The sequence below is a fragment of the Halomonas sp. JS92-SW72 genome (genome assembly GCF_003547075.1).
In the GTDB taxonomy this organism is placed as follows: domain Bacteria; phylum Pseudomonadota; class Gammaproteobacteria; order Pseudomonadales; family Halomonadaceae; genus Halomonas; species Halomonas alkalicola.
In genome coordinates this window covers 3369401-3422361 of record NZ_CP032147.1, presented here as the reverse complement: position 1 = coordinate 3422361, position 52961 = coordinate 3369401, and the positions used below count along the sequence as shown (strand labels likewise).

The 52961-nt window shown below is 69.6% G+C and carries 59 protein-coding genes and 1 tRNA gene (1 of these 60 cut by a window edge); 39 read left to right on the top strand and 21 right to left on the bottom strand.

Going from position 1 to position 52961, the window contains the following annotated elements; translation table 11 throughout:
• Nucleotides 1–49 precede the first annotated feature (49 nt).
• Complete coding sequence (locus D1793_RS16120; RefSeq protein ID WP_119023047.1) at nucleotides 50–1234, bottom strand: PatB family C-S lyase; 1185 nt, start codon at nucleotides 1232–1234, stop codon at nucleotides 50–52.
• 58 nt (nucleotides 1235–1292) lie between these two features.
• On the opposite strand from D1793_RS16120, the gene D1793_RS16115 reads away from it, so the two are divergent.
• From D1793_RS16115 to D1793_RS16085, 8 genes are all read left to right on the top strand, one after another.
• A complete protein-coding gene (locus D1793_RS16115; RefSeq protein WP_119023728.1) occupies nucleotides 1293–1727 on the top strand; it encodes a hypothetical protein in 435 nt (144 codons plus the stop codon).
• A 35-nt stretch (nucleotides 1728–1762) separates the two neighbouring features.
• Entirely contained in the window at nucleotides 1763–2575 is an 813-nt protein-coding gene (locus D1793_RS16110; RefSeq protein WP_119023046.1) for a hypothetical protein, read from the top strand.
• A gap of 72 nt (nucleotides 2576–2647) precedes the next feature.
• Nucleotides 2648–3055, top strand: coding sequence for a thioesterase family protein (locus D1793_RS16105; protein WP_119023045.1), 408 nt, complete (start codon nucleotides 2648–2650; stop codon nucleotides 3053–3055).
• On the top strand, nucleotides 3052–3522 hold the full coding sequence (gene ybaK / locus D1793_RS16100; RefSeq protein WP_110070115.1) for a Cys-tRNA(Pro) deacylase: 471 nt from the start codon (nucleotides 3052–3054) through the stop codon (nucleotides 3520–3522). Before D1793_RS16105 ends, ybaK begins: the two co-directional genes overlap by 4 nt.
• A gap of 81 nt (nucleotides 3523–3603) precedes the next feature.
• The gene (locus D1793_RS16095; protein ID WP_119023727.1) at nucleotides 3604–3930 is read left to right on the top strand and encodes a hypothetical protein; all 327 of its coding nucleotides are present in this window, start codon (nucleotides 3604–3606) and stop codon (nucleotides 3928–3930) included.
• Nucleotides 3902–4447, top strand: a complete 546-nt coding sequence (locus D1793_RS16090; RefSeq protein ID WP_119023044.1) for a DUF501 domain-containing protein — start codon at nucleotides 3902–3904, stop codon at nucleotides 4445–4447. Before D1793_RS16095 ends, D1793_RS16090 begins: the two co-directional genes overlap by 29 nt.
• Before the next feature lie 41 nt (nucleotides 4448–4488).
• Nucleotides 4489–4611: a hypothetical protein gene (locus D1793_RS20055; RefSeq protein WP_258306282.1), complete on the top strand. Its 123-nt coding sequence runs from the start codon at nucleotides 4489–4491 to the stop codon at nucleotides 4609–4611.
• 172 nt (nucleotides 4612–4783) lie between these two features.
• Complete coding sequence (locus tag D1793_RS16085; protein ID WP_119023043.1) at nucleotides 4784–5338, top strand: TIGR00730 family Rossman fold protein; 555 nt, start codon at nucleotides 4784–4786, stop codon at nucleotides 5336–5338.
• A 17-nt stretch (nucleotides 5339–5355) separates the two neighbouring features.
• Here D1793_RS16085 and D1793_RS16080 read toward each other — a convergent pair whose 3' ends face one another.
• Complete coding sequence (locus tag D1793_RS16080) at nucleotides 5356–5856, bottom strand: hypothetical protein (protein WP_119023042.1); 501 nt, start codon at nucleotides 5854–5856, stop codon at nucleotides 5356–5358.
• 76 nt (nucleotides 5857–5932) lie between these two features.
• Complete coding sequence (locus D1793_RS16075) at nucleotides 5933–6448, bottom strand: tetratricopeptide repeat protein (protein ID WP_119023041.1); 516 nt, start codon at nucleotides 6446–6448, stop codon at nucleotides 5933–5935.
• Nucleotides 6449–6704: 256 nt separating this feature from the next.
• On the opposite strand from D1793_RS16075, the gene D1793_RS16070 reads away from it, so the two are divergent.
• Nucleotides 6705–7736 (top strand): NADP(H)-dependent aldo-keto reductase, encoded by a 1032-nt coding sequence (locus D1793_RS16070; RefSeq protein WP_119023040.1) that lies wholly within the window; start codon nucleotides 6705–6707, stop codon nucleotides 7734–7736.
• A 106-nt stretch (nucleotides 7737–7842) separates the two neighbouring features.
• Nucleotides 7843–8622: a peroxide stress protein YaaA gene (gene yaaA / locus D1793_RS16065; protein ID WP_119023039.1), complete on the top strand. Its 780-nt coding sequence runs from the start codon at nucleotides 7843–7845 to the stop codon at nucleotides 8620–8622.
• Between the two features lie 33 nt (nucleotides 8623–8655).
• Here yaaA and D1793_RS16060 read toward each other — a convergent pair whose 3' ends face one another.
• Nucleotides 8656–9231, bottom strand: coding sequence for an isochorismatase family protein (locus D1793_RS16060; RefSeq protein WP_119023038.1), 576 nt, complete (start codon nucleotides 9229–9231; stop codon nucleotides 8656–8658).
• Between the two features lie 116 nt (nucleotides 9232–9347).
• Between D1793_RS16060 and D1793_RS16055 the strand changes: the two genes are divergently transcribed.
• The gene (locus D1793_RS16055; RefSeq protein WP_119023037.1) at nucleotides 9348–10181 is read left to right on the top strand and encodes a Tim44-like domain-containing protein; all 834 of its coding nucleotides are present in this window, start codon (nucleotides 9348–9350) and stop codon (nucleotides 10179–10181) included.
• Between the two features lie 90 nt (nucleotides 10182–10271).
• On the opposite strand, the gene D1793_RS16050 is transcribed toward D1793_RS16055, so the two are convergent.
• Complete coding sequence (locus D1793_RS16050; protein ID WP_119023036.1) at nucleotides 10272–10466, bottom strand: hypothetical protein; 195 nt, start codon at nucleotides 10464–10466, stop codon at nucleotides 10272–10274.
• 389 nt (nucleotides 10467–10855) lie between these two features.
• On the opposite strand from D1793_RS16050, the gene D1793_RS16045 reads away from it, so the two are divergent.
• The 3 genes from D1793_RS16045 to D1793_RS16035 all read left to right on the top strand — a co-directional run bounded on the left by D1793_RS16045 (nucleotide 10856) and on the right by D1793_RS16035 (nucleotide 13561).
• Nucleotides 10856–12745, top strand: a complete 1890-nt coding sequence (locus D1793_RS16045; RefSeq protein ID WP_119023035.1) for a beta-ketoacyl synthase — start codon at nucleotides 10856–10858, stop codon at nucleotides 12743–12745.
• Nucleotides 12742–13221, top strand: coding sequence for a pantetheine-phosphate adenylyltransferase (coaD, locus tag D1793_RS16040; protein WP_119023034.1), 480 nt, complete (start codon nucleotides 12742–12744; stop codon nucleotides 13219–13221). Before D1793_RS16045 ends, coaD begins: the two co-directional genes overlap by 4 nt.
• Before the next feature lie 91 nt (nucleotides 13222–13312).
• On the top strand, nucleotides 13313–13561 hold the full coding sequence (locus tag D1793_RS16035) for a YfhL family 4Fe-4S dicluster ferredoxin (RefSeq protein WP_110070127.1): 249 nt from the start codon (nucleotides 13313–13315) through the stop codon (nucleotides 13559–13561).
• 94 nt (nucleotides 13562–13655) lie between these two features.
• Here D1793_RS16035 and D1793_RS16030 read toward each other — a convergent pair whose 3' ends face one another.
• Nucleotides 13656–13970 carry a hypothetical protein gene (locus D1793_RS16030; protein WP_110070128.1) on the bottom strand — a complete coding sequence of 105 codons (315 nt, stop codon included), beginning with the start codon at nucleotides 13968–13970 and terminating at the stop codon, nucleotides 13656–13658.
• Between the two features lie 214 nt (nucleotides 13971–14184).
• Between D1793_RS16030 and D1793_RS19515 the strand changes: the two genes are divergently transcribed.
• From D1793_RS19515 to D1793_RS16005, 5 genes are all read left to right on the top strand, one after another.
• Complete coding sequence (locus tag D1793_RS19515) at nucleotides 14185–14784, top strand: outer membrane beta-barrel protein (protein WP_162899994.1); 600 nt, start codon at nucleotides 14185–14187, stop codon at nucleotides 14782–14784.
• 102 nt (nucleotides 14785–14886) lie between these two features.
• Nucleotides 14887–16242: an MATE family efflux transporter gene (locus tag D1793_RS16020; RefSeq protein WP_119023032.1), complete on the top strand. Its 1356-nt coding sequence runs from the start codon at nucleotides 14887–14889 to the stop codon at nucleotides 16240–16242.
• A gap of 131 nt (nucleotides 16243–16373) precedes the next feature.
• Nucleotides 16374–17684: a short-chain fatty acid transporter gene (locus tag D1793_RS16015; protein ID WP_119023031.1), complete on the top strand. Its 1311-nt coding sequence runs from the start codon at nucleotides 16374–16376 to the stop codon at nucleotides 17682–17684.
• A gap of 58 nt (nucleotides 17685–17742) precedes the next feature.
• Nucleotides 17743–18156 carry a DUF1622 domain-containing protein gene (locus D1793_RS16010; protein ID WP_162899993.1) on the top strand — a complete coding sequence of 138 codons (414 nt, stop codon included), beginning with the start codon at nucleotides 17743–17745 and terminating at the stop codon, nucleotides 18154–18156.
• Nucleotide 18157: 1 nt separating this feature from the next.
• Nucleotides 18158–18667, top strand: a complete 510-nt coding sequence (locus D1793_RS16005; RefSeq protein WP_119023030.1) for an acyl-CoA thioesterase — start codon at nucleotides 18158–18160, stop codon at nucleotides 18665–18667.
• Here the strand turns inward: D1793_RS16005 and D1793_RS16000 are convergent.
• From D1793_RS16000 to D1793_RS15990, 3 genes are all read right to left on the bottom strand, one after another.
• Complete coding sequence (locus tag D1793_RS16000) at nucleotides 18664–18984, bottom strand: I78 family peptidase inhibitor (protein WP_240407696.1); 321 nt, start codon at nucleotides 18982–18984, stop codon at nucleotides 18664–18666. The two genes, D1793_RS16005 and D1793_RS16000, sit on opposite strands and share 4 nt — an antisense overlap.
• Nucleotides 18985–19053: 69 nt before the next feature.
• Nucleotides 19054–19185 (bottom strand): entericidin A/B family lipoprotein, encoded by a 132-nt coding sequence (locus tag D1793_RS15995; RefSeq protein WP_119023029.1) that lies wholly within the window; start codon nucleotides 19183–19185, stop codon nucleotides 19054–19056.
• 72 nt (nucleotides 19186–19257) lie between these two features.
• Nucleotides 19258–20004 (bottom strand): sulfite exporter TauE/SafE family protein, encoded by a 747-nt coding sequence (locus tag D1793_RS15990; RefSeq protein WP_119023028.1) that lies wholly within the window; start codon nucleotides 20002–20004, stop codon nucleotides 19258–19260.
• A gap of 120 nt (nucleotides 20005–20124) precedes the next feature.
• Here D1793_RS15990 and D1793_RS15985 point away from each other — a divergent pair, with 120 nt between their 5' ends.
• A complete protein-coding gene (locus tag D1793_RS15985; protein WP_119023027.1) occupies nucleotides 20125–20547 on the top strand; it encodes an HIT family protein in 423 nt (140 codons plus the stop codon).
• Here D1793_RS15985 and D1793_RS15980 read toward each other — a convergent pair.
• Genes D1793_RS15980 through D1793_RS15965 form a run of 4 tightly spaced genes read right to left on the bottom strand, consistent with a single transcriptional unit; the run spans nucleotide 20544 to nucleotide 23251 of the window.
• Nucleotides 20544–21617, bottom strand: coding sequence for a nickel/cobalt transporter (locus tag D1793_RS15980; RefSeq protein WP_119023026.1), 1074 nt, complete (start codon nucleotides 21615–21617; stop codon nucleotides 20544–20546). The two genes, D1793_RS15985 and D1793_RS15980, sit on opposite strands and share 4 nt — an antisense overlap.
• Entirely contained in the window at nucleotides 21608–22276 is a 669-nt protein-coding gene (locus tag D1793_RS15975; RefSeq protein ID WP_119023025.1) for a DUF1007 family protein, read from the bottom strand. The genes D1793_RS15980 and D1793_RS15975 overlap by 10 nt, the downstream gene beginning before the upstream one ends.
• A 55-nt stretch (nucleotides 22277–22331) precedes the next feature.
• A complete protein-coding gene (locus D1793_RS15970) occupies nucleotides 22332–22691 on the bottom strand; it encodes a hypothetical protein (RefSeq protein ID WP_119023024.1) in 360 nt (119 codons plus the stop codon).
• Nucleotides 22688–23251 (bottom strand): hypothetical protein, encoded by a 564-nt coding sequence (locus D1793_RS15965; protein WP_162899992.1) that lies wholly within the window; start codon nucleotides 23249–23251, stop codon nucleotides 22688–22690. Before D1793_RS15965 ends, D1793_RS15970 begins: the two co-directional genes overlap by 4 nt.
• A 125-nt stretch (nucleotides 23252–23376) precedes the next feature.
• On the opposite strand from D1793_RS15965, the gene D1793_RS15960 reads away from it, so the two are divergent.
• From D1793_RS15960 to D1793_RS15950, 3 genes are all read left to right on the top strand, one after another.
• The gene (locus D1793_RS15960; RefSeq protein WP_119023022.1) at nucleotides 23377–24513 is read left to right on the top strand and encodes a glycerate kinase; all 1137 of its coding nucleotides are present in this window, start codon (nucleotides 23377–23379) and stop codon (nucleotides 24511–24513) included.
• Between the two features lie 135 nt (nucleotides 24514–24648).
• On the top strand, nucleotides 24649–25122 hold the full coding sequence (locus D1793_RS15955; RefSeq protein WP_119023021.1) for a Dps family protein: 474 nt from the start codon (nucleotides 24649–24651) through the stop codon (nucleotides 25120–25122).
• Between the two features lie 199 nt (nucleotides 25123–25321).
• On the top strand, nucleotides 25322–25681 hold the full coding sequence (locus D1793_RS15950) for a hypothetical protein (RefSeq protein WP_162899991.1): 360 nt from the start codon (nucleotides 25322–25324) through the stop codon (nucleotides 25679–25681).
• On the opposite strand, the gene D1793_RS15945 is transcribed toward D1793_RS15950, so the two are convergent.
• Both D1793_RS15945 and D1793_RS15940 read right to left on the bottom strand, forming a co-directional pair.
• On the bottom strand, nucleotides 25675–27144 hold the full coding sequence (locus D1793_RS15945; protein ID WP_119023019.1) for an aminoacyl-histidine dipeptidase: 1470 nt from the start codon (nucleotides 27142–27144) through the stop codon (nucleotides 25675–25677). The two genes, D1793_RS15950 and D1793_RS15945, sit on opposite strands and share 7 nt — an antisense overlap.
• A 35-nt stretch (nucleotides 27145–27179) precedes the next feature.
• A complete protein-coding gene (locus tag D1793_RS15940) occupies nucleotides 27180–29411 on the bottom strand; it encodes a GNAT family N-acetyltransferase (protein WP_119023018.1) in 2232 nt (743 codons plus the stop codon).
• A 475-nt stretch (nucleotides 29412–29886) separates the two neighbouring features.
• Between D1793_RS15940 and D1793_RS15935 the strand changes: the two genes are divergently transcribed.
• The 9 genes from D1793_RS15935 to D1793_RS15895 all read left to right on the top strand — a co-directional run bounded on the left by D1793_RS15935 (nucleotide 29887) and on the right by D1793_RS15895 (nucleotide 37554).
• Nucleotides 29887–30087 (top strand): aromatic-ring-hydroxylating dioxygenase subunit beta, encoded by a 201-nt coding sequence (locus tag D1793_RS15935; RefSeq protein WP_240407695.1) that lies wholly within the window; start codon nucleotides 29887–29889, stop codon nucleotides 30085–30087.
• 120 nt (nucleotides 30088–30207) lie between these two features.
• Nucleotides 30208–31383, top strand: coding sequence for an ABC transporter substrate-binding protein (locus tag D1793_RS15930; protein WP_119023017.1), 1176 nt, complete (start codon nucleotides 30208–30210; stop codon nucleotides 31381–31383).
• 67 nt (nucleotides 31384–31450) lie between these two features.
• Nucleotides 31451–32311, top strand: coding sequence for a branched-chain amino acid ABC transporter permease (locus D1793_RS15925; RefSeq protein WP_119023016.1), 861 nt, complete (start codon nucleotides 31451–31453; stop codon nucleotides 32309–32311).
• A gap of 12 nt (nucleotides 32312–32323) precedes the next feature.
• Nucleotides 32324–33403 (top strand): branched-chain amino acid ABC transporter permease, encoded by a 1080-nt coding sequence (locus D1793_RS15920; RefSeq protein WP_119023015.1) that lies wholly within the window; start codon nucleotides 32324–32326, stop codon nucleotides 33401–33403.
• A 3-nt stretch (nucleotides 33404–33406) separates the two neighbouring features.
• Nucleotides 33407–34186 carry an ABC transporter ATP-binding protein gene (locus D1793_RS15915; RefSeq protein ID WP_119023014.1) on the top strand — a complete coding sequence of 260 codons (780 nt, stop codon included), beginning with the start codon at nucleotides 33407–33409 and terminating at the stop codon, nucleotides 34184–34186.
• Nucleotides 34183–34914 carry an ABC transporter ATP-binding protein gene (locus D1793_RS15910; protein ID WP_119023013.1) on the top strand — a complete coding sequence of 244 codons (732 nt, stop codon included), beginning with the start codon at nucleotides 34183–34185 and terminating at the stop codon, nucleotides 34912–34914. The genes D1793_RS15915 and D1793_RS15910 overlap by 4 nt, the downstream gene beginning before the upstream one ends.
• An 84-nt stretch (nucleotides 34915–34998) precedes the next feature.
• Nucleotides 34999–36210: a benzoate/H(+) symporter BenE family transporter gene (locus tag D1793_RS15905; protein ID WP_119023012.1), complete on the top strand. Its 1212-nt coding sequence runs from the start codon at nucleotides 34999–35001 to the stop codon at nucleotides 36208–36210.
• A 70-nt stretch (nucleotides 36211–36280) separates the two neighbouring features.
• Nucleotides 36281–37102, top strand: a complete 822-nt coding sequence (locus D1793_RS15900) for a universal stress protein (RefSeq protein ID WP_162899989.1) — start codon at nucleotides 36281–36283, stop codon at nucleotides 37100–37102.
• A gap of 71 nt (nucleotides 37103–37173) precedes the next feature.
• Nucleotides 37174–37554: a hypothetical protein gene (locus tag D1793_RS15895; RefSeq protein ID WP_119023010.1), complete on the top strand. Its 381-nt coding sequence runs from the start codon at nucleotides 37174–37176 to the stop codon at nucleotides 37552–37554.
• A gap of 337 nt (nucleotides 37555–37891) precedes the next feature.
• Here D1793_RS15895 and D1793_RS15890 read toward each other — a convergent pair.
• A tRNA-Met gene (locus D1793_RS15890) sits at nucleotides 37892–37968 on the bottom strand.
• 188 nt (nucleotides 37969–38156) lie between these two features.
• Between D1793_RS15890 and phbB the strand changes: the two genes are divergently transcribed.
• Nucleotides 38157–38903: an acetoacetyl-CoA reductase gene (gene phbB / locus D1793_RS15885; RefSeq protein WP_119023009.1), complete on the top strand. Its 747-nt coding sequence runs from the start codon at nucleotides 38157–38159 to the stop codon at nucleotides 38901–38903.
• Nucleotides 38904–39016: 113 nt separating this feature from the next.
• Here the strand turns inward: phbB and D1793_RS15880 are convergent, their stop codons facing one another.
• On the bottom strand, nucleotides 39017–41803 hold the full coding sequence (locus D1793_RS15880; RefSeq protein WP_119023008.1) for a DUF349 domain-containing protein: 2787 nt from the start codon (nucleotides 41801–41803) through the stop codon (nucleotides 39017–39019).
• Between the two features lie 262 nt (nucleotides 41804–42065).
• On the opposite strand from D1793_RS15880, the gene minC reads away from it, so the two are divergent.
• The 4 genes from minC to sbcB all read left to right on the top strand — a co-directional run bounded on the left by minC (nucleotide 42066) and on the right by sbcB (nucleotide 45516).
• Nucleotides 42066–42815: a septum site-determining protein MinC gene (gene minC, locus D1793_RS15875; protein ID WP_119023007.1), complete on the top strand. Its 750-nt coding sequence runs from the start codon at nucleotides 42066–42068 to the stop codon at nucleotides 42813–42815.
• Nucleotides 42816–42875: 60 nt separating this feature from the next.
• Complete coding sequence (gene minD / locus D1793_RS15870) at nucleotides 42876–43694, top strand: septum site-determining protein MinD (protein ID WP_110069971.1); 819 nt, start codon at nucleotides 42876–42878, stop codon at nucleotides 43692–43694.
• Complete coding sequence (gene minE / locus D1793_RS15865; protein WP_119023006.1) at nucleotides 43691–43951, top strand: cell division topological specificity factor MinE; 261 nt, start codon at nucleotides 43691–43693, stop codon at nucleotides 43949–43951. The genes minD and minE overlap by 4 nt, the downstream gene beginning before the upstream one ends.
• Before the next feature lie 77 nt (nucleotides 43952–44028).
• Nucleotides 44029–45516 carry an exodeoxyribonuclease I gene (gene sbcB / locus D1793_RS15860; RefSeq protein ID WP_119023005.1) on the top strand — a complete coding sequence of 496 codons (1488 nt, stop codon included), beginning with the start codon at nucleotides 44029–44031 and terminating at the stop codon, nucleotides 45514–45516.
• Between the two features lie 113 nt (nucleotides 45517–45629).
• On the opposite strand, the gene D1793_RS15855 is transcribed toward sbcB, so the two are convergent.
• Nucleotides 45630–48464 (bottom strand): insulinase family protein, encoded by a 2835-nt coding sequence (locus tag D1793_RS15855; RefSeq protein WP_240407694.1) that lies wholly within the window; start codon nucleotides 48462–48464, stop codon nucleotides 45630–45632.
• A gap of 61 nt (nucleotides 48465–48525) precedes the next feature.
• On the bottom strand, nucleotides 48526–49200 hold the full coding sequence (locus D1793_RS15850; RefSeq protein ID WP_119023004.1) for an SOS response-associated peptidase: 675 nt from the start codon (nucleotides 49198–49200) through the stop codon (nucleotides 48526–48528).
• A 222-nt stretch (nucleotides 49201–49422) separates the two neighbouring features.
• Between D1793_RS15850 and D1793_RS15845 the strand changes: the two genes are divergently transcribed.
• Both D1793_RS15845 and D1793_RS15840 read left to right on the top strand, forming a co-directional pair.
• The gene (locus D1793_RS15845; protein ID WP_119023003.1) at nucleotides 49423–50040 is read left to right on the top strand and encodes a TetR-like C-terminal domain-containing protein; all 618 of its coding nucleotides are present in this window, start codon (nucleotides 49423–49425) and stop codon (nucleotides 50038–50040) included.
• Nucleotides 50041–50042: 2 nt separating this feature from the next.
• Entirely contained in the window at nucleotides 50043–50768 is a 726-nt protein-coding gene (locus D1793_RS15840) for a 1-acyl-sn-glycerol-3-phosphate acyltransferase (protein WP_119023002.1), read from the top strand.
• A 71-nt stretch (nucleotides 50769–50839) separates the two neighbouring features.
• Here D1793_RS15840 and D1793_RS15835 read toward each other — a convergent pair whose 3' ends face one another.
• Together D1793_RS15835 and ccsA are read right to left on the bottom strand one after the other, a co-directional pair.
• Nucleotides 50840–52111 carry an HlyC/CorC family transporter gene (locus D1793_RS15835; RefSeq protein ID WP_119023001.1) on the bottom strand — a complete coding sequence of 424 codons (1272 nt, stop codon included), beginning with the start codon at nucleotides 52109–52111 and terminating at the stop codon, nucleotides 50840–50842.
• Nucleotides 52112–52188: 77 nt separating this feature from the next.
• A protein-coding gene (gene ccsA / locus D1793_RS15830; RefSeq protein WP_119023000.1) for a cytochrome c biogenesis protein CcsA crosses the window boundary here: on the bottom strand, nucleotides 52189–52961 show its 3' portion. Its footprint extends 28 nt past the window's final position; 773 of the gene's 801 nt are visible here — the last part of the coding sequence; the start codon falls outside the window, past its right edge; the stop codon is at nucleotides 52189–52191.

Here is a 52961-nt window from a genome sequence, read left to right as displayed (position 1 = left end):
GCAGGCGCCCCAGCAAGACGCCCCGGGCAAGCGCCCGGGGCGTTCACGTTCAGCCCGCCAGCACGCCATCCAGGCGCGCCAGCGCCGCCTCCAACTGGGTCGCCGTGGTGCCGAAGTTGAGCCGGGCGAACCCCGGCGCGCCGAAGTCGGCGCCGTCCGAGAGCGCCACCCCGGCACGCTGCAGCAGCGCCTGCTGGGGCGAGTCGCTGCCGGCCAGTGCCGGCGCCTGGCGCAGGTCGAGCCAGGCCAGGTAGGTGGACTCGGGCGCGCTCATCGTGACCCCCGGCCAGCGGGCCACCCGCTCGACGAGCGCCTGCCGATGGCCGCGCAGCACCTCGAGCAGCGCCTGGCGCCAGGGCTCGCCCTGGCCGTAGGCGGCCTCGGCGGCCAGCAGTCCCAGCACGTTGCCGTCCGGCGTCAGCCCCCTGGCCACGGCGGCAAAGCGACGGCGCAGGGCAGCATCGGGGATCACCGCGCAGGCGGTGGTCAGCCCCGCCAGGTTGAAGGTCTTGGAGGGCGCCCAAAGCGTTAAGGTGCGAGCGGCCAGCTCGGGGAAGGCCGCGGCCAGCGGCACGTGCCGGGCGCCCTCGTCCAGCAGCAGGTCGCAGTGCAGCTCGTCGGAGACCACGCAGAGGTCGTGGCGCACCACCAGCTCGGCCAGGCCGGCGAGCTCGTCACGGCGCCAGACTCGTCCGGTGGGGTTGTGGGGGTGGCACCAGAGCAGCAGCCGGGTGCGCGGGGTGATCGCCGCCTCCAGCGCCGCGAGATCGAGCCGCCAGGGCGCGCCGGGGGCTGCGGGCTCGGCCATCGCCGCCTGCTGGGGCGTACGGCCGGTGCGTTCGGCCACTCGCAGGAAGGGCGGGTAGATGGGCGTCACGGTCAGCACCCCGTCGCCCGGCTCGGTCAGCGCCAGGCTGGCCAGGTGAAGCGCCGGCACCACCCCGGGCAGCCACAGCTGCCAGTCGGGCTCGATGGACCAGCCATAGTGGCACTCGCTCCAGGCGCAGAGGGTCTCGCGCAGGGAGCCCGGCACCAGGCCATAGCCGAACACGCCGTGGTCGACCCGGGCGCGCAGCGCCGCGAGCACCGCCGGGGGCGAGACGAAGTCCATATCGGCGACCCACAGCGGCAGCACCTCGTCGTCGTAACGGTGCCACTTCTGGGACGGCCAGTCGGACGGGCGCTCGCCTGACGGGTGCCGCCGCTCCACCGGCGTGGCAAAATCGAAGTCCATGTCTCACTCCTTAACTTCAGGGCCCTGCAATGACCAGGACGATGCCATGACCAGCACGATGCCCCAGGACGGCTTCTATGCCAAGGTACGCCGCGGCCTGCCTGCACTGATCGACCAGTGGCGCACCCTGGGCCAGGGCGACGCCGACCGCCTGGCGCTGATCCTCGCCGAGACCGCACGGGTCGCCAGACTGGGCCAGCCAGAAGCCACGCCGGATGGGGCCACCCTGGTGGCCTGGACCGCGCCGGAGGCGGGTGACGAGATCCCGCTGTGGGCGGCGCGCACCGCCGCCTTCCTGCTGATGCAGATGCCCGCCCGGCCGCTGCCCGGGAACGACGACGAGGCCTGCGCCTGGGCCTACTGCTGGCTGCGCAACCGCGACTTCGCCGACCACGAGAGCGCCGAGGCCGCCCTGCCGGCCCACCTGCGCGGGCCGCTGGCCGCGCCCCTCAAGGCTGCCTGGCTGGACCGCCAGGGCCTGCGGCTCATCTAGCCGACCAGGCCCCTTCATAACGACAAGGAAACCCCATGGACGTCCCCTTGAGCTGGCAGCTTGCCAAGCTTCTGGTCTCGATCGGCATGGTGCTGGGCCTCGGCGCCATCGCCGTGCGCGTCAGCCCCCGGGTCGCCGGCCTGCTGGCCGGCTACCCCCTGGGCACCGCCATCGCCCTGTTCTTCATCGGCCTGGAGCTCTCCACGGGCTTCGCCGCCGAGAGCGCGGTGCATACCCTGGCCGGCTTCACCGCCACCCTGGCACTCGGCGGCGGCTACCTGCTGGCCGGCCGCCGCCCGGGCCTGCCCGGCGTGCTGACCGGCACCGCGGCGGGCCTGGCCGCCTTCCTGGCGGTGAGCCTGCTGCTCACCCGGGTGGAGTTCGATCGCCTCACCGGCACCCTCACCACCCTGGCGGCCATCGCGCTGTTCACCTGGCTCTACCGGCGGGTGCCCGACAGTCCCGCGCGCCCCGGCGGACGCTTCTCCTGGGCGGCGCTGGGCGTGCGCGCCCTGCTCGCCGCCGCCATCATCTTCGTGATCACCGGCCTCGCCCACGTCCTGCCGGCGGCCTGGGCAGGCGTCATGGCGGCCTTTCCGGTCACCATGTTCCCCTTCCTGGTGATCCTGCACCTGACCCACGGCCCCGGCCCGGTGGCCACGGTGATCAAGCACTACCCGGCGGGGCTCGGTTCGCTGCTCAGCTACACCCTCTGCGTCTCCCTGGCCTACCCGGTGCTGGGACTTGGCCTGGGCACCCTCGCCGGCTTCGCCGTGGCCACCCTCTGGCTGCTGGGCTGGACCCGGCTGCAGGCGTGGCAACTGGGCAGGCGCACCGCCCGGGCTTGACCGAGCGCTTGCTTGGGGCAAAGCTGTCCTGCCCGGATCACAGCAATCGAAACGACAACAAGGAGCGCCGCCATGTTCACCCGCACCGTCGAGCCCGCCTTCTACGACACCGATGCCCTGGGCCATATCAACAACACCCGGCTGCCGGCCTGGTTCGAGCTGGCCCGCAACGACCTCTTCCGCCTCTTCACTCCGGACCTCGACCCGCGCCAGTGGCGCCTGATCATGGCCCGCATGGAGGTGGAGTACCTCGCCGAGCTCCAGTACGGCAGCGAGATCGAGATCCGCACCTACGTCTCGCGGCTCGGCAACAGCTCCTTCACGGTGACCCAGGAGGCCCACCAGGAGGGCCGGATGACCAACATCGGCCGCACCGTGATGGTCCATTTCGACCACCAGAGCAAGAAGGCCGTGCCCATCGAGGGGGCGCTGCGCGCGGCGCTGGAAGCCCACGTGCGGGAGGAGCCGGTGGCCGCATGACCCCCGCCGTCAAGCAGCTCGAGCGGGCCGGCGTGGCCTTTACCCTGGCGGAGTACGCGCACGACCCGCGCACCCCCGCCTACGGCGAGGAGGCGGCGCGCGCCCTGGGGCTCTCCCCCGACGAGGTGTTCAAGACCCTGCTCGTCAAGCTCGACGACGGCCGCCTGGCGGTGGCCATCGTGCCGGTCGCGGGCCAGCTCGACCTCAAGGCGCTGGCTCGCGCCGCCGGCGCCCGCCGGGCCGCCATGGCCGAGCCCGAGGCGGCCCAGCGTGCCACCGGCTACGTGGTCGGCGGCATCAGTCCGCTGGGGCAGAAGCGCCGCCTGGCCACCTTCCTGGACGAAAGCGCCGCGGCGCTGCCGGCGATCCACGTCAGCGGCGGCCGGCGCGGGCTGGAGATCCGCCTGGCCCCCGCCGATCTGGTGCGCCTCACCGGCGCCAGGCTGGCCCCGCTCGCCAGAGGCTGACGCGGCGAGCCAAACGGCGTGTCATGCTGTCCCAATCACATGGCCGGCTCGGCCGACACCCGCCCCCGACAGGAGCTGATCATGGCCATCCGCTACGACCTCTGGCTGGACCCCGACAACGTCGCCCGGCACCGCGCCGTTGAGGCGGATCTGATCCGCTACTTCGTCGAGCGCTTCGCCGACTATCCCCACATCCGCTTGTTCGGCGCCGACCCCTACGATTATGATGCCCCGTTCAATCGACTCTACGACGTGCTGATGGCCCGGGCCGCGGACTACTGCGAGCGGGAGTGGCGCTATGCGCCCACCCCCGAGCAGCTCAACCGCGCCTTCTTCCTGGCCGTCGGCCAGTCCAACAAGTTTCTACGGGACCCCGACGATGGTGATCCGCACCGATCAGACTCCTGACGAGCGCCAGCTGGCGATCATCACCGCGCAGCTGGGCCGCGCTCCGCGCGGCATCGAGGCCGTGGCGGCCACCGACAGCGAGGGCACCCCGCTGGTGCTGCGCATGGCGCCGATCGTCGACGGCAAGCCCTTTCCGACCCTCTACTGGCTCTGCTCCGAGCGGCTCAAGGTGGAGATCTCGCGCATCGAGGCCGTCGGCGTGATCAAGCAGCTGGAGGCGCGCCTGCAGGAGGAGCCCGAGTTCCTCGCCGCCTACCACGCAAGCCATCGCGACTACGTGGCGGCCCGCTGGCGCCACATGAGCGAGGCACAAAAGGCGGAGGTAATCCGGCTGGGCTACGATGGCGTGCTCACCGAGCGCGGCATCGGCGGCATCGCCAACTGGGACCAGATACGCTGCCTGCACACCCAGTACGCCCACCACCTGTGCGGTGACAACGTTATCGGCCAGTGGATGGACGCCGAGTACGGCGTGGCCGACTGCCTGCCCGGCGGATCCCGACCCCATTCCCCCTGACCCTCAACGCCTCACTCTCGACACCCAACAAGGAGCCCCCGATGTACCTCGATACCCATGTCGTTGCCAGCCTCGCCCTGATTGCCAGCATGTTCGTGATCACCGGCGTCGGCCTCAAGCTGCTGCGCCAGGCCATGAAGCGTGACGCCGAGGGCACGCGCTGAGCCGCCGGCAAGCGACATCCCGCGAAGGGCGCCACCTCGGCGCCCTTCGTCGTTTCCGGGGGTGGGAAAGGGCTTGCGGCGACAGGCCCTCGGCGCCAGCATATGGCCCTGTGACGAGGTGACAGCGCCCCGGCCAACAGGCGGCCAGCGCACCTCTGCCAAGGAGAAGAGCATGCCAAGATTCTGTGTCTATCTGGGGTCAAGGGACGGTAACGACCCCCAGTTCCTCGAGACCGCCCGCGAGCTGGGCCGTGAGCTGGCCCGGCGCGGCCATGTGCTGGTCTACGGCGGCGCCCGCATCGGCCTGATGGGCGCCCTGGCGGATGCCGCCATGGCCGAGGGGGGCGAGGTGATCGGCGTGATGCCCGATCACCTGGTGGAGCGCGAGCAGGCCCACCGCGGCCTCACCGAGCTGATCCGGGTGCGCAACATGCACGAGCGCAAGGCCAGCATGGCCGCCCACGCCGATGCCTTCATCGTGCTGCCGGGCGGCATCGGCACCCTGGAGGAGTTCTTCGAGGCCTGGACCTGGCACTACCTGGGGCTCCACGACAAGCCCATCGGCGTGCTCGACAGCGCAGGCTTCTACACGCCGCTGCTGGCCTTCCTCGACAGCACCGTGGAGCACGGTTTCCTCAACGCCCGCACCCGGGCCGAGCTGTTCGATGCCGCCGAGCCGGCCGAGCTGCTGGATATCCTCGAGGCGCGGCTTGCCGAGCCGGCCTGACGTCGCGGGCCCGCGCGTCAGGCGCCGTCGGCCAGCTCGCGGGTACGCTGGTAGGTAAGCTGCAGCAGGCGGGCGTCCTCGCCGGCGCGATGCCGGCGGATGCCCAGCTCCTCGATCAGCGATTCCTTGGTCTGCTTCCAGAGCGCCAGCTGCCCCTCGCTGAGCAGCTTGCGCAGCGCCTCCAGCCGGAAGGCCGGCAGCATGCCGGCATGGTGGAAGAGCAGCGACAGCCAGGTGTTGTCGTAGCCCCAGCTGTCGCTGTAGGCGATGCCAAGCTCGCCGAGCTCGTCGTTGAGCCAGCGCGCCACCTGGCGCACCGGATACCCCTCGCGCTGCAGACGCGCGCGGCTGATGCCGTGCAGGAGCTCCGCCTTGGGGTCCCAGTGGGTCCACTCCGGCAGGGGCAGGATCAGGAAGGCGCAGCTGCTGCCATCGGGGCGAGCCAGGCCGACCTCGATGGGGTAGCTGCCGCGCCCGAACCCGGACGCCTCGATATCGAGCAGTGTCGGTAGCGTCACGGGAGCGCGGGTCCTCGAGGCCGAAGCTTGGGATGGAGAGGGCCGGGGCGTGATCACGCCCCGGCCGGGCGTCGGTCTAGTGTCGCGTCTCGGCTTCGCCGCTGTCCAGCGCCTCGGCGAGACCGGCGGCCTGGTCGGCCAGCTGCTGCCACTCGGCGGCGCGCTCGCGATCCACCGGCAGGCCAAGCTGGCCTTCGCCATAGGCACGGGCCAGGCGGGCCGCCGCCAGGGGGTGGCCGGACTCGCCGGCGCGGGCATACCAGGTCACCGCACGATCGTCGCGGCGCGGGTAGAGAACGCAGCCGTGCTCGTAGATCTGGGCGGCCTGATACTGGGCGCGAATGTCGCCGGCCTGGGCCGCCTCCATCACGTAGCGGGCCCCACGGGCCTTGTCCTGGGGCGTCAGGCCGCGATGGAAGAGCATATGGCCATAGACGGAGAGCGCCGCCGGATGACCGGCATCGGCGCAGCGCTGGAAGAGGTGCATGGTCAGCCGCTGGGTACGCGGAGAACGAGGCAGCCAGCGGGTATGGAACAGCTGCTCCGCCAGGCGGTATTCGAGCCGGGTGAACAGTGATGATGCCTGTGTCATGGCCAGTAACCGGGTCCTGTTGACGCAACGTGGAGACACTCGGCACCACCCTGTGCACGGCGTCTGTCATCTGCGAAAGCAAAACGCCCCGGAATCCAGGGGCGCGCAAGCGGCGGCCAGCATACGCCCGCCCCGCCCGGGACTCAACCCCGGGGGGGATTTGCCGCCCCCGCCGGGCTCCCCTACCATGCCTTTACTCCATGCATTTACCCCATGCCCCACCCCTTCGCAGACCCTGGCAATTGAGGAAGAGAGAATGCAGACGCGACCGCTGGGCACCACCGGCATCGAAGTCAGCCGCCTGTGTCTTGGCACCATGACCTTCGGCGAGCAGAACAGCGAGGCCGAGGCCCATGAGCAGCTCGACCGCGCCGTGGCCTTCGGCATCAACTTCATCGACACCGCCGAGATGTACCCGGTGCCGCCGAAGGCAGAGACCCAGGGCCGCACCGAGGCCTACATCGGCAGCTGGCTGAAGCAGCGCGGCAGCCGCGACGACGTGATCATCGCCACCAAGGCCGCGGGCCCCGGCCTCGATCACATCCGCGGCGGTCCGCGGCTGACCCGCGACCAGCTGCACCAGGCCATCGAGGCGAGCCTCGCGCGCCTGCAGACCGACTACGTCGACCTCTACCAGCTGCACTGGCCCGACCGGAAGACCAACTTCTTCGGCCGCCTCGGCTACGAACATGACGAGGAGGAGGAGACCACGCCCCTCGAGGAGACCCTCGGCGCCCTCAAGGAGCTGGTGGATGCCGGTAAGGTGCGCGCCATCGGTCTCTCCAACGAGACCCCCTGGGGGGTGATGCGCGCCCTGCAGCTGGCCGAGACACTGGGCCTGCCGCGGGTCGCCTCGGTGCAGAATCCCTACAACCTGCTCAACCGCACCTTCGAGGTGGGCCTGGCCGAGATCGCCCACCGCGAGCAGGTGGGCCTGCTGGCCTACTCGCCGCTGGCCTTCGGGGTGCTCTCCGGCAAGTACCTGAAGGGCGTGCGGCCCGAGGGGGCGCGGCTGACCCTCTTCGAGCGCTTCCAGCGCTACACCAATCCCCAGGCCGAGGCGGCCACCGCCGAGTATGTGCGGATCGCCCAGGACGCCGGCCTGGACCCGGCCCAGATGGCGCTGGCCTTCGTCAACTCGCGCCCCTTCCTGACCAGCAACATCATCGGCGCCACCACCATGGAGCAGCTCGAGAGCAATCTCGAGAGCGACTTCCTCAAGCTCGACAGCGAGGTGCTCGAGGCCATCGAGGCGGTACACCGGCGCCAGCCCAACCCGGCGCCCTGAAGCCGGGCCGGCGGGCGCCGCGCTCGAGGGCTATCACCGCGATAGCCCAACCGCCGCGGCGCCCTTGGTATACTCGGGGCACTTCCACCGGATCAGGAGCGCCCCCATGCTGAGCGTGATCTCGCCCGCCAAGACGCTGGACTTCGAGACCCCGGCCACCACCGCCATGCACACCCAGCCGGACTATCTCGACCGCAGTCGCGAGCTGATCGAGATCCTGAGCGACGTCTCCCCCCAGCGGCTCTCCGAGCTGATGGGCATCAGCGACAAGCTGGCCGCCCTCAACGCCGCTCGCTTCGCCGAGTGGCGCCCCCCCTTCACCCCGGAGAACGCCAAGCCGGCCGCCCAGGCCTTCCAGGGCGACGTCTACGTGGGGCTCGCGGCGGACACCTTCAGCGACGACGACAACGCCTTCGCCCAGGCGCACCTGCGCATCCTCTCCGGGCTCTACGGCCTGCTGCGCCCCCTGGACCTGATCCAGCCCTACCGCCTGGAGATGGGCACCCGGCTTGCGAACCCGGCGGGCAAGGACCTCTACGCCTTCTGGAAGGGCACCCTCACCGAGGCCCTCGACCGGGCCGTGGCCGAGAGCGGCAGCCCGGTGCTGGTCAACCTGGCCTCCAACGAGTACTTCAAGGCCATCGACGCCAAGGCCCTCAAGGCGCGGGTGATCACCCCGGTCTTCAAGGACGAGAAGAACGGCAAGCTCAAGATCATCAGCTTCTACGCCAAGAAGGCGCGCGGCCTGATGGCGGCCTGGATGATCCGCGAGCGCCTGGACGACCCGGAGGGGCTCAAGGGCTTCAAGGTCGCGGGCTACGCCTACAACGCGGCCATGAGCGAGGGCGACACCCTGGTCTTCACCCGCCCCGAGGGCGCCGCCTGAGGGCAGCGGCGCCCGGGTCGCCGGCCGGAGTGGCTACACGAAGCTGAGCGGGCGCGCCGAGCGCCCCTTGAGGAAGCGGCGATGGGCCTGCTTGAAGCGCTCGTCGTCGCAGCGATGCAGCCACTCGTAGGCCACCATGTCGGCGCTGACCGGCACCGCCCCCGCCTGCATCATGCGCTCCCGGGCCAGGCGCGCCTCCGCGGCACGGCGGCTGGCGCAGGCCTCGGTGAGCCAGTAGACCTCGTGGCCCGCAGCCAGCAGGCCGAGCCCCGTCTGCATCACACAGATATGCGCCTCGGTGCCGCACAGCACCACCTGGCGCCGGCCGCTCTCGGCCAGGGCGGCGCTGAACTCGGGGTTGGCACAGGCGTCGAAGGTGAGCTTCTGCCACAGCCGGTGGCCAGGCAGCGCCTCCAGCAGCCGCGGCTCGCTGCCGCCGAGCCCTTCCGGGTACTGCTCGGTCACCCACACCGGCACCTCGAGGAACTCGGCCAGGCCGCCCAGCCAGGCCGCCTCGGTGACCGCCTGGTCGCCGTGCTCGATCAGCGGCAGCAGCCCGGCCTGCAGGTCGACGATCAACAGCAGGCTCTCCTCTCGTGACAGGCGCATGTTGGGGTCTCCTTGTGCTTGTTGTCGGTTTTTATGGTGCCCCCCAGCATAGCCGGTAGAATGAACCGACTCGACCTTCCCACCCCCTACCAAGACCAAGATCGGAGGCTCCCCTGATGCGACATCTGCTTGTCATGCTGGTCGTCGGACTCTTTACCCTCGGCCCGGCCCTGGACTACGCCGAGGCCCGCCGCCTGGGCGGCGGCGGAAACGTCGGCAGTTTCTCCCGCTCCGCGGACCGCCCCGCCGCCGCGCCCAACCAGGCCGCTCCCGCCCGCCAGGGCCAGCAAGGCGCCGCCGCCGGCTCGCGCATGCCCGGCATGCTGGGGGGCCTGCTCGCCGGTGGCCTGCTCGCCGCGCTCTTCTTCGGCGGCGCCTTCGATGAGCTGCGCATGATGGATATCCTGCTGATCGCCGGCCTGGCCTTCGCCGTGATCTGGTTCCTGCGCCGCCGTACCGCCATGGCAGGCGCGGGTGCCGGCAGCGCGGCGCCCCAGGCACGCACCGAGCACACCGCCTCCCCCGGTGCCCAGGCCTTCCAGGCCAGCGCACCGCCGGGGAGTGGCGGCGCCGCCTTCGCCGGCGAACCCGAGTGGTTCGACCGCGAACGCTTCCTGGGCGGCGCCAAGGAGCACTTCATGACCCTGCAGCGTGCCTGGGACAACAATGACTTCTCGGGCATCCAGGAGTACGTGACCCCGGAGCTCTACAACCTGCTGCGCGCCGAACGCGACCGTCACCCGGCCAACAACCGCACCGAGGTGGTGCGCCTGTTCGCCGAACTGGGCATGGTGCAGGAGGTCGGCCAGCAGGCCGAGGCGACCGTGATCTTCCACGGCATCCTCGACGAGAACGGCGAGCACAATGAGTTCAACGAGACATGGCACCTGGTGCGCGACCTGCGCGACGGCGCCCCCTGGTACGTGCAGGGCATCGAGCAGAACGGCTGAGCCACGCCGGAGCGCCTGACGCTCTTCCATGATGCGGAAAGGCCGGACGATCTCGTCCGGCCTTTCCGCGTCAGGATCCCGGATCGGTCGTCAGTTTCCCTCGGCGCTATCCTGGATCGACTCGCCCATCTCCTCGACGCTCTCGCCGGCATCTTCCATGGCCTCGTCGAGCTCCTGGCCGGCCTCCTCGGCGGGGCCGGGCTCATCCTGGCAGCCCACCAGGCCTGCCGCCAGCATGCCCACCAGCAGCGCCAGACCAAGCTTCTTGAGCATCTCGTGTGTCATGGGGTGTCTCCTCCTGAGTCATTTCCTTGAACGGCAGTCGCCAGGGCGACCACCCTCTCACCCTAGCCAACTCCCGGCGGCGCCACCACTACGCGATGCAACGCCGCGTAACCGGCGGCAACATACCGATCATGAAGGAAAAAAAGGCGCACCCCAAGGAGGTGCGCCCACGACCACTCATATGACTCAAACAGCCGTTTCATCCTAGCCTGCCTTTCGCCCATTTTCAAACAGATGTTTCACTGCCGCACTGGCGTTTGCTCACGGAGGCCCCATGACGCCGCCTTGAGGCGGGTGATATGATCCATGATCAGCGACCTATAACGACTCGAAGACATCAACAGCACAACGAGGAACCCGGCTTGTCACATTTACCGGTGATCGTCGGCATGGGCGGCGTGAACCCCGCCGGCAGAGCCTCGGGCCACCAGGCGTTTCGTCGCACCGTGCTCGACGCCCTGCCCGACGACGACCAGGCCAGCACCCTGCTGGGCCTGGCGGCCATGATGCGCCTGGCCAGCGCCGATGAAGATGGCCGCTGGCAGGACGCCGATGGGCGCCCCCTGGACGCCGCCGAGATCGTCGCCCAGACCCGCCAGCAGGTGCTCGACCATACCCTGATCCGTCGCATCGAGGACCCCCGGTTCAACGAGGCGGGCCTGCCCGCCAATCGCCGGGCCAGCCTCGAGCTGGATGCCCCCCTGGTGTTCCGCATTCGCCGCCGCCAGCTGCCGGAGGACCTGCCGCCCGCCTGGCAGGTTCGCGAGCTCGACCGCCATAGCCTGGAGGTCACGGTGCCCGCCGGCAGCATGGAGGTGATGCTGCCGGAGAAGCGCCCGGCCCAGGTGCGCGCCGCCGGCCAGCTGCCCACGGGCTTCGAACCCAGCCGGCTCTACCGTAGCGTCCACCATCCGCGGGGGCTCTCCATGGCGATCTTCGCCGCCAGCGACTGCCTGGGCGACAGCGGCCTAGAGTGGGACAGCCTGCGCGATCGCCTCGACCCCGACGAGGTGGCCGTCTACGCCGGCAACTCCATCGGCCAGCTCGATGACGAGGGCTGGGGCGGCCTGCTCAAGAGCTTCGTCTCCGGCAATCGCGCCACCTCCAAGCAGATGCCGCTGGGCTATGGCCAGATGCCTGCCGACTTCCTCAACGCCTATGTGCTGGGCAGCGTCGGTGGCACTGGGGCGGCGCTGGGCGCCTGCGCCAGCTTCCTCTACAACCTGCGCCTGGGCGTGGATGACATCCAGGCCGGCCGCCGCCGGGTGGTGATGGTCGGCACCGCCGATGCACCGGTGACCCCGGAGATCATCGAGGGCTTCCGCGCCATGGGGGCGCTGGCCGACGATGAGAGCCTCAAGGCGCTGGACGCCCTGACGCTGCTGACCGACGCTGACTACCAGCGCGCCTGCCGCCCCTTCGCCCGCAACTGCGGCTTCACCATCGCCGAGTCCAGCCAGTTCGTGATGCTGATGGACGACAGCCTGGCGATGGAAGTGGGCGCCGAGATCCTCGGCAGCGTGCCCGGCGTCTTCGTCAACGCCGACGGCTGGAAGCGCTCCATCTCCGCCCCCGGCATCGGCAACTACATCACCCTGGGCAAGGCCGCCTCCCTAGTGCGCGAGATCCTCGGCGAGGAGGCGCTCCGGCAGCGCACCTTCCTCCACGCCCACGGCACCAGCACCCCCAAGAACCGGGTGACGGAGTCCCATGTCTTCGACCTGGTGGCCAGGGCCTATGGCATCCATGACTGGCCGGTGGTGGCGGTCAAGGCCTACGTGGGGCACTCCCAGGGCAGTGCCGCCGGCGACCAGATCGCCAGCGCCCTGGGCAGCTTCGCCCATGGCCTGCTGCCCGGCATCAGCACCCTGGAGGCCGTGGCCGACGACGTGCACGCCGAGCGCCTGCGCCTTTCCCGCGAGGCCGTGCCCTTCGCGGCGGACGCCGCCTTCATCAACGCCAAGGGCTTCGGTGGCAACAACGCCACCGGCGTGGTGCTCTCCCCCGCGGTGACCGAGCGCCTGCTGGCCGCGCGTCACGGCGCGGCCGCCGTGGCCGCCTGGCAGGATCGCCGCGAGGCCACCCGCAAAGCCGCCGCCGACTATCGCCGGCGGGCCGACCAGGGGCAGTTCACGGCCCACTACCGCTTCGGCGAGGGCGTCCTGGAGGGTCCCGAGCTCACCATGAGCGACGCCGAGCTCGAGATTCCCGGCTATGCACGCCCCGTCTCCCTGGCGGTGGATAACCCCTACGGACGACTCCCGGACGCCGACCGATGAACATTGCCGTCTACCCCGGTACCTTCGACCCCATCACCAACGGCCACTTCGACCTGATCGAACGCGCCTCGCGGCTCTTCGACAAGGTCGTGGTCGCCATCGCCACCAGCCCCGGCAAGAGGCCGGCCCTCGACATCGGTTCGCGGATCGCCCTGGCGCGCGAGGTGGTCGCCGAGCTGGACAACATCGAGGTGGTCGGCTTCTCGGGGCTGATGACCGAATTCATGCAGCAGCAGCAGGCACGGATCCTGCTGCGCGGCCTGCGGGCGGTCTCGGACTTCGAGTACGAGCTGCAGCTGGCCAACATGAACCGCGCCCAGATGCCGGAACTCGAGACCGTCTTCCTGACGCCGGCGGTGGAGAACTCCTTCATCTCCTCCACTCTGATCCGCGAGATCGCCAAGCTGGGCGGCGACGTATCGCAGCACGTGCACCCCAGGGTCGCCGCGGCGCTGAAGAGCCATTACAATACCTGACCAACAGCATCGGGCTTTCCCTTCCGCCGCGCCTCTGCGCAGGCGGAACAAACCCCGTGCCGCCCGAACAGAACTTCCGTGAGGTATCCCCATGGCCCTGATGATCACCGACGAGTGCATCAACTGCGACGTCTGCGAGCCCGAATGCCCCAACGGCGCCATCTCGGCGGGGGAAGAGATCTACGTCATCGACCCCAACCTCTGCACCGAGTGCGTCGGCCACTATGACGAGCCCCAGTGCCAGCAGGTCTGCCCGGTGGACTGCATCCCCCTGGATCCGGCACACGAGGAGAGCCGCGACGAGCTGATGGCCAAGTATCGCCTCATCACCGCGGCCTGAGCAGCGCGCCCTCGCCTCGCTGCCCTCCTCGCAACGCAGAACGCCCCGCTATCGAGCGGGGCGTTCTGCGTTTCGTGCCTGCCGGCCGGAGTGCCTACATCTCGTCGGCGCGACGGCTCACCGTGCACCCCAGGCAGCGGCGGAAGGTCGCCTCGGCCGGGGTCTTGATCAGCGTCTCGGCGGCGGTGTCCACCCCGCCCCCCAGGGCGGTGAAGGGCAGCGAGACCAGAAACACCGCGGTGCCGGCCACGGTGGCCACCGCCAGCAGCGGCCGGGCAATCAGCGCATCGGCCACCATGGCGCCGCCGCTGGGACGGGCCTCCATGCGCTGCTGCTGGGCCACCGCCGGCGAGCTGCCCAGCATCGCCACCAGCGCCAGTACGAAGAAGAAAACGGTCCGCTTGCCCATCAGTGTCACTCCCCTGCTCCCTGCCGTCTCGGCGGCGTCTGTCATGCTGGCCGGCACCAAGTTGCCATCATGCCGAGCATGGCGCTCATCATCATTAGCTTCTAGAATGCCTGAGGTTACATCCTTTCACAGGATCTTACATCAGGGTAGACGGCTTTGCCCGCTTGCCCAACCCCGCAGGCCCCGCCTGCCCCAGCATGCAATGGAGCGCATGATGAAGCGTCTGATCGCCACCGCCGCCCTGACCACCCTGGTCGCCGCCCCCGCCTTCGCCCAGAGCTACCCCGGTGTGCCCGACGAGGGCTTCTACCTGGGTACCGCCATTGGCCAGTCCAAATTCAAGAACAGCGACTTCCGAGGAACTGTAAACACCGACCGCAAGGACACGGCATTCAAGCTGTTTGCCGGCTACCAGTTCAATCCCAATTTCGCCGTGGAAGCCAGCTATGTCGATTTCGGTGATTTCACGATCACAGACGTCTACAACAATGCGCCGGACAACTTTAAATATTCAGTGGATGGGTTTGGCTTTGCCCTGATAGGACGGCTGCCCATCGATGCGGGCTTCAGCGTCTTCGGCAAGCTGGGCATGATTGCCTGGGATGGCGACCTGAAAAATGATTACACAGAAGGCGGCCAAAGAGTTTCAGCCTCGGTAGGCCTGGACGGCACCGACCCCTTCTACGGTATCGGCGCCGAGTATGTGGTCAATCAAGTCATGATGCGCCTCGAGTTCGAGCGCTACGACATGAGCGACCAAGGTGAAGACCTCGACGTCGACCTGATCTCCGCCAGCATCGGCTACCGCTTCTAGGCCATCGCCGCTGCCCTTGAACCGCCCCGCCCTCGTGCGGGGCGGTTGCGTTATGGGGGCGGCGAGGCGAGGATGGCCCGTCTCATTCTCCACAGGTAAGCCGTGAGCCGCTCCACGCCCGCCAGCACCCCGCCCCCCGACGCCTCCCGCCGGCGCCTCTGGCTGCTGGCCTGGCCGATCATCCTCTCCAATATCACCGTGCCGCTGCTGGGCCTGGTGGATACCGCGGTGATGGGCCACCTGCCGGACTCCCGCTACCTGGCCGCGGTGACCCTGGGCGCCACCCTGTTCAGCTTCCTCTACTGGGGCTTCGGCTTCCTGCGCATGGGCACCACCGGGCTCACCTCCCAGGCAGTGGGCCGCGAGAACGACACGGACGTGCGCAACCTGCTCGGACAGTCGCTGCTGCTGGCGGCGCTGATCGGCACCCTGCTGATCCTCTTCTCGCGCCCGCTGATCGCGCTCGGCCTGTGGCTGCTGGGCGGCAGCGAGGTGGCCACGGCACTGGCCGCCGAGTATGCCGAGATCCGCATCCTCTCGGCGCCGGCGGTGCTGGCCAACTACGCCATCCTCGGCTGGTTCCTGGGCCAGCAGAACTCCCGGGTGACGCTCGCCATCCTGGTGCTCACCAACGGCATCAACATCGCCCTGGACCTGCTGTTCGTGGTGGGGCTGGGCATGACCAGCGACGGCGTGGCCTGGGCCACGGTGATCGCCGACTACTCCGCCCTGGCCTTCGGCCTGTGGCTGGTCTCGCGCCAGCTCAAGCTGCTCGAGGAGCGCTTCCTGCGCAGCCGGCTGCTCGCCCTTGCCGCCTACGGCGAGCTCTTCGCGGTCAACGCCAACCTCTTCGTGCGCACCCTGGGGCTGCTCTTCGCCATGGCCTTCTTCACCTCCAGGGGCGCGGTGCAGGGCGATACCGTGCTGGCCGCCAACGCCGTGCTGCTGCAGTTCATCATGCTCACGAGCTACGCCTTGGACGGCTTCGCCCACGCCGCCGAGGCCATCGCCGGGCGCGCCGTGGGTCGCCGCCGCTGGGACGAGTTCGGCCAGGCGGTGAGGAGTGCCGCCTGGCTCTCGCTGGTCACCGCCGGGGCCGCGGCCCTGGCCTTCGCCCTCGGCGGCCAGTGGCTGATAGCCCTGCTCACCGGCCTTCCGGAGGTGCGCGCCACCGCGGCCAGCTACCTGCCCTGGATGGTGCTGATGCCGCTGATCGCGGTGTGGAGTTACCTGCTCGACGGGGTCTTCATCGGCGCCACGGCGATCCGTGAGATGCGCAACAGCATCTTCGCCGGGCTCGCCGCCTACCTGCCCGCCTGGTGGCTCACCCAGGCGCTGCTGCCGGAGACGCTTACCAACCATGGGCTGTGGTTCGCCTTCACCCTGTTCGCGGTAGTGCGCTCGGGCGTGCTCGGCGCCTACTACCTGCGCCACCGCCGCACGCGCTGGCGCGACTGAGCCGGCGAGACGCACCGCCCGCCCCGGCCTGCTGCGTTGGCGAGCAGGGTGGCGCAAGCCCCTGAAGCTGCGCTACTTTCTGTGAGCACGCTAGACAAAAAAACACTCGATAACAGAAGAAGGGATCCCCCATGCTCAAGGCCCTCTCTCGGCCGGCCGTCAAGCTGGTCGAACGCTACCTGCCCGACCCCTATATCTTCGTGCTGCTGCTGACGGTGATCGCCGCCGCCGCCGCCATCGCCGTGGAGCGCCAGACGCCGCTCGCGGTGATGCGCATGTGGGGGGATGGCTTCTGGAGCCTGCTGACCTTCTCCATGCAGATGCTGCTGGTGCTGGTCACCGGCTTCATGCTGGCAAGCTCCCCACCGGTGAAGAAGCTGCTGCAGCGCCTGGCCGCCCTGGCCAAGGGGCCCGGCGGCGCCATCCTGCTGGTCACCTATGTGTCGCTGGCGGCCAGCTGGATCAACTGGGGCTTCGGCCTGGTGGTGGGGGCCCTGTTCGCCAAGGAGCTCGCCCGCCTGGTGCGGGTCGACTACCGCCTGCTGGTGGCCAGCGCCTACTCCGGCTTCGTGGTGTGGCACGGCGGCCTGGCCGGCTCCATTCCGCTGACCATCGCCACGGAGGGCCACTTCACCGCCGACCAGATCGGCGTGATCGGCACCGGCTCCACGATCTTCGCCTTCTTCAACCTGGCCATCGTGGTCTGCCTGTTCATCACCATCCCGCTGGTCAACCGCCTGATGCTCCCCGACGACAAGGAGAGCGTCTATGTGGACCCCAAGCTGCTGGGCGATGGCGAGGCGACCCGGGTGCGCATCACCCGCCCGGCGGAGCGTCTCGAGAACAGCGTCACCCTGGCCTGGCTGGTGGGCATCCCCGGCCTCATCTACCTGCTCGATCACTTCTTCCTGCGCGGCGGCGGCCTCAACCTGAACATCGTCAACTTCCTGTTCCTGTTCCTGGCCATCGTGCTGCACCGCACCCCGCGCAGCCTGCTGGAGAGCCTCAACGAGGCGATCAAGGGCGGCGCCGGCATCGTCATCCAGTTCCCCTTCTACGCCGGGATCATGGCGATCATGGTGCAGTCCGGCCTGGCCGCCAGCATGTCCGAGGCGCTGGTCTCCTTTGCCACCGAGACCTCGCTGCCCTTCTGGTCCTTCATCAGCGCCGGCATCGTCAACCTCTTCGTGCCCTCCGGCGGCGGCCAGTGGGCCGTGCAGGCGCCGGTGATGCTGCCGGCCGCCGAGGCGCTGGGCGTGGACGTGGCCCGAGTCTCCATGGCGGTGGCCTGGGGCGATGCCTGGACCAACCTGCTGCAGCCCTTCTGGGCGCTGCCGGTACTCGCCATCGCCGGACTGAAGGCCAAGGACATCATGGGCTTCTGCCTGATCCAGCTGTTCATCACCGGGGCAGTCATCTCGATCGGCCTGACCTGGTTCTGAGCCCACAGCGCCCCCGCCTGCCGGGGGCGCCCTCTTTTGCTTGCCTGGAGCGAGGCCCATGTCCTGGTTTCACCAGATGATCAATTCCGTCTCCCTGGCCATCGAGGGGATCGGGGTGATGATCATCGTTGCCGGTTTCGCCATGGCAACTCGGCGCTTCCTGCAGCACCGCCGCTTCTACGAGAGTCGCCACGCCTACCTGGAGTACCGCCACGGCATCGGCCGCTCCATCCTGCTGGGGCTGGACTTCCTGATCGCCGGCGACCTGATCAAGACGGTGATCGTGCTCAACAGCGGCGAGAGCGTGGTGACCCTGGCCGCGGTGGTGCTGATCCGTGCCTTCCTGGGCTTCACGCTGCATGTGGAAGTCGAGGGTCACTGGCCCTGGCAGCCGCCCCACCCGGCCCAGCGGCGCCGCAACCATCTGGACAACGGCCACGACGAGGAGCAGGGCAATCGCCCTGGAGACTGATATGGAACACACCGACCTGCCCGGCCAGCACGAGCTCTCGATGACCGTGCTGATGACCCCCGACATGGCCAACTTCAGCGGCAAGGTGCATGGTGGGGCCATCCTGAAGAAGCTCGACGAGGTGGCCTACGCCTGTGCCAGCCGCTTCTCGGGCCACTATGTGGTCACCCTTTCGGTGGATCAGGTGCTGTTCAAGCAGCCGATCCACGTGGGCGAACTGGTGACCTTCCTGGCCAGCGTCAACCACGTGGGGCGCTCATCCATGGAGATCGGCATCAAGGTGGTGGCGGAGGATATCCGCCAGAAGCTGATTCGCCATACCAACAGCTGCTACCTGACCATGGTGGCCGTGGACGACGAGGGGAAGCCCGCGCGGGTGCCGCCGCTGGCGCTGACCACGAAGCTGCAGCGGCTGCGCTTCGACAAGGCGGCGCTGCGCAAGAAGCTGCGCAAGCAGGCGGAGGAGGAGGAGCGCCGCACCCAGGAAGAGCACGGCGCGGCCGAGGATTAACCGCAGCCGATCTCGCTGATGACGTCGTCGTCATCCAGGCGCACGTTGAGACGATCCGGCCGGTAATCCAGGGTCACCGCCTCACCGGGGCGAATCACCCGCATGGCGGCCGCACCACTCTCGTCACGGATCGATTCCCCCAGGGCCTCGCTGTAGTCGCGTCCCACGCGGTCCTGCACCCGGGCCGCACCGCATTCGCCGCTGACCTCCACTCGGGGGGGCGGCGGCGCCGACTCATGGGGCGGTGGTGAGCTCATCCCGGCACAGCCGACCAGCAGCAGGCTGGCAATGACGGGGGGGAGTACCTTGAAGGGCATGGCCTTCTCCTCTTCCTTGATGAAAGGGCCGGGGCGGTCGCCCGGCCCGTGACGGGTCCGTTCGCTGTATCACTCGGTCGAGCGCTGGATCGCCTCGCCACCTCGCTCGATATCCTGGCCGGCACCGCGAATGGTGTTGCAGCCGGAAAGCAGCGGGAGAGTAAAGAGCGACAGCAGCACGATGGCCATGGTGCGTTGCATTGGCGTGCCTCCTTGCCAGTGGATCAGGGATACCCTCACCCAATCTAGCACCGTCGCCAGCGCTCTGCCGCGCTATCCCAGCAGCAGTCGCAGCATGATCGCCACGATCACGGCAAGGGTCAGCCACTTGACCCACAGCGCGCCCCGCGGGCTCACGTTGACCTTCACCCCCAGCCAGGCCCCCAGCATGCTGCCAGCCGCCAGCACTAGCCCGTAGCCCCAGCGCACCTGGTCGTTGACCAGGAACACCGCCAGTGCCGGCAGGGTATAGACGAGGATGATCAGCACCTTGAAGGCGTTTACCTGGCCCAGATCGATCTTCAGCATGCGGTAGAGCACCACGATGAACAGGATACCCACGCCGACCTGGATGAAGCCGCCGTAGAGGCCGATGGCAAACATCGCCAGGGTGACCGCGGGCGTCAACCGCTCGGCCGTCAGCGGGCGCGTGTCGAGCCGCGGCTGGGGCAGCAGCATCAGCACCGCGGAACCCGCCATCACTGCAATCAGGACCGCCTCGAACAGGGCGTCGCTGACCTGCAGCGACAGCCAGGCCCCCAGCAGCGCCCCCACCACTGCCGGCACCGACAGCCGCAGCGAAAGCCCCACATGGCGGGCACCGGCACGCAGGAAACTGGCCACCGCGGCAACGCTCTGCAGCACGATGGAGACGCGGTTGGTGCCGTTGGCGGCCTGGGGCGAGAGCCCGAGAAACATCAGCAGCGGCAGGGTCAGCATCGAGCCGCCCGCCGAGAGCACGTTGATGAAGCCGGCCACGACCCCGATCGAGAGCAGGGCCAGGGCTTCCAGCAGGTTCATGGGATCTCCTCATGACGACACCGGGTCAGGGGGCGCACAGCATAGCGGGGGCGGCAGGAGAACTCGAGCCGGAGGAGATGTGGCATGATGGCAGGCCACGCCCCGACATGAGGAGAGGACATGGAAGAGGCCGCTCTCGATGAGCGGCTGGTGGAGGGCAGCTACCCGGTAACCGAGCTACCCCTTTGCCAGCTGCGCCTGATGGATGACACCCGCTACCCCTGGCTGATGCTGATCCCGCGGCGGCGCGGGGCAAGCGAGGTATTCGACCTGAACGAGGCCGACCAGCAGCAGCTGTGGCGTGAGGCCAGCCGGGTCGGCCAGGCCTTCAAGGAGCTGCTGGGGGGCGACAAGCTCAACGTGGCAAGCCTCGGCAACGTGGTACCGCAGCTGCACGTGCATCTGGTGCTGCGCCGCCAGGGCGACGAAGCCTGGCCGGGGCCGGTATGGGGCCAGGGCGAGCCGCGCCGCTACGACCTGGACGGGCTCGCCGCCATGCGTGACCGGGTGCTGGCCATGGTGGAGGGGCTCGACCTCGACTAGGAGCCGAAGGGATGGCGAGGGGTCGTCCCCTCGGAAGGGCCTGCCGCCGGGGCGCTACGTGCCCCGGGATCCCCCAGCAGGGGCACCCCGGCAGGCTGGCTTGCGCCGGTCACGCTGAGCGACACCCCCAGTGCCACGATGGCCAGCCCGCCGGCAAGCGACGCCCAGCCCAGCAGGCGTCCGGCGCGCTGGGTCTGCTGGCGGGCCAGGCGCCGTTCCGCCCAGCCGCGGGCATAGACGCTGGCCAGGGCCAGGGCGGACACCGTCAGCGCCGTCCCCAGCGACATCACCATCACCGCCGCCACCCCGACCGCAAAGTGGCCGAGCAGGGTCGCGGCCCCCAGCAGCAGTACCGCCCCGCTGCAGGGCCGGATGCCGATGGCCACCACCGTGGCCAGGGCGGTACGCCAGTCGCCGGCCTGCTGTGGATCCACATGGTGGTGGCCGCTGCAGCAGTCATGGCCCTGATGATGATGATCGTGGTGGTGATGATCGTGGCGATGCCCATCCCCTGGAGAGTGGCCATGAGCAGTGCTGGCGTGGGCGTGGCCCACCGGCGCCGGCCGGCGCCGCAGCTGCCGGATCGCCCGCAGGCAGAGCCAGCCCCCCAGCAGCGCCACCATCACGAAGCTGGCCTGCTCCACCCACACCACGCTGCCCATGGCCTGGCGGGTCAGCCAGCCCAGGCCGTGCACCAGCACCACCACCAGGGCGATGGCCACCAGCCCCTGCAGCAGCGAGGCGGCAAAGGAGAGCCCCAGCGCCCGGCCCCGCGCCCCGCCCTGGGAGATCAGGTAGGTGGAGAGCACCGCCTTGCCGTGGCCGGGTCCCGCGGCATGAAAGACTCCGTAGCCGAAGCTGATACCGAGCAGGGTCATCCAGGCAGCGGACGACGGCGCGCCGGAGAAGTCGCTGATGGCCAGGGTCAGGGAGCGATGGAAGTCGCGCTGCCAGGCCACCACTTGCAGGCTCAGCCCCTGCAGGGCGGGCTGCAGCACCAGCTGCCAGGCCAGCAGGACGAGCAGCAGCGCCCCCGCCAGCCACAGCAGTCGCTTGAGCGTTACCGGCATGTCACCTCCCCCGTCTCGGCGAAGTGGCGCCCGAGTCCCGGCTCGGCCTCGTCATCCACGTCCAGCATGGCGGCACGCATGACCAGCTCCGGGTCGGGGCTGGGCTGATGGATCCGGGTCTCGCAGGCGAGCTCACCGCCCACCAGCAGGGCATCTTCCGCCGGCACGCGCTCCTCCTCCTCATGCACCATCTCGATGTAGTAGGTGGGGTCGAACACCTGGTAGCGCAGCGTCTGGCCGGCCAGCGGCTGCGGCTCGGACAGCGGCAGCAGGAAGATGAACTCGATCCGGCCGCCGCGCTCCAGCACGGTATAGTCGTTGACCGCATCGAACGCCTGCTTCTGGTCGCCCGAGTAGAGCTCGGTGTAGTAGCCATAGGGCACCAGATTGTCGCGGATCTCGCTGCCGAGCTGGTCCAGGGCGGCCTCGAGACCGTCATCGCCGCCAGCCTGGCCGAGCTCCTCCAGCACCACCAGGCTGTAGAAGGGGTCCATGCGCCATGACTGATGCAGGCCGGTGAGCCGGCCCTCGTCATCCACCACCAGGCGCATGCGCAGGTCGATCCAGCCGTGGGGGTGGGCGTGGGCCAGGCCGCTCATGGCGAGGCACAGCAGCGTCGTGGCGGCGAGGCCAAGGGGTCGTCGCAATTGGTCGAACATGGTGTCTCTCTGGTTCTTGAGCTTTGTGTCTTGCCGAGGTCGGTTCGGGGAGTGATCAGCGCCACATGCCGAGCTGGTCCTGCATCTCCACCAGCAGGCGGTCCAGGGTCTGCGGCGGCAGCGGGCGGCCGCCGCGGGTGGCGGCCAGGCTCACCCGGCTCTGTTCGCCCTCTCCCGAGACCTCCACCAGCACCCGGTAGCCGGGCCAGCGGGAGAACACCGCCTCCAGGCGGCCCAGATCGGCATCGGCGTGGCGCACCACATAGCCGTTGGCCATCAGCACCTGGGCGGAGGCCCGCAGCGTCGCCTCCGGCGCGTAGGCGAAATCGAGCTCGCGGGGCGGCTCCCGGGTCACTGGCGTGGCGCAGCCCGCCAGCAGCAGGGACAGCAGCAGCAGGCAGAGCAGGCGGCTCATGATGCGCCCCCCGCCTCGATGGCGTCGCGCAGCCCCCGGCAGAACTCCGCGGTGCTGGCGCTGCGCGCCTCGGCCAGCTCGCCGCGCCAGTCGATCACCTGGATATCGCGGCTCACCCGTACCTCGCCATCGCCGGCCAGCAGCGAGACCCGCTCCAGCTGGGTCGCGTCCCGCGTCAGGCTGCCCACACCGCCGAAGCCGATCATCACGCCGCTGCTCACCCCGCCGCGGCCACCGCCGATGCCGATGCCGCCGAACATGCCGCGGGAATCCCAGCGGTCGTAGCGATCGCCGTAGGCCGGCAGGATGCGCGTGCGCTCGGCGCTCACCAGCCCCAGGGCCAGGTCGGTGTGGCGAATCAGGAAGCCATCGGCCTCCAGGGCCTCCACGGCGGCACGCACCAGCGGCTGGATCGCCCCATCGCCGAGGGTCCAGCGGCACTCCGCCGCGGGGCGAGGCTCCGCCACCGGCAGCGTGGAGGGGGCGGTCTGGCAGCCAGCCACCACCAGCACGATTCCCAACACTATTATCCGCTCGAGGGGCAGCCGCCAGGGGCGCATGGTCAATCTCCGATCAATGGATAGGGGCAGTGTACGCATCGTCTCGGGCCGTGGAAACGGCAAGGCTTCAGCATACCGCCCGGGGGGGCTAAGCTGGGCCGAGAACCCGATACAAGAGCCCGCCCATGAAGATCCTCATCTGCCCGGATAGTTTCAAGGACGCCCTGCCCGCCGAGGCGGCGGCCCGCGCCATCGCCTGCGGCATCCGCCGCCTGGGGGAGCGGATCGAGGCGGTCGAGTGCCCCCTGGCGGACGGCGGCGAGGGCAGCCTGGACGCCCTGCTGGCCGCCACCGGCGCCGAGCGGCGCACCGCCACCGTCCAGGATGCCCTGGGGCGCCCCACCCGCGCCCACTGGGGGTGGCTGGCCGAGCGCCGCACCGCCTTCGTGGAGCTGGCCGAGGCCAGCGGCATCCAGGCGCTGGCCCCGGACGAGCGCACCGCCCTGCACAGCACCACCCATGGCGTGGGCGAGCTGATCCGCGCCGCGCTGGACGCCGGCGCCGAGCGGCTGCTGCTCACCCTGGGAGGCAGCGCCACCAACGACGGCGGCGCCGGCATGCTGGTGGCCCTGGGCGCCCGGCTGCTGGACAGCGCTGGACAGGACCTGCCCTCGGGCGGCGCCGCCCTGGCCGAACTGGCCGAGCTCGACCTCGCCGGGCTTGACCCGCGGCTGGCCGGGCTGCAGGTCGAGGCCGCGGTGGACGTCGACAACCCGCTGCTGGGGAAGCGCGGCGCCAGCGCGGTGTTCGGCCCCCAGAAGGGGGCCACACCGGAGGACGTGAGCCGGCTGGACGCCGCCCTGGCCCGCTTCGCCGACGTCACCGCCGCCGCGCTGGGCGAGGAGCACCGCGAGCTGCCCGGCGCAGGCGCCGCCGGCGGCATGGGCTTCGCCGCTCGCGCCTTCCTGGGGGCCGAGCTGCGCCCGGGCATCGAGCTGGTGATGGCCCAGGCCGGCTTCGAGGCGCTGCTCGAGGGCACCGGCCTGGTGATCACCGGCGAAGGCCAGCTGGACGGTCAGAGCCTCGCCGGCAAGACCCCGGTGGGCGTGGCCAGGGCCGCGCGAGCCCGGGGCGTCCCCGTGGTGGTGCTGGCCGGCCGCCTGGCGCCGGGCTGGCAGGCCGCCCTGGAGGAGGGCGTCACCGCCGCCTTCGCCCTGGCCGATGGCCCCATGGCGCTGGACGAGGCGCTCGAGCGCTGCGCCGAGCTGCTCGCCGACCGGGCCGAGAGCGCGGTGCGACTCTTCACCGCGGCAAGACCTTGACCCGGCTCACTTGTCAGCGGCATCGCTCACCAAAGGGTCATGCAGATCGGCTATGGTGGCCATGGCCAGAAATGCCTAACCACGCCTCTTGCCGAGAGGTTACGCTGTTTCCACTGCGTTCAAGGAGTCATTTGCATGAGCAACATCAATACCATCGGCCTGCACGAGGGCAGCGCCAGCCAGCTGGCCGAGAAGCTCAACGAGCTGCTGGCCAACTACCAGATCTTCTACATGAACGTGCGCGGCTATCACTGGAACGTGAAGGGGCCGCAGTTCTTCGAGCTGCACGCCAAGTTCGAGGAGCTCTATACCGACCTGCTGACCAAGGTGGACGAGGTCGCCGAGCGTATCCTCACCCTGGGCCACCAGCCGGTGCACGCCTACAGCGACTACGTGACCATGTCACGCATCGCCGAGGACAAGAACGTCACCGACGGCGAGGCCTGCGTACGCGGCACCCTGCAGGGTTTCCAGACCCTGATCGAGCTGCAGCGCGAGCTGCTCTCGCTGGCCTCCGATGCCGACGACGAGGGCACCGCCGCCCAGGCCGGCGACTATATCCGCGAGCAGGAGAAGACCGCCTGGATGCTCAACGCCTACCTCGGCTGAGCCGCCGCACCAGCCGGCGGAATCCGGCAGCGCACGACACCGCCTTCGGGCGGTGTCGCCGTTTTCGGTCACCCCCGCTGCGAATATGAAGAGATTGGGCAACCCCCGCCGGGCGGGCGGCCGCCCATGAACACGGCGATATACTGCCTCCATGGGCACTGGAACGCGCCCCACCTCGGCCCGACATGGAGGAAACATCATGAACCGACTATTGCTGGCCACCCTGATGGCCGCTCTGGCACTCGCCATGAGCCTGCCTGCCATGGCCGACCGCCACCGTCACGGCGGCTACCAGCCCCAGGTGCACCACCACTACCATCACCATGACCGTCGCGCCGACCGCGGCCGACACCACGCTCAGAAGCGCTACAAGGCCGCCAAGCGTGCCAAGCATCGCCACCGCACCCCGAGCCGCGTCGTGGAGCACCACTACTACTCCTCGCCGCCCCGCTATCGCGAGCCCCGCCGGGACCATCGGTACTACCATCGCGGCAGCACCGACATCCCGCTGGTGACCGTGGGCGGCTACCCGGCGGTGCGCATCCAGGTCAATCACTGACCCTCGCGGGCCAGGTCCTCGACCAGGGCCCGCAGCAGGTCCCAGAACTCCGCCACCGAGGCGATCTCCACCCGCTCGTCCGGGGAGTGGGCCCCGCGGATCAGCGGGCCGAAGGAGATCATCTCGAGCGCCGGATACTTGCCGCCGAGGATGCCGCACTCCAGCCCCGCATGGATCACCTTGACCGCCGGATCGCTGCCCAGCCGCTCGCGATGCAGGCGCCGGAAGCGGACCAGCAGGTCGCTGTCCGGCTGGGGCGTCCAGCCCGGGTAGGCGTTCTCCACCCGCACCCGGGCGCCAATCAGCTCGAACAGCGCCTTGAAGCGATCGGCCAGGTCGGCGGTGGCGCTGTCGCGCAGCGAGCGGACCAGGGCGCAGAGATGGAAGCGCCCGGCCTCGAGGCTGACCACGCCCAGGTTGTTGGAAGTCTCGACCACGCCGGACACCTCGCTGCTCATGCGCTCCACCCCGCAGGGGGCCGCATGCAGCGCCGCCACCAGCAGGTGGCTGGCCTGGGCGGTGAGCGCCTCGCCAGCGCCAGGCTCCGCCGGCTCGAGGGCCAGCGCCAGGCCATCGTCGACCCCGGCAAGCTCGGCACGCAGCTCCACCTCCAGCGCCGCTACCCGTGCCAGTGCCGCCTCGCGCTGGTCGGCAGGCAGGACCAGGGTGGCGAAGGCCTCCCTCGGCAAGGCGTTGCGCAGCGTGCCGCCGTGATAGTCCACGAGGCGCACCTCGCAACCCTCCAGAGCGCGCAACACCCGCACCAGCAGCCGATTGGCGTTGCCCAGCCCCTTGTGGATGTCCATGCCCGAGTGGCCGCCCCTGAGGCCGGTGAGCGAGAGGCGCATCGCCGCCTCGCCCTCGCCGATGGAGGCCGTCGGCAGCTGCGCCTCCACCACAACGTCGGCCCCGCCGGCGCAGCCGATATAGACCTCGCCGCGATCCTCGGAGTCCAGATTGAGCAGCAGCCGGCCCGCAAGCCAGCCCTCGGCCAGGTTGAGCGCCCCGCCCATGGAGGTCTCCTCCTCCAGGGTGAAGAGCGCCTCCAGCGGGCCGTGGGCCAGGGTGTCATCCTCGAGGATGGCCAGCGCCGCGGCGGCCCCCAGGCCGTTGTCGGCGCCCAGAGTGGTGTCGGTGGCGCGCAGCCAGCCGTCGTCGCCGATGCGGGTCCGGATCGGGTCGCGGGTGAAGTCGTGGGAGGAGCCGGCATTGGCCTGGGGCACCATGTCCAGGTGGGCCTGGAGGATCACCCCCGGTGCACCCTCGCAGCCCGGGGTGGCCGGCTTGCGCAGGCGCAGGTTGCCGAAGGCGTCGCGGTCGTGGGCCAGGCCCCGGGCCTCGGCCCACTGCTCAAGTACCGCCACCAGCGCCGCCTCGTGCCCGGAGGGGCGCGGCGTGTTGCACAGGGTGCGGAAGTGGCGCCACAGCGGCTGCGGCTCGAGCCGTTCGAGATGTTCGTTCATGAGATGTCTGCTCTGCGATAACCGGCTTACCTTACTCAGCCGGTGCTGGCAGGGGAAGTGGCCTCAAGCAGCACCGCCGCGCCCTGGCGCAGCCGGGCGGTGACCTCGCGGCGCCCGGTGACGCCGAGCAGGGCAGCCAGCCGTTCGCTGCTCGCCCCCTGGAAACCCCAGGCCACCAGCAGGCAGAGCGAGGCGTCACCGGCCGGCACGCCCCGTGCCAGGGCGTGGCGCACCAGCGCCTGCAGTGCCGGACGGGCCAGGGCCGGCTCGCGCTGCGCGAAGGCCACATCCTCCACGTCACGGCGGTCGGCGGCGTCCAATGCCGGCCCCTCCGCCAGCAGGGCGGCGGCGATCTCGGGGGCAAGTTCGCGCAGCTCGAAGGCCAGCAGTCCCGGCAGGGCGCGCCGGAAGCGTGCGGCAAGCCCTGCCACCAGCGCCTCGCCCCGCTCGGTCAGTGGGCGCGCCACCATTACCGCATGCTCCCCGGTGGCGGTCTCCCGGGTCAGCCCCAGGCGCAGAGTGACGAAGCCGAGCGAGCGCCAGAAGGCGAGCAGCCCAGGCTCGGCACCGAAGCTTGCGCCCAGCAGATCGACGCCGTCGCGGCGGGCCTGCTCGGCCTCCGCCTCGATCAGCCGCCGGCCCAGCCCGGCGCGTCGCTGAGGCTGGGCCACGGCGATGCGCACCACGCGACGCAGCCGGGCGGTGAGCGCCTCGCGGCTGCCGGCGTGGGCGGCCAGCGACTGGGCCATCAGGTGGCCGCGGGGGCGGCGCTCGCCGCGAGCCACCCGTTCGGCCAGCTCGGCATCGAAGCCCCCCTCATCGCCGGTGAGCATCACGCCAACCGGGGAGCGGTCGACCATCAGCGCGCCGATGCCGACGCCGGGGCCATCCAGCAGGCGACGCAGGTCCGCCGGCGTGGTGCGGTAGTGGGCCTGCACCAGCAGGCCGAACAGGGCGCGCAGCCGGGCCTCGTCCTCGGCCAGCTCGGCGGGCAGAACCCGCTGCCAGACCGGCGCCAGCGCTGACGCAGCCGGTTCCGGCTCGGCGTCCAGCAGCAGCAGCCGGTTGACCAGCCCCTCCAGGGGATCATCCGCCGCCCAGCGAATCGGCTCCCCCAGATGCAGGCCCTGCCAGTCGGGCGCCTCGCGAGCCAGCCGCGGCAGGAAGCGCACCGTGAAGCCACGCCCGGAGCCCTCGTAGCCGTGCACCGTGGTGGCGAAGGCGATGCGCGGGAAGGCACCCAGCCACTCGCCGAGCAGGGCGGCGGGTATCGCCGCGGCCTCGTCCACCAGCAGCCGAGCCCCGGCCCCGCCGGCCGCCCCCGCCTGGGCCAGTCGCGTCAGCTCGTCCGGTGCCACGAAGCGCACCCGCCGATCGCCCAGCCGGAAGTCGAGGCCCTGGCGCTCGCCTGCCGGGCAGAGCGTAGCGAGGCGCTCGAAGAGGCTCTCCACCGCCGCCGGCCGCGGCGCGGTGACCAGGATCTCCGCTTCGCCGGCGGCCAGCAGTCGCGCGCAGGCGATGCCCAGCGCCGCGCTCTTGCCACGCCCGCGATCGGCGGTGATCACCAGCGGGCGCCGCCGACGCTGGCGCACCAGGCGCGCCACCGCCTCGGCCTGGTCGTCGGTCAGGCAGTCGGGATCCGCGCTTTGGCGGCTCGGCTCGGAAGCAGCGGCTGGCGGGGCCGGCTCGGCAAGGGGTGGCAGCAGCGGTGCCTCCCCCGCCCGCCAGCGGATCGGCTCGGGAGCCGCCGCCAGCAGGCGAGCCAGCCGCCCCAGGTAGCGGGCGGTAAGCCGCTCCGGCAGGAACGGGTGCTCGGCCAGGCGGGCGTAGTCGGCATCGGGGCGCGCGCCCCAGTCGGGCGGGGTCATCAGCACCAGCAGCCCGCCGGCGCGCAGGGTGCCGGCCAGGGCGCCGAAGGCATCGGGATCGAAGCCCGCGCCTGCGGACACCACATCCACCACCAGCAGGTCCTGCTCGCCGCCCAGGCGGCTCCTGGCTCGCCCGGGAGCCAGGCAGGCATCTCCGGCCAGCCCCGGAGGGGCCTCGGCGGCCACCCACAGCGGCGCTTGCCAGGGGCCAGCTCTCCATAGCGCCAGCGCCGCCTCACGACAGGCCGGCGCCTCGCCGGTCAGCCACACCAGACCGCGCCAGCGCCGTCGCGCCAGGTCGGCGGCCCGCTCCACTATTGCCTTGACGCCATGCTGCCTTAGCGCCTCTGGCGACTCCCTCTGCCCCGATAGAGGCTGGCTTTCCGAGGCCTGCGGCATGGTTTTCCTCCTGACGGCAGCTACTACCTTGGTCGCAATGCTCATTGCATTCAACGCTGCCGGCTCAGAAATAGCCAACAGGAAATTCATTTAAAACACTAATAATAATAGAAAAAATCTGACGCATCGCCTCTGCCAGCCACCATCCAGGCACCTCGCCCCATGTCGCCAGCAGGCTATCGATTATGACAGCGGCAGCGTGCTAGCTTGGCATGGCTGCCGAGTCTGCCCGTCCGGTCAACCGCGGACCGCAGGCGCCGCCGCCCCACCATCGTCACACAATAGGGGCCGGCTCCGGCACTCGATACGTCTTCTCGACCAACACCAATAACCCGCACAGGGAGCACTCCATGAAGAAGATGACCAAGTTTGCCCTCACCGGCCTGGCCGCCGGCGTGGCACTGGCCGCCCTTGACCGATCAGTCAGACAGGACTGCCGCCTGACTTGCCGTACACAGGATTTGACAATAACTCGGTGCTCAAGGAGGAGGGCGGCAAGATGGAGCTGCGCTTCAACTGGCAGACCCTGAACCACCGCTACAAGGAGACCCAGACCTTCTTCGGGGCCTCCTTCTACACCCTGGACGTGTCGGGCGAGTCACCGCTGATCACCCGCAAGGTAGTGCAACTCAATAACGACTATATCCACCAGGTCATCGATATCTATCACATCTGAGATATCTACCACGTCTGAGATGGACGATGGCTGTGCGGCACGGACGCTGCCTCAATAACAAGCGACTCAATAACAAGCAAAGGCTCCAAGCCTTCACCTCTGATAATCCGGAAAACCACAATGAAAACCACCTTCAAGAAGTGCGCCCTGACCTCCCTGATCGCCGCCGGCATGGCCGTGGGCAGCGCCGCCTACGCCAGCGACAACGGCGCCGTCAAGCTCGGCCTGATGCTGCCCTATACCGGTACCTACACCGCCCTGGGCGAGGCGATCACCAACGGCCTGGAGCTCGCCATCGCCCAGCATGGCGACCAGCTCGGCGGCCGCGATGTCCAGTACGTGAAGCTCGACTCCGAGGCCAACCCCTCGCGGGCACCCCAGAACATGAGCCGCCTGGTGCGCGGCGACAACGTCGACTTCGTGATCGGCCCGGTGCACTCCGGCGTGGCCATGGGCATGCTGCGGGTGGCCCAGCAGACCGGCGCCATCACCATCATCCCCAATGCCGGGCTCGGCGCCGCCACCAACGAGCTGTGCATGCCCAACGTCTTCCGCACCTCCTTCAGCATGTGGCAGGACAGCTACCCCATGGGCAAGGTGGCCTACGAGATGGGCCATCGCCGCGTCGTGACCATCACCTGGGACTACGCTGGCGGCAAGGAGGACCTGGCGGGCTTCGAGGAGGCCTTCACCGAGGCCGGCGGCGAGATCGTGCGCCAGATCCTGGTGCCCTTCCCCAACACCGAGTTCCAGAGCTACCTGGCCCAGATCGCAAGCGACAGGCCCGATGCGGTCTACACCTTCTTCGCCGGGGGCGGCGGTGTGAGCTTCGTGCGCGACTACGCGGCCGCGGGCCTCAAGGACTCCATTCCGCTGCTCGGCTCGGGCTTCCTGACCGACGGCAACCTGGCCGCCATCGGCGAGGCGGGCGAGGGGGTGATGACCACCCTGCACTACGCCGAGACCCTGGATACCCCCCAGAACCGCGCCTTCGTCGAGGCCTATCAGGAGGCCTACGGCCAGATGCCCGACACCTATGCGGTGCAGGGCTACGACACCGGCATGATGCTGGTCCAGGCCATGGAGGCCGTGGGGGGTGACACCTCCGACCGCGAGCGGCTGATCCAGGCGCTGGCCAATGTCCAGCTGGACAGCCCGCGGGGGCCGATGAGCTTCTCCGCCTCCCACCACCCCATCCAGAACGTCTACCTGCGCGAGATTCGCAACGGCAAGCATGAGGTCGTCGGCATCGCCCACGAGAACCTCGAGGTGCCGGACGAAGCCTGCCGCATGTAACGGCGGCGTCACTGGATAACGGGGCGGGCGCCGCTCGCCCCTCGGTCACGATTCTCGGAGGGGTCCCATGGATCTCGCATTCTTCGGCGTGCAGCTGCTCAACGGGCTGCAGTACGGCCTGCTGCTGTTCCTGATCGCCAGCGGTCTCACGCTCATCTTCGGCATCATGGGCATCATCAACCTGGCCCACGGCGCCATGTACATGATCGGGGCCTACCTGGTCTACGACCTGACCTTTCGCCTCGGCAACTTCTGGCTGGCCATCCTGGTGGCGATCCCCATCGCCATCGCGCTCGGCCTGATCATCGAGCGGCTGTTCCTCGACACGCTCTACAAGCGCGACCACCTCTACCAGGTGCTGCTGACCTTCGGCCTGATCCTGGTGCTCAACGAGATGCAGCGCATCATCTGGGGCGGCGACGTGCACAGCGTGCCGATCCCCGAGCTCTTCAGCGGGCGCATCCAGCTCACCGACAACCTGCAGTACTCCCACTACCGGCTGTTCGTGATGGGCGTCTGCCTGGCGCTGGCCGGCGGGATCTACTGGGTCATCCGCCATACCCGGCTGGGCATCATCATCCGCGCCGGCGCGGTCAATCGCGACATGGTAGAGGGGCTCGGCATCAACGTGCGCACCCTCTTCACCCTGATCTTCAGCGTGGGGGTGGCGCTGACCGCCTTCGCCGGGATGATCGCCGCGCCGCTCACCTCCATCGCCCCGGGCATGGGGGACAGCATCCTGATCACCTGCTTCGTGGTGGTGGTCATCGGGGGCATCGGCTCGATCAAGGGCGCCTTCTGGGGCGCGATCCTGATCGGCATGGCCGAGACCTTCGGGTCGGTCCTGATTCCCAGCCTGGCCAGCATGGTCATCTACCTGATCATGGCCGCCGTGCTGCTGGTCAAGCCACGCGGGCTGTTTGCCTGAGGGAGAATTGACATGTTGCATCGCTATCCCAAGCGCGTCGTCATCATCATGCTGGTGCTGACCACCTTCGTTGCCCTCTTCCCGCTGTGGGGCCCCGCCGTCTTCGGCGCCCAGAGCGACTTCATGATGGAAAAGATGACCCTGATGCTGATCCTGGCGCTGTTCGCCATGAGCCTGGATCTGCTGGTGGGCATCGTCGGCCTGGTCAGCCTCGGCCATGCCCTGTTCTTCGGCCTCGGCGCCTACACCCTGGCGCTGGCCAGCCCCGCCTTCAGCCCCGCCGCCATCTGGTGGATGATGCCGTTGGTGATGCTGGTCGCGGCCCTGGCCGCGCTGGTGGTGGGCTTCCTGGTGATCCGCACCAAGGGCATCTTCTTCATCATGACCACCCTGGCCTTCGGCCAGATGCTCTACTACTTCGTCAACACCTCGCGACATACCGGGGGCACCGACGGGGTCTTCATCATGTTCCGGCCCAGCGTGGAGATCGGCGGGAGCGTGCTGCTCGACCTCGACAACCCGCTGACCTTCTTCTACTTCTGCCTGGCCATGGTGGTGGTGGGCTACCTCTTCCTGCGCTGGCTGACCCGCTCCTTCTATGGCCAGGTGCTCGACGGCATCCATGACAACGAGCACCGCATGGAGGCGCTGGGCTATGCCACCAGCCACTACAAGCTGGTCGCCTTCGTGATCTCCGGGGTGATGGCCTCCATCGCCGGCATGCTGGCGGCCATGCAGTACGGCTTCGCCAACCCGGCCCAGCTCGGCTGGCACACCTCCGGCGAGGTGCTGATGATGCTGATCCTGGGCGGCATGGGCACCATCTTCGGCCCGATCCTCGGCGCCTTCGCCTACGAGATCCTGCAGCACACCTTCGAGCACATGACCACCCACTGGCCGATCCTGATGGGCATCACCATCATCCTCGCCGTACTGGTGCTGCCCCGGGGCATCGCCGGGCTGATCATCGACCCGCCCAGCCGCGAGTCGCTGGCCAAGTCGCCGCTGCTCAAGTGGCTGAAGCGAGAACCGGCCGCCACGCCCACCGAGCCGGCCAAGCCTGCCGTGTCTGCCACAAGCAAGGAGGGCTGAGTCATGAGTGCCACGACACATCACGACGTCCTGCTTGAGACCCGGGGCCTGACCCGCCGCTTCGGCGGCCTGGTGGCGGTCAACGACGTCGACTTCACGCTCCGCCAGGGCGAGATTCACGCCATCCTCGGCCCCAACGGGGCGGGCAAGAGCACCCTGATAAACCTGCTCTCCGGCGAGTTCCCGCCCTCCGAAGGCGAGATCCTCTTCCAGGGGCAGCCGATCCAGGGCAGGAAGGCGCGCCAGATCGCCCGGATGGGCATCGGCCGCAGCCACCAGAAGACCAACATCTTCCCGCGCCTCACCTGCCTGCAAAACTGCCAGCTGGCGGCGCGTATCCACCTGGGCGGCGTCTTCGGCAGCTGGCGCTCGCGCCATCGGGCCCTCGAGGTGGACCAGCGCGCCCAGGAGGTGCTGGAGACCTGCCAACTGGTGCATCGTGCCCATACCCCGGCCTCGGCGATGAGCTACGGCGAGCAGCGCCAGCTGCAGATCGCCATGGTGCTGGCCACCGCGCCCAAGCTGATGCTGCTCGATGAGCCCATGGCCGGCATGGGCCGGGAGGAGACCGCCCAGGTCACCGAGCTGCTCAAGGGGCTCTCGGACCGCTATCCGCTGGTGCTGATCGAGCACGACATGGACTCGGTGTTCCGCCTGGCCGATCGCATCACCGTGATGGTCGACGGCTGCGTGCTGGAGACCGGGCCCACCGCCCAGATCCGGGCAAGCGAACGGGTGCGGGATGTCTATCTTGGCCGTCATCATGAGGAGTCCGCCGCATGAGCGCTTCATCGACCGCGACCCCGCTGATCGAGGCGAAGGGTCTGCACACCTACTACGGCGAGAGCCATGTGCTGCACGGGATCGACCTCACCCTGATGCCCGGCGAGACCCTGAGCCTGATGGGGCGCAACGGCATGGGCAAGACCACCACCCTGAAGTCGATCCTCGGCTTCGTGCCGCCGCGCCAGGGGGCGGTCAGCATCAAGGGCAAGCCTACCGCCAAGCGGCGGCCCTGGCAGCTGATCCGCCAGGGCATCGGCTACGTGCCGGAGGGGCGCGGCATCTTCCCCGGCATCAGCGTGCGCGAGCACCTGATCATGGCGGCGCGCCCCAACGAGCGCGGCGAATCGCCGTGGACCCTGGAGCGGGTGCTGGACACCTTCCCGCGGCTCGGCCAGCGCATCAATCACGACGGCTCCTTCCTCTCCGGGGGCGAGCAGCAGATGCTCTCCATCGGCCGGGCGCTGACCACCAACCCTGACATGATCATCCTGGATGAGGCCACCGAGGGCCTGGCGCCGCTGATCCGTGACGAGATCTGGAAGATCATCCGCGAGATCAAGGCCTCCGGCATCGCCAGCATCATCGTCGACAAGAACATCGACAACCTGCTGGAGGTGGCCGACAAGCACCTGCTATTGGTCAAGGGCGAGGTGGTCTACAGCGGTGATTCCCAGGGGCTCAGGGAGGATCCGTCGATACTCGACACCCATCTGGGCGTTGCCTGACGCCGCAATTTTTAACCCAAGGGAAGCGCTGATTTATGTCGCGAGCGCAGCAATTAATCAGTGTTTTCCAAAACGGAGCCAATGATGCAGCTACACAAGGACTGGTCGATCCCCGCCGTCACGGCGGGCTTCGTGGCGGTGCTGATCTCCTACGCGGGGCCCCTGGCGATCTTCTTCCAGGCCGCCCAGAGCGCGGAGATCACAACGGCCATGATGACCTCCTGGGTCTGGGCGATCTCCATCGGCGCCGCCGCCTCCGGCATCCTGCTCAGCCTGTGGCTGAAGGTGCCGGTGGTGACGGCCTGGTCGGCACCGGGGACGGCGCTGTTGGTCACCCTGTTCCCGGGGCTGTCGCTCAATGAGGCGGTGGGGGCCTACCTCACCGCCGCGGCGATCCTCTTCGTGGTGGGCATCACCGGCTCCTTTGATCGCATCGTTCAGGCGATCCCGCCGGGCATCGCCGGCGCCATGATGGCGGGTATCCTGTTCCAGTTCGGCGTAGGGGTCTTCGTCTCTCTGGAGTCGGTGCCGGCGCTCGCCGTCGGCATGGTGATCGCCTACCTGGCCTTCAAGCGGCTCACCCCGCGCTACAGCCTGATCCTGCTGTTGCTCGTCGGCGTGGTGCTGGCCGTGGTGCTGGAGGGGGCAAGCCTGCAGGGCGTGTCGGTGAGGGTGGCCGAGCCGCAGTTCATCCGCCCCGAGTGGACCTGGAACGCGACGCTCAGCCTGGCGATCCCGCTGGTGCTGGTCAGCCTCACCGGGCAGTTCCTGCCGGGCATGGCGATCCTGCGCACCTCGGGCTACAGCACGCCGGCCAGGCCCATCGTCACCGTGACCAGCCTGACCTCCTTCGTGACGGCCTTCTTTGGCGGCATCACCACGGTGGTGGCGGCCATCACCGCGGCGATCTGCACCAGCAAGGAGGCCCATGAGGACCCCGACAAGCGCTACGTGGCCGGGGTGGCCAACGGGCTCTTCTACCTGGTGGGCGGCACCTTCGCCGGCACCATCGTGCTGCTCTTCACCTCCCTGCCCGGCGAGTTCGTGGCGATCCTGGCGGGGCTGGCGCTGATCGGCGCCATCACCAGCAACGTCAGCGCCTTCGCCGCCCACAAGGACCACCTGGAGGCCTCGGTGATCACCTTCATCGCCACCGCCTCCGGGATCAGCTTCCTAGGCCTGGGCTCCGCCTTCTGGGGCGTGGTGGTGGGGGCCCTGGCCTACCAGCTGCTGCACCGACCCTTCACGCTGTCGCGGCGGGATGCCACTGCGGCGGCTTCCGAGAAACAACAATAGGCGCCAGGCGCCGATCACAGACGTGCCGGGTCATTCCGACAACTCGCCCGGCGCTTCGAGGAGAACCTTCATGCAGACGATCCATGTGGCCCTGGACGAGACCGACCATTCCCTGCGCGGCCTGGCGCTGGGCCGTAACCTGGCGGCCCAGCTCGGGGTCTCCCTGAGCGTGGTATCGGTGGTCGCCGACCCGGCCCAGTCCGAAAGGCGGCGCGAGGCCCTCAGGGCTCGGCTGGCCGAGGAGACGACCGCCGGCCACGAGTCGATACCCGTCGAGGTGATGGTGAACGACAGCGCCAAGGACGCCCTGGCGAGCCTGGCCGACCAGGAGGGCGTTGGGCTGTGCCTGGGCGCCCACGGGCGCCGCCCGGTGCCGGAGATGCTGATCGGCAGCGTCACCGCGGGGGTGGTGCGCCGCGCTAGTCGCCCCGTACTGCTGTGCGGGCCCCGCTACGCGCCCGAGCGTCACGCCCGGGTGGAGGTGGTGATGGTATGCGTGGATGGCTCCCCGCTTTCCGAGGCGATGCTGCCCCACGCGGTGGCGCTGGCCGAGCGCTTCGGGGCGCGGCTGCAGCTGCTGCAGGTGATCGACGCCAGCGCCATGGCGGCGGCCGCCGGGGAGGGCAGCCCGGGCGACGTGATGGAGTCCGGCTACGTGCACGGCCTGGCGCGGCGCCTGGAGCGGGAGTACCGCCTCGAGGTGGACTGGGAGGTGCTGCACGGCACCCCAGCCGACGCCATCGTCAGCTACCTGGCCGATAGCCGCGACGTGATGCTGGCCATGACCACCCACGGGCGCAGCGGCCTCTCCCAGGTGGTGGCCGGCAGTGTCAGCCATGAGGTGCTCCACGAGGCGTGCTGCCCGGTGGCGGTGCTCAGGCCAAAGGGCTGATGCGGATCAATTTCTGGTCGCCTGAGGTGGGCTAGGCTGGGGGAAGCCGAATCACTACCGAGGGGGTCCCCATGCTCGCTATCACCTCTGCCATGCGCCGCATGGCCCACGCCTGGCGTTGCCGCCAGCAGCGCCAGGCGTGGAGCGCCCTGGACGCCGACCAGCAGGAGCTGCGGCTGCGCGACCTGGGGCTGGCACGCCTCGACGAATCGCTCTTCTGGTCCGGTGAGCGTTCGCCCCTGGAGCAGCTGCCGCGGATGATGGCGGTCTACGGCGTCGAGCATGCCGACACCATCCTGGCCGGCCCCGGCGTGCGCCGCGACCTGGAGCGGGTCTGCTCGCTCTGCCCGGAGAAGGCCCGCTGCCGGCGCGTGCTGGCCAGCGAGCCCGACGTGGATGCCTGCGGCTTCTGCCCCAATGCCTGCACCCTGGAGGCGCTGCGGCGGCATTGAGCGGCGGGAGGGGGGGGCCACATCGAGCCGTGAACTCAAGAAAGCCGACTCCAGGAGGAGCCGGCTTTTTTTCGGTATGATCGGGTCATCAGGCACAAAAAAAGCCAGAACCTCTCGGTTCTGGCTTTTTTCGGTATTTGGTAGCGGGGACCGCCGACCTTGGAACAAGAGGGAACCGATGACCGTCATCGGCCCCAAAGCAAAACGCCGGTTCCCTGGGGAACCGGCGTTTCGATATTTGGTAGCGGGGACCGCCGACCTTGGAACAGGCGCGAACCGATGCCGGGTCATCGGGCACAAAAAAAGCCAGAACCTCTCGGTTCTGGCTTTTATCATTTGGTAGCGGGGACCGGATTTGAACCGATGACCTTCGGGTTATGAGCCCGACGAGCTACCAGACTGCTCCACCCCGCATCAACGTGAGGCGCATTTTACAGGGATTACCCCTTTAGTCAAGGGTCCGGGTTCAAACGCTCGTCCCGGCACCGCTTCATGGTCCATACTCCGCGGAGTTGTCATCAAACTGGCAACGCTGCAAAGAATAATTGGTGTGCAGGCCGAGGTGGCCTGGCCACAGCGTCATGACAATCAGGGAGGTTACAATGGCCAACAACGCAATCGTTGCTTGGGTGACCGGTGGAACCGGCGGCATCGGCAGTGCCATCTGTCGTTCGCTGGCCGATGAGGGCTACCAGGTGGTGGCCGGCTACCACAATCCGGAAAAGGCCAAGAGCTGGCTCGAAGCCCAGAAGGCGGATGGCTACACCAACATCGATATCGCCGGGGTGGACCTGGTGGATTTCGAGGCCTGCGTGAACGGGGTCAAGGAGATCGAGGCGAAGCATGGCCCGATCGGCGTGCTGGTGAACTGTGCGGGCATCACCCGCGATGGCACCATGAAGAAGATGACCCCCGAGCAGTGGCACGAGGTCATCGACACCAACCTCAACAGCGTCTTCAACACCTGCCGCAGCGTGCTCGACACCATGCTGGAGCAGCAGTACGGCCGGATCATCAACATCTCCTCCATCAACGGCCGCAAGGGCCAGTTCGGCCAGGTGAACTACTCGGCCGCCAAGGCGGGCATGCACGGCCTGACCATGGCACTGGCCCAGGAGACCGCCACCAAGGGCATCACCGTGAACACCGTGTCGCCGGGCTATATCGCCACCGACATGATCATGAAGATCCCCGAGAAGGTGCGCGAGTCCATCCGCGAGACCATCCCGGTCAAGCGCTACGGCAAGCCGGAGGAGATCGGTCGCCTGGTGGCCTATCTGGCCCACGAGGAGTCCGGCTTCATCACCGGCGCCAATATCGACATCAACGGCGGCCAGTTCATGGGCTGATCGCCCCGGTTTCCTGCGCCCTCTGGTCACCGATCGACCAGGGGCAGACGTAACGACACGAAGCGCGAGGCGATCCCTCGCGCTTCTGCTTTTCTGGCCTCAGGGTTCTGGGCTCAGGGTGGGGGCAGGCGGGTCAGGCGCTCCAGCAGGCGATCCAGCTCCCCCACCTCGCGGCTCCACAGCGCCGGTGCGACCGGCCCCGTGGCCAGCAGCTCGCGCAGCACGCCGTGGACCTCCTCGGCGCGGGAGAGCTCGCGCCCGAGGTTCTCGTTGAGGCGCTCCACCTGGATCGCCAGGCGCAGCGGGTCGTCGCGATGGCTGACGCTGCCCACGGCGAGCAGGGAGAGATGCACCCGCACCCTCGCCAGGCGCTCCGCCACCTCCTCGTCGGCGGCGGGCGCCTGGCGCGCGGCGTTGCGGCGGGCGTGGGCGCTGCGCATGTCATCCTCCAGGCGCGGCGACTCGGGCAGCGCCACCTCGCGGGGCTCGCCGCCGGCCAGGCGCTCGGCGTCGGCTGCCAGGTGGGCGAGCAGCAGTGGCTGAACCTCTCGCCAGCGCTCCACCTCCTCCACCACGGCCAGGCGTTCGAGGCGCTCGCGTCGGGCGCGCACGATGCCCGACCAGCGCCGGCGCATGCCCTCGGTGCGGCGTCCGCCGGGGAGGGGCTCCAGAGCGGCGGCCTCGGCAATGGCGGAGGCGAGCACCGCCTCGTCGGCGCTGCCGGCGGGGTGCCAGGCGTCCAGGCGCTCGATCAGCGCCTGCATGGCCTCCTGGCGTTCCCGGGCCTGACGGATGCGGTCGTCGCGCTCGGCTTCCCGGGAGGCAAACACCTGGTCGCACAGGCCGCGAAACTCCCGCCACAGCGCCTGCTCCTCGCCCCGCGGGGCACGCCCCAGCTCGCGCCAGCGCTGCTGCAGCGCCTTGACCGCTTCGGCACGGCGAGCCGCGGGCATCGCCTGGCCCAGCAGGGCGCGCACCTGCTCGATGAGGTCGCGCTTGGTCTCGGCGACCGCCCGGGCGCGCTGGTCGATCAGCGCCTGAAGCGCATGGCGGATGCGGGCGAAGCGACGACCGATGGTCTCGGCCTGGTCGCGGGGCACCGGCGAGGCGCGTCGCCACTGGTCCCTGGCGCGGTCGCGGATCTCGCGCAGGGCATCGGGATCGGCCTCCTCGGCGGGTTGCTCGAGAAGCGTTTCCAGCTGATCGCAGAGGGCCTGTCGGGTGGCCAGGTGGGTCTGGCGCTCGGCGTCGAGGCGCTCGCGCCATGGGGCGAGCCGCTCGTGGATGCGGTCGGAGGCGGCCCGGAAGCGGGCCGACTGTTCGCGATTGGCGGCGGCGTCCCCCAGCGCCTTCCACTCCTTGACCAGCTGGCGGTGGCGGCGGTCCAGCGCGGCGTCGACGAGGCTCGCCTCCTCGGCCAGGGCCTCGATGGCCTGCAGCAGCTGGTCGCGCTTGGGACCGGCCACGAAGCTGCGCCAGTCGCGCAGCTCGGCGAGCCGAGCCCCCAGCTGTCGAAGGCGCGCACGCTGGGGCTGGGGCAACCTGTCGTCGAGCCCGTCGGCAGCCTGGCGCAGGCGCTGGTGAAGACGGCTGGCGCCCTTGAAGGCGCCGCGCTCCAGCAGGCTCTCCAGGTCGTCGAGGTCGGCGATGAAGCGGGCCAGGCGTGCCGTCTGGTCTTCCTCGTCGGCCGGGGCATCCGGCTGTGCCAGGCGCTGTCGGGCCCGCTGCAGCAGCGGGGCAGGGGCCAGGCCACGAGGCCAGTCGATGGCCCCCAGCAGCGCCGTGAGGCGGTCGTCATCGCCGTCGGTCAGGGCCCGCTCGAGCTCGTCGGCGCGCTCCTCCAGGCGCACCCAGGCCTGGCTGATGCGCTCGAAGCCTTCGCGAACGGCATCATAGCGCTGGCGGAGCACCTGGTCCGCCAGGTGCTGATCGGAGAGCGCCTGCCAGCGCTGGGCCAGCAGCTGCTTCTGAGCGCGCAGGCTGGCAATGTCCTGGGCAGTGACCACGTCGCTGCGCCCCAGGGCCTCGAGCCCCTCCTCCAGGGCCTCCACCAGCGCCTCCCTGGCCTGCTCGGCGTCCTCGCGGCGCGCCTCGGCGGCTTCGCTGGCGCGCAGCCGGGCCTCGTGGTCGCCGATCACCTTGCGACAGCGCAGGCAGGCATCGTGGTAGCGGCGCTCCTGAGTGGCGTCGGGGAGATCCTGAAGCGCCGTCCATTCGCGCTCCAGGTGGCGAAAGCGGCCGCCATAGAGCGGCTCCCAGGGGGCGGATGCGTGGCGCTCCAGATCGGCCAGCAGCCCCTCGCGGCGCTCCCGGGCGGCGGCCAGCTGCGCCGAGTCGGCGCGCAGGCGGTTGAGGCGCTCCCTGGCCCCGCGCATGACCTGGCGGTCGCGTCGCGCCTGCTGGGCCAGGCGAGCCAGTCCGGCTTCGCTCTCGACCCGTGCGGCGGCGGCGTGGCGCACGGCGGCGATGCCGTTGTCGCAGGCCTGGCGGATCAGGGCCTCCTCGCTGTCCAGCCTGGCCAGCGCCGCCAGGCGCAGCTGCTGGTTATCGCCCTTCAGACAGAGCTCGGCGAGCAGCGCGTCATCATCGAGCCGTTCGATCAGGGCGATGCGCGCGCCCAGCTCCAGGTGGCCGCTGCCGTCGGCGAGCAGGGCGATCAGCCGGTGGGTGAGCTCCGCTGAGGCATCGCCCCTGCCGAGCAGGGCGATCAGCCGCTCGGGGTCGTCGAGGCGAGCCAGCGCCTCGCACCGCACGCCGGGGTCCTCATCCAGGGCGAGCCGCTCCAGGGCCTGGCGGTGCTCCTCGCGGCTGAGATCGAGGCGTGCGACGGCCTGTTGCCGTACCAGGGGGGCGGGGTGCTGCCAGCGCGGGGCAAACAGGCGGCGGAGGAGTCCGGACATGGGCGATCCTGATCAAGGGGCGCATCACGCACCGGGACGCGCCAGTCGGTTATTGTCGGGTGGGCCGGGAAGAGCCGACAGGCGAGGCTCGGGCCTGGCCAGGGTATCTAAGCATGCGGTGCCGCTTCGGAAAAGCCCGTGCTGTGGCCGCCTGGAGACACTGACAGTGTAGGCTTGCTGGGCGTATGATCAGTTGCAGGGGGCGCGGCACTCGCTTAGCTTTGGTGGCGTACCCCGACCAACACCGATGTGGAGTTCGGCAATGAGCCTCAAAGTGGACAGGGATAGCATGGCCTTCACCTTCAAGGGCGGCATGCTGCCGATGACGGTGATGGAACTGAGCAGTGCCGACCCCGAGCGGATTCGAGAGCAGCTCGCCGGCAAGCTCAGTCAGTCCCCGGCCTTCTTCCAGCACACCCCGGTGGTGCTCAGCGTCGAGAAGCTCGACGAACCCCACCTGGCCCTGGAGCGGATCTGCGCGGTGTGCCGTGCCCACAAGCTGCTGCCGGTGGCGGTGCGCGGCGGTGCCGAGCCGGTCAAGCAGTCGGCCTGGGCGCTTGGCCTGGGCTGGTTCCCGCCCCTGGAGGCGAGCCGCCCCAGGAGCCTCGAGAGCGTGCCGCCGGTCGAGGCCGCGGTGGTCGCCGAGGAAGAAGCGGCGCTGACCTCCCCGCCGGGCGTGGCCAGCGGCGGGAGGATCTTCCGTGGCACGGTGCGCTCCGGCCAGCAGATCACCTCCCCGGAAGGGGACCTGGTGGTCATCGGTGCGGTGAACGCCGGCGCCGAGGTGCTGGCCGCGGGCAGCGTGCATGTCTATGGCGCCCTGCGCGGCCGCGCCCTGGCCGGCATTCATGGCGACCCCCTGGCTGCCATCTTCTGCCGTGAACTCCACGCCGAGCTGCTGTCGGTGGCCGGCAACTACAAGCGACTCGAGGACATCGACCCGCGCCTGCTGGGCGCCACGGTGCAGGTGCGCCTCGATGGAGACCAGCTCGGCATCACCGCGCTGACCTGAAGCACGGCAGGACCGAGACGGTCATCCTCTTACCACTCAATGACAGACAGGAAGCGACTCTTGGCCAAGATCATCGTTGTGACCTCCGGCAAGGGAGGCGTCGGCAAGACAACCAGCGCGGCAGCCATCGCCACCGGCCTGGCGCTTCGCGGCAACAAGACCGTGGTCATCGATTTCGACGTGGGGCTGCGCAACCTCGACCTGATCATGGGCTGCGAGCGCCGAGTGGTCTATGACCTGGTCAATGTGATCCAGGGCGAGGCCGGGCTCAGCCAGGCGCTGATCCGCGACAAGCGGGTCGACAACCTGCATATCCTGCCGGCCTCCCAGACCCGCGACAAGGACGCCCTGAGCCAGGAGGGCGTGGAGAAGGTGCTCGAGACCCTCGCCAAGGACTTCGACTACATCCTCTGCGACTCTCCGGCGGGCATCGAGCGCGGCGCCCAGCTGGCCATGTACTTCGCCGACGAGGCGATCGTGGTCACCAACCCCGAGGTCTCCTCGGTGCGTGATTCCGACCGCATCCTCGGCCTGCTGGCCTCCAAGACCCGGCGCGCCGAGCGCGGCGAGGAGCCGATCAAGGAGCACCTGCTGGTCACGCGCTACAACCCGGAGCGGGTCGACCTGGGCGACATGCTCAACCTCGACGATATCCGGGAGATCCTGGCCATCGACCTGATCGGCGTGATTCCCGAGTCCGAGGCAGTGCTGCGTGCCTCGAACCAGGGGGTGCCGGTGACCCACGATGCCGCAAGCGACGCTGGCCAGGCTTACACCGACACGGTGGCCCGCCTGCTCGGCGAGGAGGTCCCCCTGCGTTTCCATGAGTACCAGAAGAAGAGCCTGCTGAGCCGCATGTTTGGAGGTGTTCGCCGGTGAAACTGCTTGAATTCCTGAAGCGAGAGCGCAAGAAGACCGCGTCGGTCGCCAAGGAGCGGCTGCAGATCATCGTGGCCCACCAGCGCAGCCAGCGCGGTCAGCCCGACTACATGCCCCTGCTCGAGAAGGAGCTGCTGGAGGTGATCCGTCGCTACGTCCAGGTGGATGACGACGCCATCAACATCAGCCTCGACAGCGAGGACAACTGCTCGGTGCTGGAGCTCAACGTCACCCTGCCGAAGGGGGCTCCGGGCTGAGCAGGTCCGGCTGAGACCGGCGCGGGGCTGTGCTAGGCTGTGGCCTCCATCCCGTCTGACCGTCGGAGAGCCCGCCCATGGCGCCGCCCGCTGCCCCGCTGACCTTCCTGTGGCATGACTACGAGACCTTCGGTGCCGATCCGCGCCGTGACCGCCCGGCGCAGTTCGCGGCGATCCGCACCGACGCCGACTTCAACGAGGTCGGCGAGCCGGTGGAGTGGTTCTGCAAGCCCGCCGACGACTTTCTGCCCCACCCCCAGGCCTGCCTGATCACCGGGATCACCCCCCAACAGGCGCGCCGCCGGGGCCTGCCCGAGGCGGAGTTCGCCGGCCGCATCGAGGCGCTGATGAGTGCGCCCGGCACCTGCGTGCTGGGCTACAACAGCCTGCGCTTCGATGACGAGGTGACGCGCCACCTCTTCTATCGCAACCTGATCGACCCCTACGCCCGAGAGTGGCAGAACGGCAATTCCCGCTGGGACCTGATCGACGTGGTGCGGGCCTTCCACGCCCTGCGCCCGGCGGGCATCGAGTGGCCGCGCCGCGCCGACGGCGCGCCCAGCTTCCGCCTCGAGGACCTGACCGCCGCCAACGGCATCGCCCACCAGGGCGCCCACGATGCCCTGGCCGACGTGCGCGCCACCATCGCCCTGGCGAAGCGGCTGCGCGAGGCCAACCCCCGGCTCTTCGACTACCTGCAGGGGCTGCGCGGCAAGCGCGCGGTGGCCCGGCTGCTCGACGTGCCGGGGCGCAAGCCGGTGCTGCACATCTCGCGTCGCTACCCCGCCAGCCGCGGCTGCGCGGCCCTGGTGGTGCCGCTGGCCGAGCACCCCACCAATCCCAACGGCGTGATCGTCTACGACCTGTCGATGGACCCGACGCCGCTCTTCGACCTCTCCGCCGAGCAGATCCGCCAGCGGGTCTTCGTCAGCAGCGACGACCTGGCCGAGGGCGAGGAGCGTATTCCCCTCAAGGTCATTCACATCAACAAGTGCCCGGTGCTTTTCCCGGCCAGCGCGCTCAAGGACGTGGAGGGGCCGCACCGGGGCGAGTATGGCGAGATCGTCACCCGCCTGGGGCTCGACGTCGATGCCTGTCGCGAGCACTGGAAGCGCCTCGCCGCCCGCCCCGAGGTGGCGGCGCGGGTCAGCGAGGTGTTTGCCGCACCGCCCCCGGCGGGCCCGGAGGACCCCGACCTGATGCTCTACGCCGGCGGTTTCTTCTCGCCGGCGGATCGCCAGCAGATGCAGCGGGTGCGTGACAGCGACCCCTGGGACCTGGTGGGGGCGCGCTTCGCCTTCCAGGACCCGCGCCTGGAGGAGATGCTGTTCCGCTACCGGGCGCGCAGCTTCCCGGAGACCCTGGAGGGGGAGGAGCTGGCGCAGTGGGAGGCCTATCGCTGGGCGCGCATGAACGATGCCGCGGTGGCGGGCCTCACCCTCAAGGGCTTCGCCCGTGAGATCGAGCGGCTCAACCAGGGCGAACTCGGCGATCGAGAGCGCCAGGTCCTCGAGGAGCTGGTGATGCATGTGGAGGCGATCATGCCCCCTCAGGCCTTCGACTGAGCGCCCGAACATCGGCGATGCCTCGAGACCAAGAGGCCTTGAAGTGAAACAGCAGCGCCCGGCCATGGCCGGGCGCTGCTGTTGTTACGGGGCAATGCATGCCGGCGCGAGGCCTACTCCTCGATCTCCGGCAGCGGCTCCAGGTACTGGGCGAGGGCCAGCACGTCGTCCGGCTCGTCACCCGGGTCGAAGGCGACCCGGGCCACCGCCGCCTGGCGCAGCTCGGGCCACAGTTCGCGCAGCTCGTCGGCGCCGACCGCCAGGACCCGCTCGGCGAGTCGCTCGCGGCGGTCGAACTCGGTGTCGCCGAAGGACATCGCCTGCCACAGGCGGCCGGCGCGGCCGGCCAGGCTGGTATCGCGCTGGGTCAGGCGGTCGTGAACCGCCTGGCGATAGGGCGCCAGGGCCTCGTTCTCCAGGGCCGCCAGGGTCTCCTCGAAGTCGTCCAGGAAGGCGTCGATGCGCGCCTCGATCGCCTCGCTCCCGGTATCCGGGGACTGCACCAGCAGCGCGAGCCCCGGGGCATCGAGCATCGGCGAGTAGCCGGCGTGGACCACGTAGCCCAGCTGCTCCTCGGTGCGCAGCCGCTGGTAGAAGGGGGTGTCGATCAGCCGGCCGAGCACCGCCAGGCGGGCCTGGCTAGCCAGCGAGCGGTCGGGTCCCTGGAGGTAGCGCAGCACCACCGACTCCTCGCGGCTGGTGTGGGGGGTCAGGCTCGGCAGGTCGGTGTCGGCGCGCAGCGGCGTGAGGTCGGGAATGGCCGCTGCCGGAAGGCTCGGCGCCAGGCGCTCGGCGACCCGCCGGCCCAGGGCCTCGGCCTCCTCGGCGCCCAGGTTGCCCACTGCCATGGCCTCCAGGCGCAGCTCGGCCAGCAGGGCATCGCGGTAGTCGCGCAGGTCATCCGCGTCGAGCTCACGGCTCGCCTCCAGCAGGGCGGCGCTGGGCCACTGGGGGCGAACCAGCGCCTCGGCGAGGGTGCGACTGGCCTGGCGGTGCAGCGCCGCCTGGGGGGCGTTGCGCCACTCCCGCTGCAGCCGATAGCGCACCCGCGCCACGCTGGCGTCGTCCACCTCGCCCTCCTGCAGCTGCTCGAGCACCCGCTCCATCATCCGCTCCTGGCGGTCGCGCCAGCCGGAGAAGGCCAGGGTGATGCCGCGGGCGTGGGCATAGGCCTCGACGTGCTGGCCGGCCAGGCGTGCCGGGTAGAGGGCCTCGTTGAGGCTGTCGTCCAGCCAGCCGGCGAGCAGGCGGGCGAGGGCGGCGTCCCGGGCGGAGCTGGCCGCGCCGGGGTGCTGGAGGCTGAAGCGCCACTCCACCTTGGGGGTGTTGAAGGTGGCATCGGCCATGTGCCAGAGGTCGAAGGCCGGCTCCGCCACCAGCCGCCGCGGGCGCTCGTCCTGGCCGTCGAGCAGCTCGAGGTCCTCGGCGATATAGGGGTTGGGGGCGGGCAGGGCCAGGTCGGCGAGCGTCGGCGCCTCGTCGTGTCTGTCTTCACCCCAAGGGGCGTGGAACCAGGGGGAGCTCTCCTCGCCCTCCACGTCCGGGGCGCTGTAGAGGCGGATCAGGTTGTCGGGGGTGAGGGCGTCGAGGTAGGCCTCGCTGCGCTCGCGCTCGAAGCCGTCCATGCGATAGGCCGCATACTGCACGTCCTCCACCGGGAAGCGCGAGAGGTTCATGGCCAGGCGCATGGCCTCCTGCAGCGGCGCGCCATGCTGCTGGAAGCGGAACTCCTGCTCGGCAAGGCTCGCCTTCTCGTCGTAGCGCCACGCCTCCAGGCCCTCCTCGCGGACCTGCTCGATGGCGGCGAACAGGGTCGCCTCGATGGCATCGCGGGCCTCGGCGCCGGCGGGGGTCAGGCTGACGTTGATGCTGAACAGGGCGTGCCGGCCGTCGCCGCGGGCGACGCCCGCCGAGAGGCCGTCGGCCCAGCCGGCCTCGCGCAGCACCGCCAGCAGGCTGCCGTCTCCCTCGTGGCCGAGCAGGTGGGCGATCAGGTCGGCGGGCTTGTGGCGGTACTCGGTGATGGGATCGGGAATCGGGAACAGCAGGCGCAGCTGGCGGCTGTCGCGCACCGACTGCAGCGCGACCCGCCGGGGCAGGGTGTCGGTAAGCGCCAGCGGTTCGCTGATCTCGGGCGCCGCGAGCCCGCGGTCGGCGATGTCGGCGAAGCGGCTCGCCACCATGGCCTCGAGCTCATCCAGCGGCTGGGGCGCCACCAGTGCCAGGTGCATGACGTTGGCGTCGTAGTAGCGCTCGTAGAAGTCGATCACCCGCTCGCGCAGGCTGGGCTCGCCCTCGGGGCGGTCGGCCAGTGTCTCGCGGCTGCCCACCGAGAAGCCGGTGGTGGGGTTATCGGGGTTGAGCAGGCCATTGAGCACGTCGTTCTCGCGGCGCACGTCGTCGCGGATGCGCGCCATGTACTCGGAGTGCACGATGTTGCGCTCGCTCTCCAGCTGGTCGGCGTTGAACAGCGGCGAGATGAAGAACTGGCTGAAGCGGTCCAGGGCCCCTTCCAGGGCGCTCGGGTCGATATCGAAGAAGTAGTTGGTGTCCTGGGGCGCGGTGAAGGCGTTGTGGGTGCCTCCGTGGCGCGAGATGAAGCCCTGGTAGGCGTCGGCCTCGGGGAAGGGCTCGGTGCCCAGGAACAGCATGTGCTCCAGGAAGTGGGCCAGGCCGGCGAGGTCCTCCGGGTCCTGGGCGCTGCCCACCGAGACGTTCATGGAGGCGGCGGCCTTGTCGGCCTCGGGGTCGCTGACCAGCAGGGCGGTGAGGCCGTTCTCCAGGGTCAGTATCCGGTAGTCGCGGCTGTCGTGGGGACTGACCCGCGGCGTGGTCACCTCGGCGATGGCGTCCGCGTCGGGGTGGGGCTCGGCCACGGCGGGCGCGGCAATCAGCAGGGCCGCGGCGGCGGCCAGTCCGCAGCAGCGGGCAGTCAGGGTGGATGGCATCGTATCTCCTGTGGATCTGGGCATCGTGGCTCGGCGCATCGCGGTTCGCGGCATCGGGGCCTCAGTCGGGCTGGCGCAGCATGGGGCCGACCGGGTGGGCGCAGGCGGCATCCTGATGCGCGGGGCTGTTCACTCGTCTTGATACCGGGAAAGCGCCCAACAGTTCCCGCGGGGCGGGGACGAGCATGGCCCGGGCCGCCTCCGGCGGCGTCTCGGGGTCGAGCCAGCGGCGCGCGCCCCCGGGGGCGATCACCGCCGGGAGGCGGTCGGTGAGCGGGGCCAGCAGCGGGCCGGTGGGCACCGTGATCAGCGCCAGGGAGTCGGTGTGCTGGGCCAGGCTGGTGTGGAAGCGGCACCAGAGTCCGGCCAGCAGCAGCGGTCCGCGGTCGACCCGGGTCACCAGGAAGGGCTGCTTGAAGCGCGGCTGCGCCTTCCAGACGTAGACGCCGCTGGCCGGGACCAGGCAGCGCCTCGCCTGGAAGGCCTCGCGGAACATGGGGCGCTCCTCCAGGGACTCGGCCCGGGCGCAGTGGGGAGCATGGTCCAGCACCTCGAGCCAGGGGGGCGTCAGGCCCCAGAAGAGTCGGCCCAAGCGCGGCACGCCGGCCTCGAGGCGAATGGCCGAGAGCATGCGTCTCGGCGCCAGGTTGGGGCTGGTCACCAGGGGGGCGTCGACGATCAGTCCCGGCAGCAGGCGCGCGAGGTCGAGGGGGGCGATATGCAGTCGTCCGGCCATGGGCGCTCCGCAGGAGATGGGGTCGCTCAGGGTAACCAAGGGGCGGGCCGGAAGAAAGGGCGAGGCCGGCTCGGTGACCGCGGCGGAGAGGGGAAATCGGGGCGGGGAGGGCATAGCTATCGAAAACAGTGTTCGAACTGCGCTATCCTTGGGTTCCGGAGCGCGTCGACGTCGCCGCGCTCCAGCTTACGCAACCGCCCGCTCGAGGCTCGCGAGGAAACGATGGCCCGTCCCAGACAGCATGCTCCCGAGGCGCTCCATGCCCAGGTCATGGCGGCTTGCGATGCCTGGCTGCAGGAGAATCCGGTGCATACCCTCTCCCTGCGCGCCCTGGCCCGGGAGGTGGGCTGCGCCCCGAGCACCCTGCTCAAGCTCTACGGCAGCTTCAACAACCTGCTCCAGCACGTCAACATCGAGACCCTGGCCCACCTGCGCGAGGTGATCGAGCCGCTGAGCAGTCAGGCCGCGCCGGAACAGCGGCTCACCGCCCTGGCGCGGGCCTACTGGCAGTTCGCCCAGCGCGATGCCTACCGCTGGCAGCTGCTGTTCGACTATCCCCTGGCCCAGGAGGGCGAGCTGGACCAGCGGCAGAGCGACATGATCGAGGGGCTCTTCCTGCGCGTGGAGGCGACCCTCAAGGAGTACCAGCCGGCCCTGGATGACCTGGAGGCGCGTCGCCTGGGGCGCACCCTGTGGGGCAGCGTCCACGGCCTGGTGCTGCTCGGGCTCAACGAACGCCTGGGCTACTGGCAGGGCCAGCAGCTCGAGGTGGGCGAGCTGCTCGACCAGTTGCTCTGTACCATCCTGGCCGGGCTCAAGGCGAGGTCGACCGGGACGTGAGCATGACGGGTTGGGAGGCCTTGGGGTGGGGAGTGCTGGTCGGCCTGGGGGCGCTGCTGGCCTGGCGGGTCGTCCGCCGTCCCAGGCCCCTGGTGCGTTGGCTGGTCTACCTGGCGGTGCGCCTCATCTACCGGCTGCGACTGAGTGGCACGGCCCATATTCCCGACCGCGGGGCGGCCCTGGTGGTCTGCAACCACGTCAGCTTCATGGACGCCCTGGTCATCGGCGGCGCCAGCCGGCGCCCGCTGCGCTTCCTGATGGACAAGCCGATCTACGACTCGCCCTGGCTCAACTGGCTGTTTCGCCTGGTGGGGGCGATTCCCGTGGAGTCGGAGCGCCATGATCCGGGCAACGTGCGGCGCGCCCTCCAGCAGGTGAGCCGGGCGCTGCGCGATGGCGAGGTGGTGATGCTCTTCCCCGAGGGGCGCCTGACGCCGGACGGCGAGATCCACGCCTTCCGGCGCGGCCTGGAGCTGATCCTGGCCCGTGACCCGGTGCCGGTGGTGCCGGCGGGGCTCTCGGGCCTGTGGGGCTCCTGGACCTCCCATGCCGACGGCCCGGCCCTGAGTGGCCGCCCGCGGCGCTTCCGGGCGCGGGTGGCGCTCCATTTCGGCGAGCCGCTTGCCCCCGGACGGGCCACCCGGGCGGTGCTGGAGCGGCGGGTGAGGGAGCTCAAGGCCGAGGCCGACCAGCGGGCGCTGCCCGCGGGCGTCGAAGCCCTGGAGTGATGCCGAGACCGGCCGTCCGGTGCTGCCCGCGGGCGTCGAGGTCCTGGAGTGACGCCGCTCCCGGGCCGCCCTCAGCGGCGGCGCGGGGCCTGCCAGCAGCGCGCGGCGGTGATCAGGTTGTCGCGCACCTCGAGGATCTCCATGCGCACGCTGCCCACCTGCAGGCAGGCGGGGCCGTCGGGAAAGGCCTCCAGGTGCTCGAGGATCAGGCCGTTGAGGGTCTTGGGCCCGTCGGTCGGCAGGTGCCAGCCCAGCGCCTTGTTGATATCGCGAATGTTGGCGGTGCCGTCGATGAGCTGGCTGCCATCCTCCTGACGGTGGATCTCCTGCTCCATGCCCGCCACGTCGGTGGTGAACTCGCCGACGATCTCCTCGAGGATGTCCTCCAGCGTCACCAGCCCCTCCACGTCGCCATATTCGTCCACCACGATGCCGATGCGCCGCTTCTGCTTCTGGAAGTTGAGCAGCTGGGTGTGCAGCGGGGTCGATTCGGGGATGAAGTAGGGCTCTCGGGCCTCCTGGACGATGGCCGCCTTGGTCACCTCGTCGCGTGACAGGAAGCGTGCCGCGTTGCGCAGGTGGAGCATGCCGATGATGTTGTTGATGTCGCCCTTGTAGACCGGCACCCGGGTGTGCTGGCTGGTGCGGACCTGGGTCAGAATCTCCTCCAGGTCGTCGTCCAGATCGATGCCCACCACCTCATGGCGCGGCACCATGATGTCGTTCACGGTGACGCTCTCGAGATCGAGAATCGACAGCAGCATCGCCTGGTGGCGCTGGGGAATCAGGGTGCCGGCCTCATGGACCACGGTGCGCAGCTCGTCCCGGGTCAGGTGGTCGCCGCCCCCCTCGATGCTCCTTACGCCGAGCAGCTTCAGCAGCCCGTTGGAGATGACGTTGACCAGCCAGACCAGCGGATAGAGCAGCCTGAGCAGCGGCTCCAGCACGCGGGAGGCGGGGAAGGCGATGCGCTCGGGCTTCACCGCCGCGTAGGTCTTGGGGGTGACCTCGGCGAAGATCAGCACGGTGATGGTCAGCAGCGCGGTGGCCACGGCGGGGCCGGTGACCTCGCCGAAGAAGTGGATGGCGATGATGGTGGCGATGGAGGCCGCCAGGTTGTTGACGAAGTTGTTGCCGATCAGGATCACCCCGATCAGGCGGTCGGGCCTGGCGAGCAGCCGCACCACGCGCCTGGCCCGAGAGTCGCCACTGTTGGCCTGATGGCTCAACCGGTAGCGGTTGATCGACATCATGCCGGTCTCGGAGCTGGAGAAGAAGGCGGAGAGACAGATGAGCAGGAACAGCAGGCCGAACAGCAATCCCAGCGGGAAGTCGTCGCTCAAGTCGAAGGGTCCTCGTTGCGTGTCAGGCCCGATTTGACGGGACGGGCGCGCGCGCTGTCAAGGTGCCGGGAGCGGCCTCAGCCCCGGCCCAGCAGCACCTCCAGGACGAACTTGCTGCCGAAATAGGCGACCAGCAGCACGCCGTATCCGCCCAGGGTCCAGCGCACCGCCCGCATGCCGCGCCAGCCCAGCCGGTAGTGGCTGAACAGCAGCACCGAGAAGATCACCCAGGCGGCCAGCGACAGGATCGTCTTGTGGGCCAGGTGCTGGGCGAACATGCTGTCGAGGAACAGGAAGCCGCTGAGGATCGACAGCGTCAGCAGCCCAAGGCCTCCCCAGATCAGCTCGAAGAGCACGCGCTCCATGGTGGTCAGCGGCGGCAGTGCCTGGACCAGTCCGCGGATATGGTGCTGGCGCAGGGCGCGGTTCTGCAGGCCCAGCAGCACCGCCTGCACGGCGGCGATGGCCAGCACGGCGAAGGCCAGCAGCGAGCTCAGGGCATGCAGGGCGATGCCCGGCGTCAGCCCTTCGACGCGCTCGGGGCTCGGCAGCCCCGCGGCCAGCAGCAGCGCCAGGCCGGCCAGCGGCAGGATGCCCACCGCGGCGTTGAGGATCGGCTTGAACAGGCTGACCAGCAGCAGCACCGCGACCACCCCGGCGCTGATCAGGATCACGCTGGTGGAGAGGCCGGGCAGCACGGGCGCGCCGTGGCCGAACAGGCCGATGGCCAACGGCAGGTGGCTGAGCAGCCCGAGCAACGCCATGCCGCGCACCAGCAGCGGCTGCGGAGAGGCCCGGCGCAGCAGGACCATGCCCTGCCAGGAGGCGGCCGCCAGGTAGAGAAGGAAGG

What these genes read in the sequence shown, in the direction of transcription:
- D1793_RS16120 (WP_119023047.1), bottom strand. Translation starts at nt 1,234, where the DNA reads ATGGACTTCGATTTTGCCACGCCGGTGGAGCGGCGGCACCCGTCAGGC.
- D1793_RS16115 (WP_119023728.1), top strand. Translation starts at nt 1,293, where the DNA reads ATGCCCCAGGACGGCTTCTATGCCAAGGTACGCCGCGGCCTGCCTGCA.
- D1793_RS16110 (WP_119023046.1), top strand. Translation starts at nt 1,763, where the DNA reads ATGGACGTCCCCTTGAGCTGGCAGCTTGCCAAGCTTCTGGTCTCGATC.
- D1793_RS16105 (WP_119023045.1), top strand. Translation starts at nt 2,648, where the DNA reads ATGTTCACCCGCACCGTCGAGCCCGCCTTCTACGACACCGATGCCCTG.
- ybaK (WP_110070115.1), top strand. Translation starts at nt 3,052, where the DNA reads ATGACCCCCGCCGTCAAGCAGCTCGAGCGGGCCGGCGTGGCCTTTACC.
- D1793_RS16095 (WP_119023727.1), top strand. Translation starts at nt 3,604, where the DNA reads ATGGCCATCCGCTACGACCTCTGGCTGGACCCCGACAACGTCGCCCGG.
- D1793_RS16090 (WP_119023044.1), top strand. Translation starts at nt 3,902, where the DNA reads ATGGTGATCCGCACCGATCAGACTCCTGACGAGCGCCAGCTGGCGATC.
- D1793_RS20055 (WP_258306282.1), top strand. Translation starts at nt 4,489, where the DNA reads ATGTACCTCGATACCCATGTCGTTGCCAGCCTCGCCCTGATTGCCAGC.
- D1793_RS16085 (WP_119023043.1), top strand. Translation starts at nt 4,784, where the DNA reads ATGCCAAGATTCTGTGTCTATCTGGGGTCAAGGGACGGTAACGACCCC.
- D1793_RS16075 (WP_119023041.1), bottom strand. Translation starts at nt 6,448, where the DNA reads ATGACACAGGCATCATCACTGTTCACCCGGCTCGAATACCGCCTGGCG.
- D1793_RS16070 (WP_119023040.1), top strand. Translation starts at nt 6,705, where the DNA reads ATGCAGACGCGACCGCTGGGCACCACCGGCATCGAAGTCAGCCGCCTG.
- yaaA (WP_119023039.1), top strand. Translation starts at nt 7,843, where the DNA reads ATGCTGAGCGTGATCTCGCCCGCCAAGACGCTGGACTTCGAGACCCCG.
- D1793_RS16060 (WP_119023038.1), bottom strand. Translation starts at nt 9,231, where the DNA reads ATGCGCCTGTCACGAGAGGAGAGCCTGCTGTTGATCGTCGACCTGCAG.
- D1793_RS16055 (WP_119023037.1), top strand. Translation starts at nt 9,348, where the DNA reads ATGCGACATCTGCTTGTCATGCTGGTCGTCGGACTCTTTACCCTCGGC.
- D1793_RS16050 (WP_119023036.1), bottom strand. Translation starts at nt 10,466, where the DNA reads ATGACACACGAGATGCTCAAGAAGCTTGGTCTGGCGCTGCTGGTGGGC.
- D1793_RS16045 (WP_119023035.1), top strand. Translation starts at nt 10,856, where the DNA reads ATGGGCGGCGTGAACCCCGCCGGCAGAGCCTCGGGCCACCAGGCGTTT.
- coaD (WP_119023034.1), top strand. Translation starts at nt 12,742, where the DNA reads ATGAACATTGCCGTCTACCCCGGTACCTTCGACCCCATCACCAACGGC.
- D1793_RS16035 (WP_110070127.1), top strand. Translation starts at nt 13,313, where the DNA reads ATGGCCCTGATGATCACCGACGAGTGCATCAACTGCGACGTCTGCGAG.
- D1793_RS16030 (WP_110070128.1), bottom strand. Translation starts at nt 13,970, where the DNA reads ATGGGCAAGCGGACCGTTTTCTTCTTCGTACTGGCGCTGGTGGCGATG.
- D1793_RS19515 (WP_162899994.1), top strand. Translation starts at nt 14,185, where the DNA reads ATGAAGCGTCTGATCGCCACCGCCGCCCTGACCACCCTGGTCGCCGCC.
- D1793_RS16015 (WP_119023031.1), top strand. Translation starts at nt 16,374, where the DNA reads ATGCTCAAGGCCCTCTCTCGGCCGGCCGTCAAGCTGGTCGAACGCTAC.
- D1793_RS16010 (WP_162899993.1), top strand. Translation starts at nt 17,743, where the DNA reads ATGTCCTGGTTTCACCAGATGATCAATTCCGTCTCCCTGGCCATCGAG.
- D1793_RS16005 (WP_119023030.1), top strand. Translation starts at nt 18,158, where the DNA reads ATGGAACACACCGACCTGCCCGGCCAGCACGAGCTCTCGATGACCGTG.
- D1793_RS16000 (WP_240407696.1), bottom strand. Translation starts at nt 18,984, where the DNA reads ATGCCCTTCAAGGTACTCCCCCCCGTCATTGCCAGCCTGCTGCTGGTC.
- D1793_RS15995 (WP_119023029.1), bottom strand. Translation starts at nt 19,185, where the DNA reads ATGCAACGCACCATGGCCATCGTGCTGCTGTCGCTCTTTACTCTCCCG.
- D1793_RS15990 (WP_119023028.1), bottom strand. Translation starts at nt 20,004, where the DNA reads ATGAACCTGCTGGAAGCCCTGGCCCTGCTCTCGATCGGGGTCGTGGCC.
- D1793_RS15985 (WP_119023027.1), top strand. Translation starts at nt 20,125, where the DNA reads ATGGAAGAGGCCGCTCTCGATGAGCGGCTGGTGGAGGGCAGCTACCCG.
- D1793_RS15980 (WP_119023026.1), bottom strand. Translation starts at nt 21,617, where the DNA reads ATGCCGGTAACGCTCAAGCGACTGCTGTGGCTGGCGGGGGCGCTGCTG.
- D1793_RS15975 (WP_119023025.1), bottom strand. Translation starts at nt 22,276, where the DNA reads ATGTTCGACCAATTGCGACGACCCCTTGGCCTCGCCGCCACGACGCTG.
- D1793_RS15970 (WP_119023024.1), bottom strand. Translation starts at nt 22,691, where the DNA reads ATGAGCCGCCTGCTCTGCCTGCTGCTGCTGTCCCTGCTGCTGGCGGGC.
- D1793_RS15965 (WP_162899992.1), bottom strand. Translation starts at nt 23,251, where the DNA reads ATGCGCCCCTGGCGGCTGCCCCTCGAGCGGATAATAGTGTTGGGAATC.
- D1793_RS15960 (WP_119023022.1), top strand. Translation starts at nt 23,377, where the DNA reads ATGAAGATCCTCATCTGCCCGGATAGTTTCAAGGACGCCCTGCCCGCC.
- D1793_RS15955 (WP_119023021.1), top strand. Translation starts at nt 24,649, where the DNA reads ATGAGCAACATCAATACCATCGGCCTGCACGAGGGCAGCGCCAGCCAG.
- D1793_RS15950 (WP_162899991.1), top strand. Translation starts at nt 25,322, where the DNA reads ATGAACCGACTATTGCTGGCCACCCTGATGGCCGCTCTGGCACTCGCC.
- D1793_RS15945 (WP_119023019.1), bottom strand. Translation starts at nt 27,144, where the DNA reads ATGAACGAACATCTCGAACGGCTCGAGCCGCAGCCGCTGTGGCGCCAC.
- D1793_RS15940 (WP_119023018.1), bottom strand. Translation starts at nt 29,411, where the DNA reads ATGCCGCAGGCCTCGGAAAGCCAGCCTCTATCGGGGCAGAGGGAGTCG.
- D1793_RS15930 (WP_119023017.1), top strand. Translation starts at nt 30,208, where the DNA reads ATGAAAACCACCTTCAAGAAGTGCGCCCTGACCTCCCTGATCGCCGCC.
- D1793_RS15925 (WP_119023016.1), top strand. Translation starts at nt 31,451, where the DNA reads ATGGATCTCGCATTCTTCGGCGTGCAGCTGCTCAACGGGCTGCAGTAC.
- D1793_RS15920 (WP_119023015.1), top strand. Translation starts at nt 32,324, where the DNA reads ATGTTGCATCGCTATCCCAAGCGCGTCGTCATCATCATGCTGGTGCTG.
- D1793_RS15915 (WP_119023014.1), top strand. Translation starts at nt 33,407, where the DNA reads ATGAGTGCCACGACACATCACGACGTCCTGCTTGAGACCCGGGGCCTG.
- D1793_RS15910 (WP_119023013.1), top strand. Translation starts at nt 34,183, where the DNA reads ATGAGCGCTTCATCGACCGCGACCCCGCTGATCGAGGCGAAGGGTCTG.
- D1793_RS15905 (WP_119023012.1), top strand. Translation starts at nt 34,999, where the DNA reads ATGCAGCTACACAAGGACTGGTCGATCCCCGCCGTCACGGCGGGCTTC.
- D1793_RS15900 (WP_162899989.1), top strand. Translation starts at nt 36,281, where the DNA reads ATGCAGACGATCCATGTGGCCCTGGACGAGACCGACCATTCCCTGCGC.
- D1793_RS15895 (WP_119023010.1), top strand. Translation starts at nt 37,174, where the DNA reads ATGCTCGCTATCACCTCTGCCATGCGCCGCATGGCCCACGCCTGGCGT.
- phbB (WP_119023009.1), top strand. Translation starts at nt 38,157, where the DNA reads ATGGCCAACAACGCAATCGTTGCTTGGGTGACCGGTGGAACCGGCGGC.
- D1793_RS15880 (WP_119023008.1), bottom strand. Translation starts at nt 41,803, where the DNA reads ATGTCCGGACTCCTCCGCCGCCTGTTTGCCCCGCGCTGGCAGCACCCC.
- minC (WP_119023007.1), top strand. Translation starts at nt 42,066, where the DNA reads ATGAGCCTCAAAGTGGACAGGGATAGCATGGCCTTCACCTTCAAGGGC.
- sbcB (WP_119023005.1), top strand. Translation starts at nt 44,029, where the DNA reads ATGGCGCCGCCCGCTGCCCCGCTGACCTTCCTGTGGCATGACTACGAG.
- D1793_RS15855 (WP_240407694.1), bottom strand. Translation starts at nt 48,464, where the DNA reads ATGCCATCCACCCTGACTGCCCGCTGCTGCGGACTGGCCGCCGCCGCG.
- D1793_RS15850 (WP_119023004.1), bottom strand. Translation starts at nt 49,200, where the DNA reads ATGGCCGGACGACTGCATATCGCCCCCCTCGACCTCGCGCGCCTGCTG.
- D1793_RS15845 (WP_119023003.1), top strand. Translation starts at nt 49,423, where the DNA reads ATGGCCCGTCCCAGACAGCATGCTCCCGAGGCGCTCCATGCCCAGGTC.
- D1793_RS15840 (WP_119023002.1), top strand. Translation starts at nt 50,043, where the DNA reads ATGACGGGTTGGGAGGCCTTGGGGTGGGGAGTGCTGGTCGGCCTGGGG.